The 40,555-nt window shown below is 62.4% G+C and carries 38 protein-coding genes and 2 tRNA genes; 27 read left to right on the top strand and 13 right to left on the bottom strand.

Going from position 1 to position 40,555, the window contains the following annotated elements; genetic code table 11:
• From DK254_RS02915 to DK254_RS02925, 3 genes are all read left to right on the top strand, one after another.
• Nucleotides 1–651, top strand: a 651-nt coding sequence (locus DK254_RS02915; protein ID WP_218281386.1) for a hypothetical protein, incomplete at its 5' end; no start/stop codon positions are given.
• A gap of 98 nt (nt 652–749) precedes the next feature.
• Nucleotides 750–1,151 carry a hypothetical protein gene (locus tag DK254_RS02920; protein WP_109932946.1) on the top strand — a complete coding sequence of 134 codons (402 nt, stop codon included), beginning with the start codon at nt 750–752 and terminating at the stop codon, nt 1,149–1,151.
• The gene (locus tag DK254_RS02925; protein ID WP_109932094.1) at nt 1,144–1,788 is read left to right on the top strand and encodes a BRCT domain-containing protein; all 645 of its coding nucleotides are present in this window, start codon (nt 1,144–1,146) and stop codon (nt 1,786–1,788) included. Before DK254_RS02920 ends, DK254_RS02925 begins: the two co-directional genes overlap by 8 nt.
• A gap of 130 nt (nt 1,789–1,918) precedes the next feature.
• On the opposite strand, the gene DK254_RS02930 is transcribed toward DK254_RS02925, so the two are convergent.
• Nucleotides 1,919–3,421, bottom strand: a complete 1,503-nt coding sequence (locus tag DK254_RS02930) for a Fic family protein (protein ID WP_109932096.1) — start codon at nt 3,419–3,421, stop codon at nt 1,919–1,921.
• 168 nt (nt 3,422–3,589) lie between these two features.
• Nucleotides 3,590–3,661 (bottom strand) — tRNA-Arg (locus DK254_RS34085).
• A 102-nt stretch (nt 3,662–3,763) separates the two neighbouring features.
• Between DK254_RS34085 and DK254_RS02935 the strand changes: the two genes are divergently transcribed.
• A complete protein-coding gene (locus tag DK254_RS02935) occupies nt 3,764–4,990 on the top strand; it encodes a tyrosine-type recombinase/integrase (RefSeq protein ID WP_109932098.1) in 1,227 nt (408 codons plus the stop codon).
• Here the strand turns inward: DK254_RS02935 and DK254_RS02940 are convergent.
• On the bottom strand, nt 4,987–5,526 hold the full coding sequence (locus DK254_RS02940) for a hypothetical protein (protein WP_109932100.1): 540 nt from the start codon (nt 5,524–5,526) through the stop codon (nt 4,987–4,989). The genes DK254_RS02935 and DK254_RS02940 overlap by 4 nt on opposite strands.
• Before the next feature lie 150 nt (nt 5,527–5,676).
• Here DK254_RS02940 and DK254_RS02945 point away from each other — a divergent pair, with 150 nt between their 5' ends.
• On the top strand, nt 5,677–5,877 hold the full coding sequence (locus tag DK254_RS02945) for a helix-turn-helix domain-containing protein (protein ID WP_109932102.1): 201 nt from the start codon (nt 5,677–5,679) through the stop codon (nt 5,875–5,877).
• Nucleotides 5,878–5,921: 44 nt separating this feature from the next.
• On the opposite strand, the gene DK254_RS02950 is transcribed toward DK254_RS02945, so the two are convergent.
• The gene (locus DK254_RS02950; RefSeq protein ID WP_109932104.1) at nt 5,922–6,569 is read right to left on the bottom strand and encodes a recombinase family protein; all 648 of its coding nucleotides are present in this window, start codon (nt 6,567–6,569) and stop codon (nt 5,922–5,924) included.
• Nucleotides 6,570–6,818: 249 nt separating this feature from the next.
• Nucleotides 6,819–7,058: a helix-turn-helix domain-containing protein gene (locus DK254_RS02955; RefSeq protein ID WP_256595789.1), complete on the bottom strand. Its 240-nt coding sequence runs from the start codon at nt 7,056–7,058 to the stop codon at nt 6,819–6,821.
• 240 nt (nt 7,059–7,298) lie between these two features.
• Here DK254_RS02955 and DK254_RS33705 point away from each other — a divergent pair, with 240 nt between their 5' ends.
• From DK254_RS33705 to DK254_RS02960, 3 genes are all read left to right on the top strand, one after another.
• Entirely contained in the window at nt 7,299–8,201 is a 903-nt protein-coding gene (locus tag DK254_RS33705; protein WP_146219554.1) for a hypothetical protein, read from the top strand.
• A gap of 27 nt (nt 8,202–8,228) precedes the next feature.
• A complete protein-coding gene (locus DK254_RS33710) occupies nt 8,229–8,657 on the top strand; it encodes a hypothetical protein (protein WP_146219555.1) in 429 nt (142 codons plus the stop codon).
• A 71-nt stretch (nt 8,658–8,728) separates the two neighbouring features.
• Nucleotides 8,729–9,091 (top strand): lysozyme inhibitor LprI family protein, encoded by a 363-nt coding sequence (locus DK254_RS02960; RefSeq protein WP_109932108.1) that lies wholly within the window; start codon nt 8,729–8,731, stop codon nt 9,089–9,091.
• Between the two features lie 119 nt (nt 9,092–9,210).
• On the opposite strand, the gene DK254_RS33715 is transcribed toward DK254_RS02960, so the two are convergent.
• From DK254_RS33715 to DK254_RS02970, 4 genes are all read right to left on the bottom strand, one after another.
• Nucleotides 9,211–10,266 carry a hypothetical protein gene (locus DK254_RS33715; protein WP_146219556.1) on the bottom strand — a complete coding sequence of 352 codons (1,056 nt, stop codon included), beginning with the start codon at nt 10,264–10,266 and terminating at the stop codon, nt 9,211–9,213.
• A 171-nt stretch (nt 10,267–10,437) separates the two neighbouring features.
• Nucleotides 10,438–13,173 carry a hypothetical protein gene (locus DK254_RS33720; RefSeq protein WP_146219557.1) on the bottom strand — a complete coding sequence of 912 codons (2,736 nt, stop codon included), beginning with the start codon at nt 13,171–13,173 and terminating at the stop codon, nt 10,438–10,440.
• 300 nt (nt 13,174–13,473) lie between these two features.
• Complete coding sequence (locus tag DK254_RS02965; protein WP_218281387.1) at nt 13,474–13,716, bottom strand: hypothetical protein; 243 nt, start codon at nt 13,714–13,716, stop codon at nt 13,474–13,476.
• 115 nt (nt 13,717–13,831) lie between these two features.
• Nucleotides 13,832–13,908, bottom strand: a tRNA-Arg gene (locus tag DK254_RS02970).
• Between the two features lie 610 nt (nt 13,909–14,518).
• On the opposite strand from DK254_RS02970, the gene gabD reads away from it, so the two are divergent.
• The 3 genes from gabD (at nt 14,519) to DK254_RS02985 (ending at nt 18,899) form a co-directional block, all read left to right on the top strand.
• The gene (gene gabD / locus DK254_RS02975; RefSeq protein ID WP_109932110.1) at nt 14,519–15,970 is read left to right on the top strand and encodes an NADP-dependent succinate-semialdehyde dehydrogenase; all 1,452 of its coding nucleotides are present in this window, start codon (nt 14,519–14,521) and stop codon (nt 15,968–15,970) included.
• A gap of 195 nt (nt 15,971–16,165) precedes the next feature.
• Nucleotides 16,166–17,446 carry a 4-aminobutyrate--2-oxoglutarate transaminase gene (gene gabT / locus DK254_RS02980; protein ID WP_089391056.1) on the top strand — a complete coding sequence of 427 codons (1,281 nt, stop codon included), beginning with the start codon at nt 16,166–16,168 and terminating at the stop codon, nt 17,444–17,446.
• A gap of 223 nt (nt 17,447–17,669) precedes the next feature.
• Complete coding sequence (locus DK254_RS02985; protein ID WP_109932112.1) at nt 17,670–18,899, top strand: HDOD domain-containing protein; 1,230 nt, start codon at nt 17,670–17,672, stop codon at nt 18,897–18,899.
• A gap of 605 nt (nt 18,900–19,504) precedes the next feature.
• On the opposite strand, the gene argH is transcribed toward DK254_RS02985, so the two are convergent.
• Nucleotides 19,505–20,899: an argininosuccinate lyase gene (argH, locus tag DK254_RS02990; protein ID WP_109932113.1), complete on the bottom strand. Its 1,395-nt coding sequence runs from the start codon at nt 20,897–20,899 to the stop codon at nt 19,505–19,507.
• Nucleotides 20,900–21,131: 232 nt separating this feature from the next.
• Here argH and DK254_RS02995 point away from each other — a divergent pair, with 232 nt between their 5' ends.
• From DK254_RS02995 to DK254_RS03020, 6 genes are all read left to right on the top strand, one after another.
• Nucleotides 21,132–22,202: a sensor histidine kinase gene (locus tag DK254_RS02995; RefSeq protein ID WP_109932115.1), complete on the top strand. Its 1,071-nt coding sequence runs from the start codon at nt 21,132–21,134 to the stop codon at nt 22,200–22,202.
• 4 nt (nt 22,203–22,206) lie between these two features.
• Nucleotides 22,207–22,953 carry an alginate biosynthesis regulator AlgR gene (gene algR, locus DK254_RS03000; protein WP_074978054.1) on the top strand — a complete coding sequence of 249 codons (747 nt, stop codon included), beginning with the start codon at nt 22,207–22,209 and terminating at the stop codon, nt 22,951–22,953.
• Between the two features lie 290 nt (nt 22,954–23,243).
• The gene (gene hemC / locus DK254_RS03005; protein ID WP_089391051.1) at nt 23,244–24,185 is read left to right on the top strand and encodes a hydroxymethylbilane synthase; all 942 of its coding nucleotides are present in this window, start codon (nt 23,244–23,246) and stop codon (nt 24,183–24,185) included.
• Nucleotides 24,182–24,946: a uroporphyrinogen-III synthase gene (locus DK254_RS03010; RefSeq protein WP_109932117.1), complete on the top strand. Its 765-nt coding sequence runs from the start codon at nt 24,182–24,184 to the stop codon at nt 24,944–24,946. Before hemC ends, DK254_RS03010 begins: the two co-directional genes overlap by 4 nt.
• A gap of 22 nt (nt 24,947–24,968) precedes the next feature.
• Nucleotides 24,969–26,084, top strand: coding sequence for a uroporphyrinogen-III C-methyltransferase (locus tag DK254_RS03015; protein WP_109932118.1), 1,116 nt, complete (start codon nt 24,969–24,971; stop codon nt 26,082–26,084).
• On the top strand, nt 26,081–27,319 hold the full coding sequence (locus DK254_RS03020; protein WP_109932120.1) for a heme biosynthesis HemY N-terminal domain-containing protein: 1,239 nt from the start codon (nt 26,081–26,083) through the stop codon (nt 27,317–27,319). The genes DK254_RS03015 and DK254_RS03020 overlap by 4 nt, the downstream gene beginning before the upstream one ends.
• Nucleotides 27,320–27,382: 63 nt before the next feature.
• Here DK254_RS03020 and DK254_RS03025 read toward each other — a convergent pair whose 3' ends face one another.
• Nucleotides 27,383–28,471, bottom strand: coding sequence for a sorbosone dehydrogenase family protein (locus DK254_RS03025; RefSeq protein WP_109932122.1), 1,089 nt, complete (start codon nt 28,469–28,471; stop codon nt 27,383–27,385).
• A gap of 114 nt (nt 28,472–28,585) precedes the next feature.
• Here DK254_RS03025 and DK254_RS03030 point away from each other — a divergent pair, with 114 nt between their 5' ends.
• The 3 genes from DK254_RS03030 to DK254_RS03040 all read left to right on the top strand — a co-directional run bounded on the left by DK254_RS03030 (nt 28,586) and on the right by DK254_RS03040 (nt 31,314).
• Nucleotides 28,586–29,068, top strand: a complete 483-nt coding sequence (locus tag DK254_RS03030) for a disulfide bond formation protein B (RefSeq protein WP_109932124.1) — start codon at nt 28,586–28,588, stop codon at nt 29,066–29,068.
• A 246-nt stretch (nt 29,069–29,314) separates the two neighbouring features.
• A complete protein-coding gene (gene rsd, locus DK254_RS03035; RefSeq protein WP_109932126.1) occupies nt 29,315–29,782 on the top strand; it encodes a sigma D regulator in 468 nt (155 codons plus the stop codon).
• Nucleotides 29,783–30,105: 323 nt separating this feature from the next.
• On the top strand, nt 30,106–31,314 hold the full coding sequence (locus DK254_RS03040; RefSeq protein WP_109932128.1) for an AlgP family protein: 1,209 nt from the start codon (nt 30,106–30,108) through the stop codon (nt 31,312–31,314).
• On the opposite strand, the gene DK254_RS03045 is transcribed toward DK254_RS03040, so the two are convergent.
• On the bottom strand, nt 31,311–31,784 hold the full coding sequence (locus DK254_RS03045; RefSeq protein ID WP_109932129.1) for a TIGR02444 family protein: 474 nt from the start codon (nt 31,782–31,784) through the stop codon (nt 31,311–31,313). The genes DK254_RS03040 and DK254_RS03045 overlap by 4 nt on opposite strands.
• Nucleotides 31,785–31,831: 47 nt before the next feature.
• Between DK254_RS03045 and DK254_RS03050 the strand changes: the two genes are divergently transcribed.
• From DK254_RS03050 to DK254_RS03075, 6 genes are all read left to right on the top strand, one after another.
• Nucleotides 31,832–33,745, top strand: a complete 1,914-nt coding sequence (locus tag DK254_RS03050; protein WP_109932131.1) for an ATP-binding cassette domain-containing protein — start codon at nt 31,832–31,834, stop codon at nt 33,743–33,745.
• Nucleotides 33,745–34,305, top strand: a complete 561-nt coding sequence (locus tag DK254_RS03055) for a mechanosensitive ion channel family protein (RefSeq protein WP_109932133.1) — start codon at nt 33,745–33,747, stop codon at nt 34,303–34,305. Before DK254_RS03050 ends, DK254_RS03055 begins: the two co-directional genes overlap by 1 nt.
• A 36-nt stretch (nt 34,306–34,341) precedes the next feature.
• Nucleotides 34,342–35,100, top strand: coding sequence for a TerC family protein (locus tag DK254_RS03060; RefSeq protein ID WP_109932135.1), 759 nt, complete (start codon nt 34,342–34,344; stop codon nt 35,098–35,100).
• Between the two features lie 299 nt (nt 35,101–35,399).
• Nucleotides 35,400–36,029 carry a LysE family transporter gene (locus DK254_RS03065; RefSeq protein ID WP_109932137.1) on the top strand — a complete coding sequence of 210 codons (630 nt, stop codon included), beginning with the start codon at nt 35,400–35,402 and terminating at the stop codon, nt 36,027–36,029.
• A gap of 77 nt (nt 36,030–36,106) precedes the next feature.
• On the top strand, nt 36,107–38,002 hold the full coding sequence (locus tag DK254_RS03070) for a cytochrome c/FTR1 family iron permease (protein ID WP_109932139.1): 1,896 nt from the start codon (nt 36,107–36,109) through the stop codon (nt 38,000–38,002).
• 68 nt (nt 38,003–38,070) lie between these two features.
• Complete coding sequence (locus DK254_RS03075; RefSeq protein ID WP_109932141.1) at nt 38,071–38,532, top strand: YaiI/YqxD family protein; 462 nt, start codon at nt 38,071–38,073, stop codon at nt 38,530–38,532.
• Nucleotides 38,533–38,825: 293 nt separating this feature from the next.
• On the opposite strand, the gene elbB is transcribed toward DK254_RS03075, so the two are convergent.
• The gene (gene elbB, locus DK254_RS03080) at nt 38,826–39,479 is read right to left on the bottom strand and encodes an isoprenoid biosynthesis glyoxalase ElbB (protein WP_109932143.1); all 654 of its coding nucleotides are present in this window, start codon (nt 39,477–39,479) and stop codon (nt 38,826–38,828) included.
• Nucleotides 39,480–39,619: 140 nt separating this feature from the next.
• On the opposite strand from elbB, the gene DK254_RS03085 reads away from it, so the two are divergent.
• Nucleotides 39,620–40,555, top strand: a 936-nt coding sequence (locus tag DK254_RS03085) for a sterol desaturase family protein (RefSeq protein ID WP_109932950.1), incomplete at its 3' end; no start/stop codon positions are given.

A 40,555-nucleotide genomic window follows, 5' to 3' on the forward strand; every position in this document is an offset into this window, starting at 1 on the left:
CAATTGGGAGGCTGGGGCATACCGCCGGCGGATGACGTGGCTTCTTCTTTGATGGCAAAATGCCTCCAAACTGACAAGGAGGTCGCTATGCGTATCAAGCTGCTCGCTGCAATCCTATCCGCCCCTCTGCTGCTCTCCAGCTGCGCCAGCATATTCACCGAGCAGGTCTACCCGGTCCAGGTAACCAGCTCGCCAAGCGGCGCCAATGTGGAGATCAAGGACGAAGACGGAAACATCGTCTACAACGGCATCACTCCAGCTACGGTGAAGCTCGAGGCAAGCGCCGGTTACTTCGATGGCCAGACCTACACGGTCAGGTTCCGCAAAGATGGCTATGCCGACGAGACAACCGTAATCGACTCCGGCGTGGAGGGCTGGTACTGGGGCAACCTGCTTCTCGGTGGTGTGCTGGGGATGCTGATCATCGACCCCTCAACCGGGGCGATGTTCGACTTGCCGAGCAAGGCATCCACCACCATGAAGGAAACCGCGGCTCCGCAAGAAGCCATTGCCTCGGCTGCCACCTATTCGACTTCGACGCCTGGTCTCTCCAGGGACCAGTGGCAGCAGCAACAACTGCAGCAGCTCCAGGCCCAGCCGATGTCCTATGAGGAATACCAACGCCGCTACCAGCAGATCATGGCGCGGTAGCCTTTTATCTACCTAGAGCCGTCAGGCGTGTGCTCAGGTTTTCTGCTTCTCGAATTCAGTGTTGCCTGGCGAGGGTAACGGACGGGGAGATTTACAAAGTGAATACCATCCATCGTGCAATCAGCGAACCTCTGCGTTCAGGCCTGGATTGGAACGAGACCTGGAAGGGAGCCGACCGGGGGTTTATCCAATGCTGGGAGGTTGGCCGGAGACGTGCTGCGGCCGAGCCGCAGTTGGCCGAGGCCTGCCTGGCAGGGCAGTTGCCGCCCTTGGGGTGGAAAGGCGGCGTCGTGAAACGCCTCAAGAAACCTGAGAAGTTCGGATCCTTTCGGTACCTGGCCGAATGGCAGGGCCTGCGTGGTGAGGATCTGCACATCGACCTCGCCAAGGAGCTCTCCCTGGTTTGCTCGGCAACGGGCATGACGGTGGTGTTCACCTCCGACCTGGCGAAGCTGGCCGGCCCCGGAGGCAACGATGAAGTAGAGGATGCCAATGGTTGATCTGCATCGGGAATTCGAAGACAGCCGCTTTTTCCATGAGGCGCGCATCGATCGGCGCTCTGCGGACGCTCTGGTGGGCCTGGCCGCCGGTATTACTGCAGACGGGCATATCAACCAGCAGGAGGCCGAGTTCCTGGAAAACTGGATCTCGGCCAATCTCGTGCATCTCGAGGATCCGGTGATCAACCTGTTGTATCGCCGGCTATCGGACATGCTCTCCGATGGCGTGCTGGATGCTGATGAGGCCGCGGAGTTGCTGGGAATCCTCCGTAGCTTCGCCGGTTTGAGCGCAGCCAGGCCCAGGGCGAGCGACAACGCTTTCGTTCCTTCGAATGCACTGCCCCTCGATCATCCCGTCCCCGAACTCGTATGGAGTGGGCGGCTGTTTCTGTTCACAGGTGTCATGGCGTACGGCCCGCGCAAGGACTGCGAGGCGTTGGTTGTCGAGCGCGGAGGCCAGATCGCACCCGGTGTGAGCAAGAAGATCCATTACCTGGTCGTTGGGGAAATAGGGAACGAGCAATGGCTCCACAGTACCTATGGCACGAAGATCAAGAAGGCTGTGGAACTGCGAGAAAATGGCTGCTCGTTGGCCATCGTCAGCGAGAAGCACTGGCAGGCGGCACTGTTCGGTTAAGACGGCTGTTGCTCGATCTGCCGAGTGACCGGGTTGATGCCCGTCGAATTGGGCTGTCGGTTCTTGCCCCGTTAGAAACAACGAAGCCCGCACAAGGCGGGCTTCGTCGTGGATCCACTCTATCGGCAGGCTAGCTGGCGCTCAGTCTCGCTGCCTGCTCAGCCAGCACTTCTCGTGCACGCTCCTCGATAAAGTCGAACACCTCTTCCGGGATGCTGTACTGGAACTGCTTGCGGCGATTGCGCGAGACGATGCCGTTGTTGCTCAGGCACATCATCACCAGTTGCGCCAGGTCGCTGCCTCGAACGTCGTAGTGTGCGTCGACGGCCTTGAATACCAGGTCGTAGGCCTGGAGGAATTCGGTTTCTTCATGGAGTTCGACTTCCAGCGCCTGCCTGGCCATCTCCAGGGTGAAAGCTACGCACGGTGTCGCGTCCCAGTAGCGGTAAATCCCCTCATTTCCGGTGAACTCGAAGCTCAGGTCATCCGCATCGAGCCACAGTACCCGCCAGAATTCGCGGGCGGGGCGCGAGAAGCTTTGCAGTGCTTCGAGATAGCGCTGTTCCTCGCGCTTCATCGCCACCGAGACGGGTAGCAGCAGGCCGTGGCTCATGGCGCCGCTTCGGCATAGCGCCTGATGGATCAGGAAGCGGGACAGGCGTCCGTTGCCATCCATGAAGGGGTGCAGGAAGACGAAGCCGAACGAGATGATGCCGGCAGCGACCAGTGGATCGATTCGCATGGGGGCTTCGTTGGCGAACTGCATCAGTTCGCCCATCAGGTCTCGGCAGAGCTCGGGAGGTGGGGGAACATAGGTCACGCCTGCAGCGCCACGCAGACCGTTGCTCAGGTGGTTCTGTTCGTGGCGAAAGGCGGCCGCCCGGTTGAAGGGATTGCTGATCGTGCTGTTCTGCAGAGCGACCAGGTAGTCCTCGGTCAGCGGTTGACGCTCATGGGCTTGCCGCAGGAGCTGGACGAAGCGCTCGGCCTTGTCCGCGCTGGGGGCTTCGCGCTCGATGGCGAACGAGTCCTGGGTTTCGTGCAGGTAGGCCCAGCTCAGGGCCCTGTCCATCATGCCTGCCGGCAGCGATCCGATGAACTCCCGCGACTTGCCGAGAATGTCCAGTTCCAGCAGCGCCTTGATCTCGGGTATACGCTCGACCGTTGCGCAGTAATGGAGCGTGCCGAGGCCATTGAAGTCCACCCGCCAGCGGGCATTGCGCTGCGCAGGGCCGGTGACGTAGCGGGCTGGGTCGAACAACGGGGTTGTTGCGCCTTTCGGACTCGCATCATGGGGTAGCCGGGTTCCGCTGAAGGCCTCCCAGAGGTAGCAGGCCTTGCGGATATAGGCGCCGCTGGGGGCCTTGCGAAGCTCGGCCAGCATGGTGGCGGCTGGAATCTGCGGTAAGGCCTGGGCCAGTACGCCCAGGTTGATTCCCTCGTGCTTCAGGGCGAACAGTACGTGGGCACAGCAATCGCCTGGCGGCGGGGCGAGGCGTTGGGGAACTGCGAGTTCGCGGCCCAACGGTTCGATCCGTGTGACAGGCCTGATCGCTGCAGGACGCTGAATCGGGAAGACTTTCAGCTTCAGGGCTTCGACCAGAAAGGCATAGCCGACGAACTGGCTCTCCATTCTGTGCTCCTGGCTAGAGATTTTTTAACTGCATGAACATTATTTGAAATGCAGGGGCCTGGATAGACAAAATTTTACGAATGCCAGGGGGAGGCTTCCAAGCAGGCCCGACTATTTCAGTACAGCCCAAAACAAAAAGGCCCAGGTATTCACCTGGGCCTTCGTATATGGCGCATCCGGCGGGATTCGAACCCACGACCCCTGCCTTCGGAGGGCATTTTTAGTACTAGAGTGTACTGCATATTGCCTTGTATATCAGCATCTTGCTGTATGGTTGTGTCCGCTAAATCGGTCTAGTATGGTTATTCTTGCTGTCACCATGCTGTCACAAGCGATGCTGCCATGAAAACTAAGGTCACATTGAAGCTCATAAGGGGATTAGAACCAGGAACCAAAGCCTACCGGGTGCATGACACCCAGCAGCCTGGGCTTTTCATCCGGGTGCTTCCGTCTGGCCACATGTCCTACATGGTTACATGGGCTCGAAATAAAAATGTGACGTTGGGGCGTGTGGGCAAAATGACATTGGATCAGGCGCGTAAAGAGGCGGCGCGCTATCTTGCCGAGGCTCACGAGCACGGTGAGCCGTTGGTCGTTACCTCTGGAAGAAGAGACGCCACGATCCCCACATTGGAGGCCTTCCTAGATGACCAATATGAGCCCTGGGCATTAGAGCACCACAAGGACGGTGAGAACGGGCTTAGAGCTATTCGCCACAGCTTTGCCGAGTTGCTGCCGTTGCGCCTCGATGAAATCGATGCCAGGCGTATCGAGAAGCTGCGCTCCTGCTGGCTTGAGTCGGGGCTGGTGCCAGCTACTGCCAACCGCAATCTTGTGCGCTTAAAGGGCGCTCTGTCGCGTGCCGTTGACTGGGGGGTGCTTGAGGTTCACCCGCTTGTGAAAGTCCGTCGCCTAAAGGTCGATCAGCGCGGCCGGGTTCGCTACCTGACGGAGGAGGAGGAGGGACGCTTACGCAAAGCTCTGGATGAACGCCAGGACGCTATGCGCAGTGAGCGACAAAGCGCCAACGAGTGGCGCGCTCAGCGTAAGCACGAGTTACTGCCAGACTTATATGCTTTGAAGTTTACTGATCATTTAAAACCATTGGTGTTGCTGGCTATCAATACTGGGATGCGTCGTGGTGAGACGTTTAATCTTAAGTGGGGTGATGTTGATCTGAGAAATAAAATGGTGACAGTAGAGGGCGGTGGGGCTAAATCTGGCCAAACTCGACATATTCCATTGAATCTAGAAGCGCGCGAGGTCTTAAGAGAGTGGGAGGCACAACAAGAGGGAGTGGGAGGGTATGTCTTTCCAGGGAAAGGTGGGAAGCGCCTCAATAACGTCAAAAAATCTTGGATGGCGTTGCTTATCTCCGCAAAAGTCGATGGTTTCCGTTGGCACGATCTTCGCCATACCTTTGCGTCAAAACTTGTTATGGCAGGTGTTCCTCTTAATACTGTGCGAGAGTTGCTGGGGCACTCAGATATCAGCATGACTTTACGTTATGCTCATTTGGCCCCAGAGAGTAAGGCGGCTGCGGTGGAGTTAATAAGCTTCGGTGGCTAGTCCAGCTCTGCCATTTTGAGAAACTCACTGTATTTTGTTTTTAGCTTTGGGTTCTTCTCTTTGAAAGCCGCAAAGCTTTCAAGAGAGCTCATGCTTTCTGCGATTCTCTCCAGATTAATTCTGGGTATTTCATGAAGGCATTCTTCTTTTATTATCTTTTCTTTTGCAGAAAAAATCTCTTGGTCACCCGAGAAAAATTCTGGGTGGTACAGGATTGTTCTTGCAATAACATTCTCTCTATAGCTTAGTGCATCGCCAGCAAGATAGTAAGTTCTTAGCTTGGTCAGAATAGGTTCTTCTGAATGATAGGCTGCTGTGAGCGCATCAATCAGGCTGAGTTTTCCATTCTTCAGGAACCGGTCATCGATTATCTCGTCAATGTCGACGACCTCGTCTTCTTTGGCGGCCTCTAGAATCAAATCCTCGATGATGCGTGTGGATGTGGTGTTCGCAGCGTTGGCTAGGCCTTCCAAAAGGAGCTTTGATAAGGGTTGCACGCGAAGATGAATGGTCTCCGATTTCTTCCTAACCGCCATTTTTCGTAGGCTCCACGACAGGTGATGGGGCTTAGCTTGCCATCGTTTCTTTGGCAACACAAGAAAATGTGTTGCCACATATGTGGTGACACTGTAATGTGGTTACACGTGCCGCGCTCTGGGGTACGAGCTGAGTCTAGGAGAGCACCAATGAGTCATCAGCAAGCGATAGGCCCACTGTCTGTTGGGGTTGAGGAGGGCGCCCGATTGATCGGTGTTGCTCGGTCAATGTTCTACGAGATTCTTGCTCGTGGTGAGGTTGAGAGTTTCAAGCTTGGTCGGCGCCGATTGGTGTTGGTCCGGGACTTGGAGGCATTCATCACTCGCCAGGCTAGGGAGAACTCTAGGTGATGAAGGAGGAGCGTACGGGACATGCTCCCAGTACGCTCTGAGCCCTATAAGCCGAGCTCTTTCTTGACTCTATAGACGGTAGCCTCTCCAACGTCGGCTGCCCGTGCTATTTCTTTCATCGTCATGCCACTAGCTTCACGCCCCTTTAGAAGCTTCTCGGCGGTAGCCCACTTCTCTGTGTTTTTGCTCTTCCCTGTAGCCTTCCATGACGGATCGGCGAGCTTCTTGTTTGCAAGTCCCTGCTTAATACGCTCAACTCTCTTCTCTTGATCTATCCGAGCCATTGTGGCCATGAGGTCAATGAGCATGTTGTTTATTACATAAAGAACTGAAGCCGCAATATCCGTTGAGCTTTGATTTGCGCTGGCGGGTGGTGCCCAACTCGTCGGTAGATCTGCCACAACCAAACGCAGACCTTTGGAGTTGATTGTGGATTTGAGGTGACTCCAATCCCCCTGAGTCAGCCTTGATAGGCGGTCAACCGACTCCACGCAAAGAATCTGGCCAGGAGTTGCGCTGCTTAGAAGCTTATGTAGCTCTGGCCGCTGAAGCTTGGTGCCGCTGAAGTTTTCCGCATAGATATTGACCACTGTGTACCCGCGTTCCTTTGCAAAGGAAAGGAGTGCTTCGCGCGCGCGGTTCGCGTCTTGATCCTTGGTGGATGCCCTCAAGTACAGGTGTGCTTCGGCCATTCTGGCTGCTCTATCGTTTAGACATTCTCTTCGTGAGGGCGATGATAATCTATCATTTGCCTTGTGAAAAGTGACTAATGATAGGCTGTGGGCCGGGTGTGCGTTCCTATCGGAAGAGTAGAGAATTATGAGTGTTGAATTTCGTGCTACAGCTGGCTATTTATGGGGAATAGTCCTATTGATGACTTAATTATAAGAATTTTATAGCGTTTATGGTTATCTATGAGGTTCATGGTGGCAAAATTTAATCTAGCTTGCTTCTTGTTTGAGTATTTTTTCTGCGCTAGTAACTATCTCGGCTGGAGAACACCGTAGGGGCTTTGCAAGCTTGAATATCACCGTAATGGTCGGCTGGTTGATGCCGCGCTCAATCAAGCTGACATAGTTTCTCTGTACATCTGCTTGAAGCGCTAACTCCTCCTGCGTGAGTCCTGCTTCTTTCCGCTTCTGTCGAAGCGCCTTTCCAAATGCTGCCGCAACGTCGTCCAAACCCAGGTCCTCTGCTGTCTAGAGAGGGCACTGTCAGCTCAGACTACAGCTACGTCTTCACAGTATATTGTGAATTTTGGTGTGGCTATGGCATGATCTATCGGCGACTCTTGGCGATCTAGCGTGCTTACCGCTAGTAGTTCAAAAGTCGGAGTCTTACTAGAAGTTAGATTCCACCATAGGCGGAGATTTTGGCGAAGAGCGTTCGCCCGACGATTTGTGGCTATGTTTGGACTAACGATGACGCACAGAGTAAACATGCTAATGATAGGTTATGTCTACTTGTGGTGGCACATTGACATCTTGAATAATAGTGAGCCAAATAGGAAAGGAGTGTTTGCGGTGCCTAGGATGATCGCTTTGGTCTGCTTTTATATTTTCTGCTCGGCTGCTTACGCTGAACTTCCGGCGGCGCCACTGAACACCTCAGCGGCGCAGGAGATAGCGAATGAGTTTCATGACTGTTGTCTAGATGACTACAGGGATGATCTGAAAAAAGTCCCGAGAATGCCGCTTGCGCTGGGGGAGGAAGAGTCATTTTTATACGCTAAGTATATGGGCAAGGCGTTTAAGAACTCAGGATATAGTTTGGACAAGACGCTGCTTTCGTATTTCAAATCTCAGCGCACCGTTCCAGTTGTGGTCTTTATGACGAAGTTAAATCTTGAGAGTTTCGCTATCCAATTAAAGCGCGACGCTGTGGGTAGAGCCTTTCTAAAAGCTTCAGCTGCATCTGAGGCTACAATAAACTATGCTAAAAATATTTCTCCCGACACCCCGATTAGTGAGCCTGATTACATAATCGAGGCTCATTCATCGTATTCCATAAACTTCCCTGAGAGCATGAGGGTTTCACGTGAAAATTTTAGATATATAGGCTCTGTGCGGAGGGGGAGTGGGTTCTGGAAGGGGTGGATATACCTAGAAAGTGACGGTGGTTTACCTGAAGAGCAAGGTTTGGCACTTGTTAATTATGAGGATCCTGATGTTACCGCAGAGGAAAGAGGGATTTGGGAGAGCTTGATTGGGCTGAGGATTAAAATAGAAGGCGTCCAGCTTATCGGAATGGATTCAGGAATAGGAGTTCATTATGGAGTGCGAGTAGTCGATAAAAAATATCGTACTTTGATAAAGTCTATTTAATCGGATCGTACTTAGTAGGAGTGGAAAATGCGAGTGGTTAAGTTTTTCTCTATGGTAGCTCTTCTGGGGGTTTCTACTGTCTCGTCTTCTCAGCAGTTTACTTACTTCTCATTTCACGAAAAAGGGTATTCTGGGCGGATGCTCGTGGCGAATGAGAAGTCAAACGGGTACCCAGTGGCCGCTATTGCTGTTCATATTCAAACTCAGAATTCAAAAACAGGTCATGTTTGTGATTTGTGGGCTATGGAGGATACCGTATCTCGGACTCAGTCTGGTGGTGAGATATCAACGATGATGCGGATCAGGGATATGAAAGAAGAAAAGCTAACTGATGAAACTTTTAATGTTTTATTTAAAGGGGATGAGGTGAAAGTGGAGTCTTCGACACCAAATGGTTACTGCGGGGTGACAGGAAGCTTTGAGGGTGTCTGGGTGCGCTCAGCGGGGGAAATATAAAGCGCGCTTCCCTGGCGTAGTATCGAGTGTGAGCGAGTTGGTTAGTCAAGGGTTATATATTAGGAGTGGATATGAAAAAAATTACACTGTTGCTTGCAGCTTCCACAGCTTTCGCTTCGTCGTGGGCTTTCTCTGCATCATTTGATTGTGCAAAGGCATCGTCTTACGCGGAGAAAGAGATTTGTTCGGACTCTCTACTTGGCAAGTTGGACGATGCGCTCGCGAGCAACTACCAATCTATGCTTGGGGCTGATTTTGGTGGTTCGGTGAAATCTCTAAAAGCTCAGCAGCGGAAGTGGCTTTTAGAGCGAAATAAGTGTACTAGTCGTAATTGCCTAGTTTCTTCATATAAGAAAAGAGTGAATGAGACTTGTGATTATGGAGTAGTGTCAGGGGTGCATCCGTTGTGTGTAATGGCTGATGAGATCGAGTGATGTCTATAGAGATGAGGCTGAGTATTGTGCTCGTAGTATAGGCAAGTCTCTTCTGCTATCTCTCTGGTAGGGGCGTGAGATAACACTGGCGGTCATTTATTGGCCGCCGGCTATTTTTGTTAGCTGAGTGGATTGGATTTCGAGAACTCCATATGAGCTTTGATTACTTTGCATGCACTGCTAATGTCGAATTCTTCGCCTTGCAAAGCTCTAAAAGAAGTTTCGTAGATAAGATCTTTGACTTTTGACCAGTCATCATGGGCTCTTAACTGAGCACGTCTATATTTTTTTGCAAAACTCCAATACTTTGGTATGAAGTCCTTGTTGTAGGTCCTGGTGTGGCTGATTTTTTCCAAGGCAATATAACCCATGAACAGAACTCTCCGGAGCTTTATGAGTTTGTCTTTGTTTTTGGGGTTATATGACATGAATCTCGTGACTTCATCTATGTAGACTATATATTTTGATTCATCATTTGGTTTGAGTCTAATTGTGAACCCCCTACTGCTGAGGCTAGTCCACTTGTTAAGTAGTTCTGTATAGCTAAGCTCCATCAGTTTTTGGAAGTTGTTGGCTGGCTCTATTTTGATTATTTTTTGAGCGATCTGTGCTTTTTTTGATTTTCTTATCGGGGATTCTCGGATGTAATCCGCCACTACGTCCCCAAGGTATTCTTCTATCTTAATTAGTATGTCATTTGTGGAGGTGTCTTTCGATACGCTCCATTTTGGTTTGAGTTTGCTTCTTTGTATTGATAGGCCTTTCCCGAGCTGTTTATTCCCGAGCTTTTTGTTTTGGTAGGTACCTCCCCAGAAGAGATTTTTGATGTGAAATAATCCTATGGATTTCTTCCCCCCAACAGGAGCTATATGGCATAGGTTTACTTCGGCCTTTGGCCTGTTTCTCACGAGGCGCATGGTATCGATAAATGAGTTGGAGTCATGCCCTGATAGAATTTGGACTGTGCCTGCCCTTTTACATTGACGGACTAAATACAGAACCTCTTCATTTTGGAGCATGTTGGCTCTTTTTTGCTCTTCTCGGCTCCTTTGGGAATGCCTCTTTCGATGTGCTACTTTTCTACATTTGGTTGAGCAGTAGATCTGCTTCTTCCACTGCTTAGACTGCTGGGGAATGTCAGTGTTACAGGAGGGGCAGGTCTTTTTCATAGCCACCAGTTCTCATTGGTTGTGCGGTAGCTATGTCTTTACAGTTTAAGTCGTCCCCATATCCTGACTAGTTAACACTGTCGGCTCTATAAAGCTAAGAGCTGACACTGTGTCAAGTGAGTAAAAGGCAAGCCTGTGGTCTATTTTCTGGCTTGCCTTTTGTGTGCTCAGATTTTTTTATTCGGTCTCAATCTCCAGATTGATTTTGAAAGTTGAGAAAGAGTTACTGCCCTCCTTGAGCGATGAGGTAATTGCTGCCCCTAGTTTTGGGTTGAGTTCGGTTGCAGAGAACTCTGATTTCTTATTGCACGGTTTCACTATGGGGGAGTCGGAGTTTTCTTTGGTTTTGTCGTACCAGTAGCACTCCATCCCACTCACGCTATCAGTGGTTTCGAGCCAGAATATTAGTGGGAATAGCGGAAGAGCAACTTCGCTTTCGGTGTCAGTTAGTACTGCTAGTGTTCTTGGCTTCTGCTTGCTACTTTCGAAGGCATGTGATTTGGTAAACGGAGGGACGTCATGGGCGACTTTGAAAACTCCAGTGAATTTGTCATCTTCAAACGGTTTTTGCTCCATGTCTGTCATGTAGCCGAATAGCTTTCCTCTCATTAGTTTTGTGCAGCAGCTAATTACTAAGGAAAGGTGGCTGTGGTAGTCGAACGCATTATCTTCAAGCTTTTCGTGCTTGTGATTGTTAAAGTCAGATATTGCCTTTTCAAGTAAGGCGTCGTTCTTTTCTAGGAATGACTTTATTGGTTTTGAAAATTTTGTAGAATTGCCTAGAGCCTCTATTGATTGTTTTAGTACTGACTTAAGTGGCCCCATGGAGCGATGTTGGAAGTTTTTAAATATTCTTCCTGCTTTCTGGGTCGAGTACAGTTCGGCCACTGTAACATAGGTCATGAATGCTAATGCGGCCTCAAATGCTTCACGTGCAACCGTAGCTGATGTGGTGGTGTTCTTCACATCAAGATACTTTCTCAGGGGATAGGCCACAGGGTATGGCAGATAGCTTATGGAGTCACTGAGGCTAGTCCACGTGGGGTCGTTTGAACGTGCAGCAGTGATCTTAACTTGATCTTGGGTTAGAAGGCACAGAGAGGAGCAGCTTGTGCCGAAGTCAAATCCAATATAGTTCTTGGGTGATGACGTACTTGTAATGCCCGTTGTCATGTCTATAGCGAATGGCCTGCCTTCGACAACGGCCCCTTCTACGCCATTTTCTTTGTTAGGCATCTTATATATGAAGGAAGGGTATACGGTTCCGTCTTCTTTTATTAGTAAGTCAACTGTTATATATGGGTCAAATTGCTTGTTGTCTCTGGTGTAAATAACTTGGTTTTCGCTATTGTATACTTCGTTGTCTTCAGTTAGTCCTGAGTCGCTTGGCTTTGAAAATACATATGTTAGTTTGCTTTTTGGTGGCTTTGATAGGCGAATTTTCCATTGTAGATGTTCGTTTATAAAGTTGTGGAGGGCTTGCGCGGAGGGCATTAAATCTCCGGGTTTGACTCCACTCATATCTATCTTTTCACCAACGGACGAGAAGTTTCTAGTCTGTTCTGATTCTTCTTCGTCTGGCTTCAGGGATAGCTTTAGCGGGTTGTAGGTTACAGAGACGAATTCGCTTTCTTGTTCATAGAACCTTCTCGCGCATTCAATTGCTAATCCATTTGCTACGACCTCTTGGAATGACTGGGATATGGGTACCGGAGTTGCACCTTCAAGTTCGTCAGAAAAGTCACGGTCAAGGAGTTCCATTAACCACCGAATGTTGGAGGAGCCTCCGGATATTAGTGTTACTGTTATTGACTTGCCGTTTAGCTTCTCTTCAGCGGTCTTGAATACTCTTCCGATAGTCCTCTTTAGATGATTTTCCCATACATCATTTTCAAATATTTTTCTAAATTGGTGCGCAAAGAATTCGTCGTCGACCCATTTTGTGGTGTCGTCAAATGGGTTGATTGGTGTCTTGATAGCCGTTCGTTCGTAGGCTTCACTGTTAAGTGACCAGTTCTTTATTGTTGAGGTGAGATTGATTTTGTATTTTTCGGCTTCTCGCTCTAATGTTTTGAAATTTTCTATGAACTTGGTTTTCTTTTCGCCGAGTGCAGAATAGTTTAGCTCTCCGTTTTTTACTCTTTTGTAGCTGCTGATGCATTGGTCGGCTTCTTTCCTCTTTCCTCCCTCTAGATTCCTTTTTATTAGGTACTCGGCTATATGAAAGTTTATTTCAAATCCGCCGACTGCACAGGAGTCAGCTGCCAATGGCTTAGAGTGCTTCCCGGTTAAACTTATGTCTCCTTGACTAGTTGATTCAATTACGCAGGCGTCAAATGTTCCGCCTCCGAAATCAAGAACAAGGGCTATGTGCTTGCTTTTATCTTGTAAATGAGGGATCCGCTGGCCGTAGCGGTAGTATTGATAGACTGCGAAGGGTTCAGGGAGGAAATCTACTTCCTCATAGCGATTCAGTATGCGTCGAATGTTTTCTCGATAGTTCTGCATCCAAGTTTTTGTGTGCTTCTCCTCCTTGTTGGAGAAACTTAGGGGTTCGGCAACAAGTATTTTGGCTGGGATCTTGTGCTGCGCGACAGTTTCATTTTTTATTTCTTCTTCTAGGTTTTTCAGAATTGAGTTCATGAAGGTTTGTGACAGGTCAAAGGCACTTCTGTCTTCACCATCATTTGAAGGGGCTAATTTCCCTTTTAATGTACCTGGAGTATGTTCTCCTAGATTTATTTTGAAATTGTCATTGATTATGAGTCCTTCGCCTTTCTGTAAGGCGGAGTTACCTATATGGTAAACTTCTGGGCTTTCATAGAAAATTGCAGTTGGGATGTAACTTTCTTCGCCAACCGAATATGGCTGGATACTTGTAATCCAAAGATTTTTTGTTTGCGACTCTGCCATAATAAGCATGCTCCCTGCTGTGTTAAGCCGGCTTGACTCAAGGGGCACTCGTTCTAGGCGAGGCATAGCCTAGAAGAAGGCTTGATGTCATGTAGCCATAACATGCTGGCCAACCGCAAGGAGCATGGGCGTGCACCTTTGATTCATCGGAAGGAGTAAGGTGCGGCAGGTTTATAGGTGGTGTGGGTTGGTATGTGCTCAGGGATGAGGTGATTCAGGAGGTGGGGGATTGGAAGGGAAAGGAGGAATTGGTCCTGCTAAGCGGCGCTGTTGGCATATCTTGCCAGTCAGCATAAAGGCTCAGTAGGTCTCATAGAGATGGCTGACGCAGGTCCCGCAGACTTTTCGGCCAATTTTGGCACTGGCCAACCTTGCCTCTTGTTCAGTTAGGCAAGCTTTCGTGACGGTCGTCTCGGCGCGGGGGGCTTTGCGGCAAATTGAGTTCTGTCGTGACGCGCACTTGCCGTCCGGTCTAGGATCGGCCAAGAAGATATGAACCTCTTCGGTGTCATTTCTCTTGCGCAAGGTATACATGATCGCCATCTAGGCCTCCTTGCGAGTGAGACGGCTACAAGACCCTGATCTCGCAGGTGCTGTCACCCTGCTGTCACGAGCGTTGGCTTCGCTAGGCGATTTTTCGCCAAAACCGCATGAAATCTGGCGCATCCGGCGGGATTCGAACCCACGACCCCTGCCTTCGGAGGGCAGTACTCTATCCAGCTGAGCTACGGATGCGTATGGCCGCGCCTGGCGCGGCAGGCGGCAATCATACGCATCTGATCGGGCTGCGTCCATCGCTTGGCAGGTGCGCCGGCGATTTCGCGAATGGCCTGCCGCCCGTCGGCCGGGGCTGGCCTGGAGGCGCCGGGTGGCATGTACTTTCGTTGGTTTTTTCGAACGACCCCTTGCCCTTTGGGGGATGGGGCCCTAGGATGCGTTTGACATTTCAAACGCCCACCACAACAACAGGAGACAGGGGAATTGGCGTCACAGTACCCGGCCTCGTGCCAGTGGGATGACCGACTTCCGTACTGCCTGGCGAATGCACGCGATGCCGTGCAGCAGCCGATTCCTGCAGTGGTGGCGTTTCCGCAGCGTATCCCGTCCATGGACCTCCCGGTTGATCCGACCGGCTACGGCTACCGCCGTGGTCCGTTTTCGCGCGCCCGTGCGCGACGATCGGTGACCGTGCGCTAGCGCCGGTGCCGTCCGCCAGGCGGGCGGCGCGGCGGGACGATGGAACGGGTGGGGCGAGCGCCCCTCCAATGCTTCCCGGACAACAAGAGCAGGCGGGTGTAGTCGAGGTAGACCCGCTGCTTATGGCTTTCCTCGAAGGAGACTGGTCATGCAACTCAATGATGCCAAGCTGTTCCGCCAACAGGCCTATATCGACGGTTCCTGGGTGGACGCCGACAGCGGTCAGACCATCAAGGTCAACAACCCGGCCACCAACGAGATCATCGGCACTGTGCCGAAGATGGGCGCCGCCGAAACCCGCCGCGCCATCGAGGCTGCCGAGAAGGCCCTGCCGGCCTGGCGTGCGCTGACCGCCAAGGAGCGCGCCAACAAGCTGCGCCGCTGGTTCGAGCTGATGATCCAGAACCAGGACGACCTGGCCCGCCTGATGACCATCGAGCAGGGCAAGCCGCTGGCCGAAGCCAAGGGCGAGATCGCCTACGCCGCCTCCTTCCTGGAGTGGTTCGGCGAGGAAGCCAAGCGCATCTATGGCGACACCATTCCCGGCCACCAGCCGGACAAGCGCATCATCGTGATCAAGCAGCCGATCGGCGTCACCGCGGCCATCACCCCGTGGAACTTCCCCTCGGCGATGATCACCCGCAAGGCCGGCCCGGCCCTGGCCGCCGGCTGCACCATGGTGCTGAAGCCCGCTTCGCAGACACCGTACTCCGCCCTGGCCCTGGCCGAGCTGGCCGAGCGCGCCGGCATTCCGAAAGGCGTGTTCAGCGTGGTCACCGGTAGCGCCGGCGAAGTCGGCGGCGAGCTGACCAGCAACCCGATCGTGCGCAAGCTGACCTTCACCGGCTCGACCGAGATCGGCCGCCAACTGATGGCCGAATGCGCCAAGGACATCAAGAAGGTCTCCCTGGAGCTGGGTGGCAACGCGCCCTTCATCGTCTTCGACGATGCCGACCTGGATGCCGCCGTCGAAGGCGCGCTGATCTCCAAGTACCGCAACAACGGCCAGACCTGCGTCTGCGCCAACCGCCTGTACGTGCAGGACGGCGTGTACGACGCCTTCGTCGAGAAACTGAAGGCGGCCGTGGCCAAGCTGAACATCGGCAACGGCCTGGAGCAGGGCGTGACCACCGGCCCGCTGATCGATTCCAAGGCCGTGGCCAAGGTCGAAGAGCACATCGCCGACGCCGTGGGCAAGGGCGCCAAGGTCGTCGCCGGCGGCAAGCCGCACGCCCTGGGCGGCACCTTCTTCGAGCCGACCATCCTGGTCGACGTGCCGAAGAACGCCCTGGTGTCCAAGGACGAGACCTTCGGCCCGCTGGCGCCGGTGTTCCGCTTCAAGGACGAGGCCGACGTCATCGCCATGTCCAACGACACCGAGTTCGGCCTGGCCTCCTACTTCTACGCCCGTGACCTGGGCCGCGTGTTCCGCGTGGCCGAGGCCCTGGAATACGGTATGGTGGGCATCAACACCGGCCTGATCTCCAACGAGGTCGCCCCCTTCGGCGGCATCAAGGCCTCGGGCCTGGGTCGCGAGGGTTCGAAGTACGGCATCGAGGACTACCTCGAGGTCAAGTACCTCTGCCTGGGCGGTATCTGATTCCCGTGGACGCGCGGGTGGCAGGCAAGAGCCGGCAGCCACCCACGCGTCGGCGTTTTCCGGTGGTGGCACCGGACAACCCACCCGGCGGGCCGCAAGTGCCGCGACAGTCGATCATCGTATGCTGTCGCGAGTGGCTTCTCCCCGTCTTCATCCTTTGACCCGGCCGCCCGATGAGCGGCCACTGAGGAAGCTATGAGCAAAACCAACGAATCCCTGCTGCAACGCCGTCAGGCCGCCGTTCCGCGCGGCGTGGGCCAGATCCACCCGGTCGTCGCCGAGCGCGCCGAGAACGCCACCGTGTGGGACGTCGAAGGTCGCGAATACATCGACTTCGCCGGCGGCATCGCAGTACTGAACACCGGCCACCTGCACCCGAAAGTGGTCGCCGCCGTTCAGGAGCAACTGACCAAGCTGTCCCACACCTGCTTCCAGGTGCTGGCCTACGAGCCCTACATCGAGCTGGCCGAAGAGATCGCCAAGCGCGTTCCGGGCAACTTCCCGAAGAAGACCCTGCTGGTCACCTCCGGCTCCGAAGCGGTCGAGAACGCCGTGAAGATCGCCCGTGCCGCCACCGGCCGTGCCGGCGTGATCGCCTTCACCGGCGCCTACCACGGCCGCACCATGATGACCCTGGGCCTGACCGGCAAGGTGGTTCCGTACTCCGCCGGCATGGGCCTGATGCCGGGCGGCATCTTCCGCGCCCTGGCTCCGTGCGAACTGCACGGCATCAGCGAAGACGAGTCGATCGCCAGCATCGAGCGCATCTTCAAGAACGACGCGCAGCCGCGTGACATCGCCGCCATCATCATCGAGCCGGTACAGGGCGAGGGTGGCTTCTACGTCAACTCCAAGCCGTTCATGCAGCGCCTGCGCGCCCTGTGCGACGAGCACGGCATCCTGCTGATCGCCGACGAAGTGCAGACCGGCGCTGGCCGCACCGGCACCTTCTTCGCCACCGAGCAGCTGGGCATCGTCCCGGACCTGACCACCTTCGCCAAGTCCGTCGGCGGCGGCTTCCCGATCTCCGGCGTTGTCGGCAAGGCCGAGATCATGGACGCCATCGCCCCCGGTGGCCTGGGCGGCACCTACGCCGGCAGCCCGATCGCCTGCGCCGCGGCCCTGGCCGTGCTGAAGGTGTTCGACGAAGAGAAACTGCTGGAGCGTTCGCAAGCCGTTGGCGAAACCCTGAAAGCCGGCCTGCGCGACATCCAGGCCAAGCACAAGGTGATCGGCGACGTCCGTGGCCTGGGTTCGATGGTCGCCATCGAGCTGTTCGAAGGCGGCGACGTGAACAAGCCGGCTGCCGAGCTGGTCAGCAAGATCGTCGTGCGTGCTCGCGAGAAGGGCCTGATCCTGCTCTCCTGCGGCACCTACTACAACGTGATCCGCTTCCTGATGCCGGTAACCATCCCGGACGCCCAGCTGCAGAAAGGCCTGGCCATCCTGGCCGAGTGCTTCGACGAACTGGCCTGACAGGCTCGTTCGGCAGTACCGGAAGAGGCCCGCGCAAGCGGGCCTTTTCTTTTTCCGGGGTTTCGCTCCGCCTGCGTCGCCGTGCCGCATCTACCCCCTTGGTCGTATCGGAGAGTGCCGCCGCATCAGCTATCCTGTCCTGCGCGCGATGCCGTCCGGGCCTCCCTCTGGCAGGCGCCTTGCGACTCGGTTAAGGTGCGCGCGCATCTGCGAGAGGATCTCCATGACAGCACTCAGCGCCGCGCCGACCGTTCTGGTCGCCGCCGCCGACCCCTGGAACCGCGAACTGCTCGGCCAACTGGTACTGAGCGTGCGTTGCGACGCGGCCGTCGAATATTGCGAGGACGGCGACCAGGCCATCCAGGCCTGCCGGCTGCGCGCCTTCGGCCTGGTGCTGGCCGAGCAGGAACTGGCCGGCACCGACGGCATCGACCTGCTCCGCCACCTGCGCCGCAGCCGCCGTGGGGCGGGTGCGCCGGACTTCATCCTGATCAGCGCCAAGGCCGATGCGGCCAGCGTGCGCGCGGTGCTGCCGCTGGCGCCCAGCGCCTACCTGGTCAAGCCGTTCAATGCCGAGGACCTGCGCCAGCGCCTGCGCAGCCTGCTGCTGGAGCCGGGGCAGGAAGTCAGTTGCGCCGTGCCCCGGGGGCTTACCGGCAGCCTGGCTGAGTTCCTCGCCGAGGCACGTGACGCCGCCGAGGGCGCGCCCCTGCTGGCGGCGGTGGGCGAGGCGGCGAGCCGTTGCCTGAGCTGCGAAGGGGTCAGCCTGGAGCAGATGGAAGAAGAATTCGGCCGCGACCCGCAGATCACCGCCTGCCTGATCGCCGCGGCCAACAGCGCCGCGCGGCACGTCGGCATGCCCTGCCTGACCCTCGCCCAGGCGCTGGCCCGCCTCGGCCTGGCCCAGGCCTGCAACCTGGTGCTGGGGCTCAGCCTGGAGCACGCCGCGCAACTCGCCGAGCCGCGCCTGAAGGAGCGCGCCGCGGCATTCTGGGCGCTTTCCCAGCGTACCGCCGATGCCGCCCAGGCCCTGGCCGAGAGCCTCGACGTCGACGCGCCGCGCTGCTACACCGCCGGCCTGCTGCATTGCCTGGGCGACCTCGCGGTGCTGCGCACCCTGGAGGAATGGTGCCGGCGCGGCGGGGCGCTGGAGGACCAGGAGATCGACGACAGCCTCAAGGCCTTCGGCGCCAGCTTCGGCTCCACGCTGCGCGCGCGCTGGCGCCTGCCGCTGGAGCTGCGCGGGCTGGTCGCCGCGTGCTACGGCATGGGTAGCGGGGTGTTCTCGCGCAAGGCGCTGGTGCTCAACCTGGCGGCCAGGGCGGCACGCCTGCCAGCGTCCCAGGCCGGGTTACTGAAGGAGGAGAAGGCGCTGCGGATGCTCGGGCTGGGGCCGGTGGAATTGCAGTTGCTGCAGAAGTTCTGTGACGCCGAGGAGCCAAGCGCTTCGTAGGATCAGCTGTTTCCGGCTGCGCGAGGTGCTCTTCGTAGGAGCGGAACTTTTCCGCGATAGCCGGACGTTCCGGCGCGATTCACGGATGAAATCCGCTCCTACGCTGCCCCACCCACGCCATTTCCTTGTAGGAGCGCGCCCTGCGCGCGAAGTCGCGGGCAGGGCCAGCTCCTACAGTCTGCCCCGAGGCATGGCGTTACTACTGTAGGAGCGGAACTTTTCCGCGATAGCCGGACGTTCCGGCGTGATTCGCGGATGAGATCCGCTCCTACGCTGCCCCACCCGCACCATTTCCTTGTAGGAGCAGCGCCCTGCGCGCGAAATCGCGGGCAGGGCCCGCTCCTACAGGCTGCCCCGAGGCATGGCGTTCTTACTCGTAGGAACTTTTCCGCGATAGCCGGACGTTCCGGCGCGATTCGCGGATGAAATCCGCTCCTACGCTGCCCCACCCGCGCCATTTCATTGTAGGAGCGCGCCCTGCGCGCGAAATCGCGGGCAGGGCCCGCCTACCGTTCACAGCAAGGCATGGACCGCTCGCGGACAATAAAAAACGCCGCTTCCCGAGTAGGGAAGCGGCGTTCCTTTGTGGCTGACGCGCTAACGCTTCAACGCTTGGCCAGCAGCTCCTTGCCACGCGCCACGGCGGCGCGAACCTGGGCCGGGGCGGTGCCGCCGATGTGGTCGCGGGCGTTCACCGAGCCTTCCAGGGTCAGCACGGCGAACACGTCGTCGGCGATCTGGTCGCTGAACTGGCGCAGCTCGTCCAGGCTCATCTCGGCAAGGTCCTTGCCGCTGTCCACGCCGTATTTCACCGCGTGGCCGACGATCTCGTGGCAGTCGCGGAAGGGCAGGCCCTTGCGCACCAGGTAGTCGGCGAGGTCCGTGGCGGTGGAGAAGCCGCGGCGGGCCGCCTCGCGCATGATCTCGCGCTTGGGCTTGATGGCCGGGACCATGTCGGCGAAGGCGCGCAGGCTGTCGCGCAGGGTGTCGGCGGCGTCGAACAGCGGTTCCTTGTCTTCCTGGTTGTCCTTGTTGTACGCCAGCGGCTGGCCCTTCATCAGCGTCAGCAGGCCGGTGAGGTGGCCGAACACCCGGCCGGACTTGCCGCGTACCAGTTCCGGCACGTCCGGGTTCTTCTTCTGCGGCATGATCGAGGAGCCGGTGCAGAAGCGGTCGGGCAGGTCGATGAACTGGAACTGCGCGCTGGTCCAGAGCACCAGCTCCTCGGAGAAGCGCGACAGGTGCATCATCGCCAGGGAGGCGGCGGCGCAGAATTCGATGGCGAAGTCACGGTCGGACACGCCGTCCAGCGAGTTGCCGGAGATCGCTTCGAATCCCAGCAGTTCGCAGGTGATTTCCCGCTGGATCGGGTAGGTGGTGCCGGCCAGCGCGGCGCTGCCCAGGGGCATGCGGTTGACGCGCTTGCGGCAATCCACCAGGCGCTCGTAGTCGCGGCTGAGCATCTCGAACCAGGCCAGCAGGTGGTGGCCGAAGGTCACCGGCTGGGCGGTCTGCAGGTGGGTGAAGCCGGGCATGATGGTGTCCGCCTCGGCTTCGGCCAGGCCCAGCAGGCCCTGCTGCAGGCGGGTGATCTCGGCGAGGATGGTGTCGATCTCGTCGCGCAGCCACAGGCGGATGTCGGTGGCCACCTGGTCGTTGCGGCTGCGGCCGGTGTGCAGCTTCTTGCCGGTGACGCCGATGCGGTCGGTCAGGCGCGCCTCGATGTTCATGTGCACGTCTTCCAGGTCGACGCGCCAGTCGAAGCTGCCGGCCTCGATCTCGGCCTGGATCTGCTTCAGGCCGTCGATGATGGCGTCGCGCTCGGCGTCGGTCAGCACACCGGCCCGGGCCAGCATGCTGGCGTGGGCGATGGAGCCCATGATGTCGTGGTGGTAGAGGCGCTTGTCGAAGTCGACGGAGGCGGTGAAGCGGGCGACGAAGGCGTCGACGGGTTCGCTGAAGCGGCCGCCCCAGGACTGGTTGGTCTTCTCTACGCTCATGGATCTCTCTCGCGGAAACAGGCAGGCGCGTGCAGCGCCTGCAGGAAGGGCAAAGTCCGACGATAATAGCAGGCTGAAGGTCAAAAACGGCGTGCGCTTCGACGGGTGTGGCGGGGGGAACCAGGGTGGCCGCCCCGGCCGGGCGCGGCGCAGTCGACATTTCGGTGCTCGAATTCGCCCGGCGGGCTGCGATCCGCTTGCCGAGGCGCGGAGGCTTGCGGAAACTTCGGCGATGCCAAACCAAGCCAAGACCGGCGCCCAGCCGGCAACCCACGACGATTTCTTCATCCCCGAACTGTGCCAGAGCGAGGCGCTGTTCAGCCTGGTCCTGCTGGCCGAGCTGCTGGTGCTGGTACTGGTGCTGGCCGAGCCGATGACGCCCAGCTTCAACTGGGTGCGCCTGGCCCTGGCCTCGCTCTTCGTGCAGTGGATAGTGCTGCTCTCGGCGGGCCTGCTGTGCCGCCTGCGGCCGCTGCTGGCGCGCTGGCCGGCATGGGGCTCGGGGCTGGCCAGCTGCCTGCTGGTGGTGCTGCTCACCCTCGGCTGCACCGCGGTGGCCGACTACTACGCGCTCGGCGGGCCGCTGTCGATCAAGGGCGAGGTCAACCTGTACCTGCGCCATGCCTTGATCGCCCTCATCATGTCGGCCTTGTTGCTACGCTACTTTTACTTGCAGAGCCAATGGCGCAGGCAGGAACAGGCCGAGCTGCGCGCGCGCATCGAGTCGTTGCAGGCGCGCATCCGCCCGCACTTCCTGTTCAACAGCCTGAACAGCATCGCCAGCCTGATCGAGCTGGACCCGGGCAAGGCCGAGCAGGCGGTGCTGAACCTGTCGGACCTGTTCCGCGCCAGCCTGGCCAAGCCGGGGACTTTAATTTCCTGGGGGGAGGAACTGGAGTTGGCCAGGCGCTATCTTTCCATAGAGCAGTATCGCCTGGGCGACCGGCTGCAACTGGACTGGCAGGTGAGCGGCGTGCCCGATGGCGTGCCCATCCCGCAGTTGACCCTGCAGCCACTGTTGGAGAATTCATTGATCTACGGTATCCAGCCGCGCATCGAAGGCGGCCTGGTGAAAGTTGAGGCGGACTATCGTGACGGTGTGTTCCAGTTGTGCGTGAGCAACCCCTACGACGAGTCGACGCAGACGCTGCCCACGAAGGGGACCAAGCAGGCGCTGCAGAATATCGCGGCGAGAATTGCGGCACTTTTCGGGCCAAAAGCGAGTCTCAGCGTCGAACGCCGTGACGGACGGCACTACACCTGTCTACGCTATCCATGTGCGCGTCTCATGCAGGAAGCCTGAGCTTATGAATGTCCTGATCGTCGATGACGAACCCCTGGCGCGCGAGCGCCTGGCCCGGCTGGTGGGGCAACTGGACGGCTACCGCGTCCTCGAACCCTCCGCCAGCAACGGCGAAGAAGCGCTGGCGCTGATCGACAGCCTGAAGCCGGATATCGTCCTGCTGGATATCCGCATGCCCGGCCTGGACGGGCTCCAGGTCGCCGCCAAGCTGTGCGAGCGCGAAGCCCCCCCGGCGGTGATCTTCTGCACCGCCCACGATGAATTCGCCCTGGAGGCCTTCCAGGTCAGCGCGGTCGGCTACCTGGTCAAGCCGGTGCGCGCAGAGGACCTGGCCGAGGCCCTGAAGAAGGCCTCCAGGCCCAACCGCATCCAACTGGCGGCGCTGACCAAGCCGCCGGCCGCCGGCGGCCCCGGCCCGCGCAGCCACATCAGCGCGCGGACGCGCAAGGGCATCGAGCTGATCCCCCTGGAGGACGTGATCTTCTTCATCGCCGACCACAAGTACGTGACCCTGCGCCACGCCGGCGGCGAAGTGCTGCTGGACGAGCCGCTGAAGGCCCTGGAAGACGAGTTCGGCGAGCGTTTCGTGCGCATCCACCGCAACGCCCTGGTCTCGCGCGAGCGCATCGAGCGCCTGCAGCGCACCCCGCTGGGGCATTTTCAGCTTTACCTCAAGGGCCTGGACGGCGACGCCCTGACCGTGAGCCGGCGGCATGTCGCCGGGGTGCGGCGGTTGATGCATAACTTGTGAGGGCTGCAGGCTTCAGGCGGCAGGCTGCAGGCATAGGCGCAGCTGGTTTGCAGGCCGCGCCGAGGCGATTTTCGTAGGAGCGAGCTTGCTCGCGAACCGCGTGGCGCCGTTTGTTCGCGAGCAAGCTCGCTCCTACAGCGGTGATGTAGGCGCGGGCTTGCCAATGAACCCTGATCCCGGGGATGGCCCGAGCGGGGTGGGCTGAAAGCCTGTCTTGGCGTCGCAGGGGGGAAAGCCTGGGCGCTGAAGCCTGTTATCATCCCCCGCAGTCCCTTGTCCCGGAATTGCCCATGTCGTCCCGCGAAATCCGAATCGCCACCCGTCAGAGCGCATTGGCCCTGTGGCAGGCCGAGTACGTCAAGAGCCGCCTTGAGCAGGCCCACCCCGGCCTGCGCGTGAGTCTGCTGCCGATGACCAGCCGCGGCGACAAGCTGCTCGATGCCCCGCTGGCGAAGATCGGCGGCAAGGGCCTGTTCGTGAAGGAACTGGAGACCGCCCTGCTGGAGGGCGCGGCCGACATCGCCGTGCACTCCATGAAGGACGTGCCCATGGACTTCCCCGAGGGCCTGGGCCTGTACTGCATCTGCGAGCGCGAGGACCCGCGCGACGCCTTCGTCTCCAACACCTACGCCAGCCTCGCCGAGCTGCCCGCCGGCAGCGTGGTCGGCACCTCCAGCCTGCGCCGCCAGGCGCAGCTGCTGGCCAGCCGCCCGGACCTGCAGATCCGCTTCCTGCGCGGCAACGTCAACACCCGCCTGGCCAAGCTCGACGCCGGTGAGTACGACGCCATCATCCTCGCCGCCGCCGGCCTGATCCGCCTCGGCTTCGAGGCGCGCATCCGCTCCGCCATCGGCGTGGAGGACAGCCTGCCGGCCGGTGGCCAGGGTGCCGTGGGCATCGAATGCCGCAGCGCCGATACCGAGATCCACGCGCTGCTGGCGCCGCTGCATCACGCCGACACCGCGCTGCGGGTGACCGCCGAGCGCGCGTTGAACAAGCGCCTCAACGGCGGCTGCCAGGTGCCCATCGCCTGCTACGCCGTGCGCGAGGGCGAGCAGCTGTGGCTGCGCGGCCTGGTCGGCCAGCCCGACGGCGCGCAGCTGCTGCGCGCCGAGGCCCGCGCGCCGCTGGCCGAGGCCGAGGCGCTGGGCGTGAAAGTCGCCGAAGACCTGCTGGGGCAAGGCGCGGCCGACATCCTCGCCGCCGTGTATGGCGAGGCCGGCCCGCAGTGAGCCACTGGCGCCTGCTGCTGACGCGGCCGCAGGAAGAGTGCGAGGCCCTGGCCGCCAGCCTGGCCGAACACGGCGTGGCCAGCGCCAGCCTGCCGTTGCTGGCCATCGAGCCCCTGGAAGAAACCCCCGAGCAGCGCAGCCTGCTGCTCGACCTGGACCGCTACTGCGCCGTGGTGGTGGTCAGCAAGCCCGCCGCGCGCCTGGGCGTAGAGCGCATCGACCGCTTCTGGCCGCAGCCGCCGGCGCGCCAGGGCTGGTTCGCGGTCGGCGCGGCCACCGCGGCTATCCTCGATGACTACGGTCTGCGCGTGCACTACCCGGAGCACGGCGACAACAGCGAGGCGCTGCTGGCGCTGCCGGCCCTGGCGCAGGCCCTGGAGGTGCCGGGGCCGCGGGTGCTGATCCTGCGTGGCGAAGGTGGCCGAGAATTCCTCGCCGAGCGCCTGCGCGGCCAAGGTGTGGCCGTGGATTATCTGGAACTCTACCGCCGCGTCCTGCCGGCCTACCCGGCGGGCGAACTGGCGCGGCGGGTGTGCGAGGAGGCGCTGAACGGCTTGGTGGTGAGCAGTGGCCAGGGCCTGGAGCACCTGCTGCGAGTGGCCGGGGAGGACTGGCCGCAACTGGCCGGGCTACCCTTGTTCGTGCCCAGCCCGCGGGTCGCCGAACTGGCCCGCGACGCCGGTGCGCGACGCGTGATCGATTGCCGCGGGGCGAATGCCGCGGCCCTGCTGGAGGCGCTCAGGGGCGCCGACGAAGAATAATTTCCGAGCGAAGGATGGACCTGTGAGCGAAGCCGTCACTCCCCAAGACACCCCGCAAAGCACTCCCGTCGAGCCGACCCCGCCCGTCCCGGCCAGGTCCGGCAATGGCCTGGCCCTGCTCGCCCTGCTGGTCGGCGTCGCCGGCCTCGGCGTCGGTGGCTGGGGGCTGTGGCAGACGCAGCAGCTGCAGGCCCGCGACCAGGCCCGCGCGCAGCAGCTGGAGGAAGCTCGCAGCCAGGCCCAGAACCTGCTGAACCACAACGGCGCGCTGGACAAGCGCCTGGACGCGCTGCCCAGCGCGGACGAGCTGGAAGCCCGCCGGCGCCTGGTGGTCGAGCTGCAGGGCGACCAGCAGCAACTGGCCCAGCAGTTCAAGCAGGTCCTCGGGCAGAGCCGCCAGCAGTGGCGCCTGGCCGAGGCCGAGCACCTGATGCGCCTCGCCTCGCTGCGCCTCTCCGCGCTGCAGGACATCGACAGCGCCACCCAACTGGTGCAGGGCGCCGACGACATCCTCCGCGCGCAGAATGACCCGGGCGCCTTCGCCGCCCGCGCGCAACTGGCCAAGAGCCTCGAAGCCCTGCGCAGCCTGCCGCAGCCGGACCGCACCGGGCTGTTCCTGCAGCTCGGCGCGCTGCGCGAGCAGGCCGCCCAGCTGCAGCCGCTGGAGCCGAGCTTCAAGGAAGGCCCGGGCAAGGCCTCGACCACCGCCTGGGGCGACGGCAGCAGCACCCTGGACCAGTGGTGGGAGCGCATCTCGCGCTACGTGCGCATCGACTTCAACGCCGGCCAGGACGTGCGCCCGCTGCTTTCCGGGCAACAGCTGACGCGCGTGCGCCTGGCCCTCAGCCTGGCCCTGGAGCAGGCGCAGTGGGCCGCGCTCAACGGGCGCCAGGAAGTCTACGAGCAGGCCCTGAAGCAGGCGCGGCAGATCCTCGGCGACTTCTTCAACGCCGACCTCGCCGACAGCCGCGCCCTGGGCCTGCGCATCGACGAGCTGGCGCAGCAGCCGGTGGCCGTCCAGGCGCCGGACCTGAACCCGGCGCTGAGCGCCCTGCAGGCCTACGTGGTGCGCCGCGACCAGGCCGCCGCCGACCAGCAGCAGGCGCCCGCCGCGCCCCAGGCGGAGGGCAGCCAATGAGCCGCGTCTACCTGCTGGTCCTGGCCCTGGTGGTGGCCGCCACCCTGGTCGGCCTGGCCATCGCCGAGCAGTCGGGCTACGTGCTGATCGCCTACAAGAGCTTCCGCTACGAATCCAGCCTGTGGACCTTCCTCGCCCTGCTGGCGCTGGTGTGGCTGCTGTACCTGGCGGTACGCCTGGTGCTGCGCCTGCTCGGCGTGTCCGGGCGGGTGGTCAACCCCTGGTCGCGCTTCAACCGCCGGCGCCGCGCCGAGATGGCCGAGGAACACGGCCAGCGCGACCTCGCCGAAGGCCACTGGGCCCCGGCCCTGCGCCACCTGCGGCGCGCCGCCGAACTGAACGAGCGCAGCCTGCCCAGTTACCTGGGCGCGGCCCGCGCGGCCAACGAACTGGGGCGCTTCGAGGAGTGCGACCAGGTACTCGACCGCGCCCTCGAACGCCAGCCCGGCACGGCCCTGGCCGTGGGCCTGACGCGCGCGCAACTGCTGATCAACCGCGGTGCCTTCGAGCCGGCACGCGCGGTGCTGGTGAAGCTGCACGAGGAACACCCGCGCCACCCCACGGTGCTGCGCCTGCTCCAGCAGCTCTACGTCAGCCTGCAGGACTGGCGCCCGCTGCTGGCCCTGCTGCCGGAGCTGCGCAAGGAACGCGTGCTGGAGAACGCCCAGCTCAGCGACCTGGAACGCCGCGCCTGGATCGCCGCCCTGGAAGCCGCCGGCGAGCAGGGCCTGGGGCAGGGCGAGACGGCCCTGCAGCCGCTCACCCAGACCTGGCAGAACCTGCCGGCCAACCTGCGCGCCCAGCCGCTGCTGGTCGCCGCCTACGCCCAGCAGCTGCTGCGCCTGGGCGCGCCCGAGGAGGCGGAGAAGGTCCTGCGCCAGGCCCTCAAGGAAGGCTACGACGAGCGCCTGATGCTGCTCTACGGCAAGGCCCGCGGCAGCGACCCGGCGCGCCAGCTGCAGAACGCCGAGGCCTGGCTGAAGAAATACCCCGACGACCCCGTCCTGCTCTTGTCCCTGGGCCGCCTGTGCCTGGCCGACAAGCTCTGGGGCAAGGCCCGCGACTACCTGGAGGCCAGCCTGGCCCGCCAGCACAGCGCCGAGACCTGCGCCGAGCTGGCGCGCCTGCTGGCGCACCTGGGGGAGACCGAGCGCAGCAACAGGCTGTTCCAGGAAGGCCTGGGCCTGTTCGGCGCGCCTGTGGGCAGTGCCGTCCAGTTGCCTGCGAAGGTGTAGGAAGGTTCGGATGAAACGCGGCGCCCTGGGGCGCCGCTTTCGTTTGTAGCTGACAGCGACCGCCTACTTGCCGACGTAGCGGATGCGGTAGATCGCCCCGGCCATGTCATCGCTCACCAGCAGCGAACCGTCCCTGGCCACCAGCACGTCGGCGGGCCGCCCGAGCACTTCCTCGCCGGCCTGCAGCCAGCCCTCGGCGAACAGGCTCTGGCGCTTGAGCGAGCCGTCGGCGTTCAGCTCCACCCGCACCACCCGGTAGCCGACCTTGCGGCTGCGGTTCCACGAGCCGTGCTCGGCGATGAAGACGTTGCCGCGGTACTCGGCGGGGAACTGCTCGCCGCTGTAGAAGCGCATGCCCAGGGCCGCCACGTGGGCGCCGAGGCCGGCCACCGGCGCCACGAAGGCCGAGCAGGGGCGCTGGGCGAATTCCGCGTCGGCGATGCGCCCGGCGTGGCAGTCCGGGTAGCCGAAGTCGTCGCCGGCCCTGGTCACGCGGTTCAGTTCGTCGTCGGGCTGGTCGTCGCCGAGCAGGTCGCGGCCGTTGTCGGTGAACCACAGCCGGCCCTGGGCGTCCCAGTCGAAGCCCACGGTGTTGCGCACGCCGTAGGCCACCACCTCGCGCTGGCTGCCGTCCACCGCCATGCGTTGCAGGTTGGCGTAGTGCTCGCGGTCCGGGCGGCAGATGTTGCAGGGCGCGCCCACCGGCACGTAGAGCTTGCCGTCGGGGCCGAAGGCGATGAATTTCCAGCCGTGGTGGGTTTCCGTGGGGAACTCGGGGGGCAGCGCCTCGGGTTCCGGCGGTGCGTCCAGGTGCGTCTCGATGTCGCGCAGTACGTAGAGGCGGCTGACAGCCGATACGTACAGGTCGCCCCGGTGGAAGGCCACGCCGCTGGGCATCTTCAGGCCGCTGGCGATCACTTGCGGACGCCGCTCGCCGGGGCGCAGGGCGTACACCTTTCCGGCCTCGCGGCTGCCGATGAAGAGCGTGCCCCCGTCGCCCAGGGCCATGGCGCGGGCGTTGGGGACCTGGTCGCTGAGCACCTCGATGCGGAACCCCTCGGGTACCTTGAGCCGCTCCACCACCGAGGCGGCGAATGCGCCGGGGAGGGGGACGAGCAGCAGCGCGGCGAGTAGGATCAACTGTCGACGCATGGTAGGAATTCCCTGATGGCTGTCCGGCCCAGTCTAGCCCGCCGCCTTGAAAGGCCTGCGGAATTTCCTCTACCGTAGCGGCCTTTCCGAAAATGCCGTGCCACTGGAGCCGCCATGAACCTGGCCAGCCCGCGTTCCCTGTTCTTCCTCGCCTTCCTCGCTTGCGCCGCCATGCTCGGCGCCGGCTTCTACCTGCAGTACATGGTCGGCCTGGAGCCCTGCCCGCTGTGCATCATGCAGCGCATCTTCTTCGCCGGCGCCGGGCTGTTCTCGCTGATCGCCGCCCTGCACGGCCGCGGCCGGCGCACCTACGCGGTGCTGGTGCTGCTCTGCTCGCTGGCCGGCGCCGGTACCGCGGGCCGGCAGATCTGGCTGCAGACCCTGCCGCCGGACCAGCTGCCGTCGTGCCTGCCGCCGCTGGACTACATGATGCAGACCATGCCCTACGCGGACATCCTCTGGACCATGTTCCACGGCTCGGCCGACTGCGCCGAAGTGACCTGGACGCTGCTGAGCCTGAGCATTCCGGAGTGGAGCCTGCTGGCCTTCGTCGGCTTCGCCCTGTTCGCCGTCTACCAGTTCCTGCGTCGCGGCTGATTGCCGCGGGGCGCCATAACCCACCGCGGCGCGAAGCCAGCGCCGCCGCGGCCTGCCGATTAAACGCTCGTATGAATTTTCCCGCGAAAGGTGTCTTGAAGCCGACATCCCACGGGCATACTCTGGTCTTCCGCACCGCCGGAATCCCGCCATCAGAGCGGTAGAAGGCCGGCGAGTGCACGCATTCGACAGAGAATTGTCCCGGGGTGGAACCCGCCGGGACAGGCCGAGGGAAGCGAGGACAAGATGCTCGAGAGCTGCCGCAATGCCCAGGAACGTTGGGGAGGCGTCCACCAGCTGATCGACCGCTGGTTGCGTGACCGCCAGGAACTCATCCAGGCCTTCGATTCGCTATCCGGCACCCAGGCGCCCGCGGTCAATGGCGAGGGGCTGGAGAACTTCTGCCAGCGCCTGGTCGACTACGTCTCCGCCGGCCACTTCGAGGTCTACGAACAACTGATGGACGAGGCCAAGGCCTTCGGCGATGCGCGCGGCCTGGAACTGGCCAAGCAGATCTACCCGCGCCTGGAAACCATCACCGCGTCCGCGCTGAACTTCAACGACCGCTGCGACAACGGCGACTGCCGCGAAGGCACCTGCCTGACCAGCGAATTGAAAGCCCTGCGCCAGGAATTGCACGAGCGCTTCGAGCTTGAGGATTGCCTGATCGAGGTGCTGCACAACGCCCACGAGCAGCGCACGGTCGGCGCCTGATTCCCAGCGGCGAGCAAAGGGGCGCGGTCCTTGCGGACGCGCCCTTTTTTCATGCCTGGAAAAACCCGGTGGGGCGGCTGGAAGCCCCGTGCCATGCGGCTTCCGGTTCTTCTGGAGTTCGCCTCCGGGGGCTTCGTTGCGGCGGCATGCGGCGGCGTTGACGAGGGTGTCGATGGGGGAGGCGCGCCCGAGGCGGGTTGCCCAGCCTGTGGAAAAACGGCTGCAGATTGTGCCTGGCGCGGGTTTCAGCTTTATTGGGGCGTTGGCGAGAGGGGCTGTGCGGGTCTAGTATGGGCGCAACCACGTACGCCAGGAGGCACGTCATGTCGGCCAACAAGAAACCTGTCACTACTCCCTTGCATCTGCTGCAGCAACTTTCCCACAGTTTGATCGAGCATCTGGAGACCGCCTGCAAGCAGGCCCTGGTGGACTCCGAGAAACTGCACGCCAAGCTGGAAAAACAACGCGCCAAGGCGCAGGACAAACTGCACAAGGCACGCACCAAGCTGCAGGAAGCGGGCAAGTCCGGGAAGGCCAAGGCACAAGCCAAGGCCAAGGCCGGCATCGCGGAACTGGAAGAGGTGCTGGAAACCCTGAAGGGCCGCCAGGCGGAAACCCGTACCTACATCGCCAGCCTCAAGCGCGACGTCCAGGAAAGCCTGAAGCTGGCCCAGGGTGTGAGCAAGGTGAAGGAAGCGGTCGGCAAGTCCCTGGCCATCCGCAAGCCGGTTGCCGCCGCCAAGCCCGTCGCCGCCAAGCCGGCTGCCAAAGCTGCCGCTGCCAAGCCCGCTGCTAAACCGGCTGCCAAGGCCGTTGCCGCCAAGCCGGCTGCCAAAGCTGCTGTTGCGAAACCCGCCGCCAAGCCGGCTGCTAAAGCTGCCGCTGCCAAGCCCGCCGCCAAACCGGTTGCCAAGGCTGCTGCTGCCAAGCCTGCCGCTAAACCGGTTGCCAAGGCTGCTGCCGCCAAGCCTGCTGCTAAACCGGCTGCCAAAACTGCCGCTGCCAAGCCTGCTGCTAAACCGGCCGCCAAAGCTGCTGCTGCCAAGCCTGCCGCTAAACCGGTTGCCAAGGCTGCTGCTGCCAAGCCTGCCGCTAAACCGGTTGCCAAGGCTGCCGCTGCCAAGCCTGCCGCCAAGCCGGCTGCCAAAACTGCTGCCGCCAAGCCCGCCGCTAAACCGGCTGCTAAAGCTGCCGCCGCGAAGCCGGCTGCCAAGCCCGCTGCTGCCAAACCGGCCGCCAAGCCCGCCGCTGCAAAGCCTGCCGCCAAACCGGCTGCCAAGCCCGTAGCTGCGAAGCCCGCCGCCAAACCGGCTGCCAAGCCCGCTGCTGCGAAGCCTGCCGCCAAACCAGCCGCCAAGCCTGCCGCTGCCAAACCGGCTGCCAAGCCCGCCGCAGCCAAGCCTGCAGCGCCCGCTGCTGCCCCGGCTGCTGCTCCCGCTGCCCCGGCCGCGTCGACCGCTCCGGTCGCCAGCGCAGCATCGGCTCCGGTAGCGCCGAGCGCTCCGGCCGCCACGCCGAGCAGCGCTTCCTAAGGCGCCGCTCGCGAAGCCGCCGCGGTGCGCAGCTGTTGCAGCGCACCGCGGCGTGCCTTCCCCGCTTCGCCGGCGCAGCCCTGCAGCCAGGCGTCCAGTTCGTCCCTGTCTTCTTCGGCCCAGTCCCGTCCCGCTTCCGCCAGCCGCTCCAGTTGCAGGCGTTCGGCGCGCAGCTCCAGTGTTTTCAGGGTTTCCCGCAACGCTTCCAGATGGGCGTCGTCCCTTGCTCCGGCCTTCCATCGCTGGCGCAACGTACGCAGGGGGCTGACCACCTCGTTCTGCCAGCCGGCGGAGGCTCTCGCCAGGGCGACCAGGCGTTGTTCGCCACAGGCCACGCCACGGGCGCCGAACCAGGCCCCGGCCAGCAGCAGGCAGACGTCGGCGCCGGCCTCCTGCAATGCCAGGCAGGCCGCCTCGCAGCCCGGTTGCGCGTAGAGGTCCAGGGCGAACGACCAGATATCTTCTGTCATAGGGCTCCCACAGCGGTTGCGCGGCGAAGCTGATAAACTCCGCCGCCATGATTCGACTACAAAATCTTACGCTACAGCGTGGCCCCCAGCGCTTGCTGGAAGGTGCCGAACTGACCTTGCATGCCGGCCAGAAAGTCGGCCTGATCGGTGCCAACGGCGCCGGCAAGTCGAGCCTGTTCGCGCTGCTGCGCGGCCAGCTCGGGCAGGACGCCGGCGACTACCGGATTCCCGCCGACTGGCGCATCGCGCACATGCGCCAGGAAGTGGACACCCTGGAACGCCAGGCGGTGGACTACGTCCTCGACGGCGACGTGCGCCTGCGCGAAATCCAGACGCAGCTGGCCAGCGCCGAAGCTGCCCATGACGGCGCCGCCGTGGCCCGCCTGCACACCGAGCTGGACAACGCCGACGGCTACACCGCCGACGCGCGGGCGCGCAAGCTGCTGGCCGGCCTGGGCTTCTCTGCCGAGCAGATGGAGCGCCGCGTCGGCGACTTCTCCGGTGGCTGGCGGATGCGCCTGAACCTGGCCCAGGCGCTGATGTGCCCGTCCGAACTGCTGCTGCTCGACGAACCCACCAACCACCTCGACCTCGACGCCATCCTCTGGCTCGAGGAGTGGCTCAAGGGTTACCCGGGCACGCTCATCCTCATCTCCCACGACCGCGACTTCCTCGATGCCGTGGTCGACCACGTGGCGCACCTGGAGCAGCGCAAGCTCACCCTCTACCGCGGCGGCTACTCGGCCTTCGAGCGTACCCGCGCCGAACGCCTGGCGCAGCAGCAGCAGGCCTACGAGAAGCAGCAGGCGCAACGCGCCCACATGGAAAAATACATCGCCCGCTTCCGCGCCCAGGCCACCAAGGCGCGCCAGGCCCAGAGCCGCATCAAGGCCCTGGAGCGCCTGGAGGAGCTGGCCCCGGCCCACATCGACTCGCCCTTCGACTTCGTCTTCCGCGAGTCGGACAGGATCTCCAGCCCCTTGCTCGACCTCGCCGAGGCGCGCCTGGGCTATGGCGACAAGACGGTGCTGGAGAAGGTCAAGCTGCAACTGGTGCCCGGCGCGCGCATCGGCCTGCTGGGCCCCAACGGCGCCGGCAAGTCGACCCTGATCAAGACCCTTTCCGGCGACCTGCCGCTGCTGGCCGGGCACCTGGCGCGCGGCGAGAACCTCGCCATCGGCTACTTCGCCCAGCACCAGCTCGACTCGCTGGACGCCAAGGCCAGCCCGCTGCTGCACCTGCAGCGCATCGCCCCGGGCGAGCGCGAGCAGACCCTGCGCGACTTCCTCGGCGGCTTCGACTTCCGCGGCGCGCGCTGCGACGAGCCGGTGCTGAACTTCTCCGGTGGCGAGAAGGCGCGCCTGGCGCTGGCCCTGATCGCCTGGCAGAAACCCAACCTGCTGCTGCTCGACGAGCCGACCAACCACCTCGACCTGGAGATGCGCCTGGCCCTGACCATGGCCCTGCAGGAGTTCTCCGGGGCGGTGGTGGTGGTGTCCCACGATCGCCACCTGCTCAAGAGCACCACCGACCAATTCCTGTTGGTGGCCGACGGCCGCGTGCAGGACTTCGACGGCGACCTCGACGACTACGCCCGCTGGCTGGTGGACTTCCGCGCGCGCCAGGCGCCGGCCGTCAATGCCGGCGCGGCGTCCGCCGAGAAGACCGACAAGCGCGCCCAGCGCCAGGCCGCCGCCGCGCTGCGCCAGCAGTTGGCGCCGCACAAGCGCGAGGCGGACAAGCTGGAGAAGGAGCTCGGCGGCCTGCACGAGAAGCTCGCCGCGCTCGAGGAGAAGCTCGGCGACAGCGCCCTCTACGAAGCCGCGCGCAAGGACGAGTTGCGTGACCTGCTGGCCCGGCAGGCGACGCTCAAGACGCGCGAGGCCGAGGTCGAGGAAGCCTGGCTGGTGGCCCTGGAAACCCTGGAGAACCTCCAGGCCCAGCTCGAAGGGGCCGAGTGATGGAGGACCTGCCGCTGCTCATCGCCTGGAGCGATCCGTTGCTGCGCGGCCTGCAGATCATCCTCATCCTGCTCCTGGCCTGGGTGCTGCAGCGCCTGGTGGCGCGCGGCCTCAACCGCCTGGCCCAGCGCTACCCGCTGCCCCACGAACTGCTGCTGCCGCTGCGCGGCGGCCTGCGCTGGCTGATCATGGGCTCGGCGCTGATGATGGTGCTGGAGCGCCTGGGGGTTTCCGCCCAGGTGCTGTGGACCGCGCTGACCGGCTTCGTCGCGGTCGCCGCGGTGGCCTTCTTCGCCATCTGGAGCGTGCTCTCCAACCTGTTCTGCGCGGTGCTGATCTTCACCGTCGGCCCGTTCCGCCTGGGTGACCTGGTGGAGGTCATCGAGTCGGCCGACAAGGTCGGCGTGAAGGGCCGCGTCACTGCCATCAACCTGCTCTACACCACCCTCGAGGAAACCTTCGAGGACGGCACCAGCGCCCTGCTGCAGGTGCCCAACAGCCTGTTCTTCCAGAAGGCCATCCGGCGCTGGAAAGGGCCCGGGCTGAGTAGCGGAAGATAACGACAACCCCTGTTCCCACACGGATACCCACGCACTATGGAATGGCTCGCTAGCCCCGAAATCTGGGTTGCCTTTCTGACCCTGACCGCCCTGGAGATCGTCCTGGGCATCGACAACATCATCTTCATCTCCATCCTGGTCAGCCGCCTGCCGGCGGCGCAGCAGCCCAAGGCACGGTTCTTCGGCCTGGCCCTGGCGATGGGCACGCGGATCCTCCTGCTGCTGTCGATCACCTGGGTGATGCGCCTGACCGCCGACCTCTTCGAGGTGTTCGGCCAGGGCGTTTCCGGGCGCGACCTGATCCTGTTCTTCGGCGGCCTGTTCCTGCTGTTCAAGAGCACCATGGAGATCTACCACAGCCTGGAAGGCGCCGAGGAAGGCGGGCAGGGCAGCGCCAAGAGCCGTGGCTTCATGGCGGTGATCATCCAGATCGCGATCATCGACATCATCTTCTCCCTGGACTCGGTGATCACCGCCGTGGGCCTGGTGCAGAACGTGCCGGTGATGATCGCCGCCATCGTCATCTCGGTCGGCGTGATGATGCTCGCCGCCGGCACCATCAGCGCCTTCATCGACCAGCACCCGTCGCTGAAGATGCTGGCGCTGTCCTTCCTCATCGTGGTCGGCACCGTGCTGGTGGCCGAGGCCTTCGAGGTCCACGTGCCCAAGGGCTACGTCTACTTCGCCATGGCCTTCTCGCTGGCGGTGGAAGCGCTCAACATCCGCCTGCGCGGCGCCCTGGCGCGCAAGCGCGGCGAAGCGCCGGTGAAGCTGCGCAAGGACCTGCCGAGCTGATTGGCATGCCCCGCGCCGGGCTTCCTCCATACCTGTAGGAGCGGGCCCTGCCCGCGATTCGCGCGCAGGGCGCGCTCCTACAGGGGAACGCCGGAGTCACGCCGATGGGTATCGCTTCGCTCTACCCATCCTACGGGCTCGGAGTACCCGGAAAGAGATTCTCTGTGACCAAGCCCGAAGCGCGCCTGGGATCAAGGTCAAACGGCGGATAACCGCGAACGGTTATCCGCCCTACACGGCAACGCGCGACTCGGGCACACTGGCTACCCGTAACAAGATTTTTCGCCACGAGGTCCGCCATGCTCGCCAGTACCTGGTTCGCCTTCTTCATCGCCTGCTGGATCATCAGCCTGTCGCCCGGCGCCGGGGCCATCGCCTCGATGTCCTGCGGCCTGCAGTACGGCTTCTGGCGCGGCTACTGGAACGCCCTGGGCCTGCAGATCGGCCTGGCCCTGCAGATCGCCGTGGTCGCCGCCGGCGTCGGTGCGCTGCTGGCCACCTCGGCGCTGGCCTTCAGCGTCATCAAGTGGTTCGGCGTGGTCTACCTGGCCTACCTCGCCTGGCGCCAGTGGAGCGCCGCGCCGCAGGTGATGCAGGCCGACGCCGAGCGCCCCATCGGTCGCCCGCTGAGCCTGGTGCTGCGCGGCTTCCTGGTCAACGCCAGCAACCCCAAGGCGGTGATCTTCATGCTCGCCGTGCTGCCGCAGTTCGTCGACCTGCACCGGCCGATGGCCATCCAGTACGTGATCATGGGCGCCACCATGATCTGCGTCGACCTGATCGTCATGGCCGGCTACACCGGGCTGGCCGCGCGGGTCCTGCGCGCGCTGCGCTCGCCACGCCAGCAGCGGCTGATGAACCGCACCTTCGCCAGCCTGTTCCTCGGCGCCGCCGCGCTGCTGGCCACCGTCCGCCGCGCCCCGGTCTGATGCCGACGGGCGCCGCCTAGGCGGGGCAATGGTGGCGGAGTAGTATTGGCGCCCTCCATTCTCATTCGCCTTCCGCCATGCGCCTTCCAAAGCTTCTCATCTGGCTGCTGCCGCTGCTTTGCGGCGCCAGCCTCACGGCCCTGGCCGACGCGCCGGTCGACCCTTCCCAGGCCCTGCACCTGCTGAGCTACCTGGCTGCCGACTACCCGCCGACGGTGAACGCCGGGCAGGTGGTCGACGCCACCGAATACAAGGAACAGCTGGAGTTCGCCGGCCAGTTGCAGGCGTTGTTGCTGGCCTTGCCGGCGCGCCCCGAGCGGGCCGACCTGGAACGCGAGGTGGCCGGCCTGCGCCGCGCCATCGAGCAGCGCCAGCCCGGCGCCCTGGTGGCGCAGCAGGCGCGGCACCTGGAAGCGCGCCTGGCGGATGTCTACCAGGTGGTGCAGACCCCGGCCATCACCCCCGACCCGGCCCGTGGCGCGCCGATCTTCGCCCAGCAGTGTTCCATCTGCCACGGCGATACCGGCAAGGGCGACGGCCCGGCGGGCATCGGCCTGCAGCCGCCGCCGGCCGACCTCACGGCCCGCGCGCGCCTGGACCAGCTGAGCCTCTACGACCTGCGCACGGTGATCGGCCTGGGCGTCGCCGGCACCGACATGCCGGCCTTCGCCGACCAGCTGGACGAGCGCCAGCGCTGGGACCTGGCGGCCTACGTCGCCGGCCTGAGCGCCACCGCCGCCCAGCCCGACGGCACCCACGCCTACCCGCTGGCCAGCCTGGCCACCCAGACCCCGGCCGAAGTGGCCGCCCGTGACGGCGACGCCGCCGCGCAGAGCTTCCGGGCCCTGCGTGCGCATCCGCCGCTGGAGCACCGCGGCCCTGCGCAGCTGATCGACTACACCGCCGCCACCCTGGACAAGAGCTTCGCCATCTACCGCCAGGGCGACCACGACCAGGCCTACGACCTGTCCGTGGCGGCCTACCTGGAAGGCTTCGAGCTGGTGGAAAGCTCGCTGGACAACGTCGACGCCACCCTGCGCAAGGCCACCGAGAAAGAGCTCATGGCCTACCGCCAGACGCTCCGCGACGGCCTGCCGGAAGCCCAGGTGGCGCAGCAGCTGGAGCGCGCCAAGGGCAAGCTGGGCGAAGCCGCCAAGGCACTGAGCGGCGACTCCCTGAGCAGCACCATCAGCTTCGTCTCGGCCCTGCTGATCCTGTTGCGCGAGGGCGTCGAGGCGATCCTGGTGCTCGCCGCCATCCTCGCCTTCCTGCGCAATACCGGGCAGGAAGCCGCCACCCGCGGCGTGCACGTCGGCTGGGGCCTGGCCTTCGTCGCCGGCTTCGTCACCTGGGCGCTGGCGGCCTACGTGATCGACATCGGCGGCGCCCAGCGCGAGCTGATGGAGGGCTTCACCTCGCTGTTCGCCTGCGTGATGGTGCTCTGGCTCGGCGTGTGGATGCACGACCGCCGCCACGCCGCGGCCTGGCAGGACTACATCCGCAGCAGCCTGGTGGGCGGCGGCGGGCGCTTCGGCTTCGCCGTGCTGGCGTTCTTCTCGGTGTACCGCGAGCTGTTCGAGGTCATCCTGTTCTACGAAACCCTCTGGCTGCAGGCCGGCCCGGCCGGGCACAGCGCGGTGATCGCCGGCGCCGGGTGCGCGGTGGTGCTGCTGATCGGCCTGGCCTGGGTGATCCTGCGCGGCTCGGCGAAACTGCCGCTGAAGCTGTTCTTCACCGTCAACGCCGCGCTGCTCTGCGCGCTCTCGGTGGTGTTCGCCGGGCATGGCGTGGTGGCCCTGCAGGAAGCCGGGGTGATCGGCACCCGCCCGGTGCCCTTCTTCGACTTCGACTGGCTGGGCATCAAGGCCGACGCCTATTCGCTGTCGGCCCAGGCCCTGGCGCTGCTGGCGGTGGCCGTGCTCTACGGGCGCAGCCTGCTGGTGGAAAAACGCAAGGCCGCGGCGCTGCCCTGAGGCGGCGCGCGGCAAACCCCGACGGCCAGTGCGATACTGGCCGTCGTCATGTTCGGGAAACGAGTCCGATGCGTATCTGGATCGATGCCGACGCCTGCCCCCGCGCGGCGAAGGAACTGGTGGCGAAGTTCGCCCTGAAGCGCAAGCTGGAAGTGGTGATGGTCGCCGGCCAGCCGGTGGCCAAGCCGCCGTTCGCCTGCGTCAGCCTGGTGGTGGTGCCCAGCGGCATGGACGCCGCCGACGACTACCTGGTGGAGCAGGCCGAGCCGGGCGACCTGGTGATCTGCAGCGACGTGCCGCTGGCCGACCGCCTGGTGAAGAAGGGCGTGGACGCCCTGGACCCGCGCGGCCGCGAGTTCGACGCGAAGAACATGGGCGAGCGCCTGGCCATGCGCAACCTGCTCACCGACCTGCGCGACCAGGGCCAGATGGGCGGCGGCCAGGCGCCCTACGGCGACAAGGACCGCCAGGCTTTCGCCAATGCGTTGGATCGGTTGCTGACGAAGCTGAGCAAGGGAAGTTCTTCGTAGGAGCGAGCTTGCTCGCGAATAGAGTTTCCTGGGGGCTGCAGAGCTGGGTTTGAGAGCGCCCTCTCCCCAGCCCTCTCCCTGAAGGGAGAGGGGGCTTGTCCGTGCCGGCGGATAGGCATGGTTTCAACCTGCAACTTCGCTTCCGGCTAACACTGAAATGCCCGTTTCTGCCCAACGGTCCCCTCTCCCTTCAGGGAGAGGGTTAGGGAGAGGGCAAGGGGGTTGCCCCACGCGCCGGAGTTACCGGGAGATGCGGTTCGCGAGCAAGCTCGCTCCTACGACAAGCGGCTGCATCAGGCCAGTTCAAGCACCCGATCGACCAACTTGTTGATCCCGCTGGCCGCCTCGGCGATGTTCTGCGCCAGCATGTAGGCCGGGGTGGTCACCAGCTTGTGGCGGCTGTCCTCGACTATCTCGTCCACCGGGCATTCGACGTGCTTGGCGCCCATGCGGGTCAGGGCGGCGGCGGTGTCGGCGTCGCAGCCGATGGTGCATTCGATGCCCGGGCCGTAGATGCGCTCGGCCATGGCCGGGGCGATGCAGATCAGGCCTACCGGCTTGTGCGCGGCGGCGAAGGCCTTGGCCAGGGCCAGCACGTCCGACTCGACCTCGCACTGGTCTCCCTCGAAGGCGAAGTTGCTGAGGTTCTTCGCCGCGCCGAAGCCGCCGGGAACGATGAGCGCGTCGAAGTCCTCGGCCTTCGCCTCGCGCACGTCCCTGATGGCGCCACGGGCGATGCGCGCGGACTCCACCAGCACGTTGCGGCTCTCGGGCATTTCCTCGCCGGTCAGGTGGTTGACCACGTGGTGCTGGGCGATGTCCGGGGCGAAGCACTGCACCTGCGCACCGCGCTGGGCCAGGCGCAGCAGGGTGATCACGCTTTCGTGGATCTCGGCGCCGTCGTAGACGCCGCAGCCGGAGAGGATGACGGCAACTTTCTTGTGCATGCAGGTACTCCTGGTTCGGGGTGGCCGGCGTGGCGACGTGCCTGTCGCCATATGCCGGCCGGGTTGTCACCGGCGGCCGTTGTACCCGGGCGCCAGAGGACTAGGATCGGTATCCATAAGCATAACGATTCGGTCGCGCCATGAACTACATCCTCTTCGCGGTGCCGTTCTTCTTTCTGCTGATCGCGCTGGAGCTGCTCGCCGACCGCTGGCGCGGCACCTCCACCTACCGCCTGGGCGACGCCCTGAACAGCCTCAGCGCCGGGGTGCTGTCCACCACCAGCGGCCTGCTGACCAAGGGCATCGGCCTGGTCACCTACGTGTTCGCCTGGCAGCACCTGGCGCTCTTCGAGTTGTCGGCGCAAAGCGCCTGGGTCTGGGTGTTCGCCTTCGTCTTCTACGACTTCTGCTACTACTGGAACCACCGCCTGGGCCACGAGCGCAGCATCCTCTGGGCGGCCCACGCGGTGCACCACCAGAGCGAGGAGTACAACCTCAGCACGGCGCTGCGGCAGACCAGCACGGGCTTCCTGTTCGGCTGGATCTTCTATCTGCCGATGGCGGTGGCCGGGGTGCCGCCGCTGGTGTTCCTCACGGTGGCGGCGCTGAACCTGCTCTACCAGTTCTGGGTGCACACCCGGCACATTCCCAAGCTGGGCTGGTTCGAATGGGTCTTCATCAGCCCTTCGAACCACCGGGTGCACCATGCGCAGAACCCTGTCTACATGGACCGCAACTACGGTGGCGTGTTCATCCTCTGGGACCGCCTGTTCGGCACCTTCCAGGAAGAGCTGGACGAGGAGCCGGTGGTGTTCGGCGTGACCGTGCCGCTGGCCAGCTGGAACCCGCTGTGGGCCAACCTGCAGGTGTATGCCGCGCTGTGGAACGATGCGCGGCGGGCGGGCAGCTGGTGGGACAAGCTGCGCATCTGGTTCATGCGCACCGGCTGGCGCCCGGCCGACGTGGCGGCGCGCTACCCGCTGCAGAAGCCCGACCTGGCCACCTTCCGCAAGTTCGAGGTGCCGCTCTCCCGCGGCCGGCAGTGGTACGCGGCGCTGCAGTTCGCCGGCTACGTG

Source organism: Pseudomonas sp. RW407 (assembly GCF_003176655.1).
GTDB classification, from domain to species: domain Bacteria; phylum Pseudomonadota; class Gammaproteobacteria; order Pseudomonadales; family Pseudomonadaceae; genus Pseudomonas; species Pseudomonas delhiensis.

What these genes read in the sequence shown, in the direction of transcription:
- DK254_RS02925 (WP_109932094.1), top strand. Translation starts at nt 1,144, where the DNA reads ATGGTTGATCTGCATCGGGAATTCGAAGACAGCCGCTTTTTCCATGAG.
- DK254_RS02930 (WP_109932096.1), bottom strand. Translation starts at nt 3,421, where the DNA reads ATGGAGAGCCAGTTCGTCGGCTATGCCTTTCTGGTCGAAGCCCTGAAG.
- DK254_RS02935 (WP_109932098.1), top strand. Translation starts at nt 3,764, where the DNA reads ATGAAAACTAAGGTCACATTGAAGCTCATAAGGGGATTAGAACCAGGA.
- DK254_RS02940 (WP_109932100.1), bottom strand. Translation starts at nt 5,526, where the DNA reads ATGGCGGTTAGGAAGAAATCGGAGACCATTCATCTTCGCGTGCAACCC.
- DK254_RS02945 (WP_109932102.1), top strand. Translation starts at nt 5,677, where the DNA reads ATGAGTCATCAGCAAGCGATAGGCCCACTGTCTGTTGGGGTTGAGGAG.
- DK254_RS02950 (WP_109932104.1), bottom strand. Translation starts at nt 6,569, where the DNA reads ATGGCCGAAGCACACCTGTACTTGAGGGCATCCACCAAGGATCAAGAC.
- DK254_RS33705 (WP_146219554.1), top strand. Translation starts at nt 7,299, where the DNA reads ATGACGCACAGAGTAAACATGCTAATGATAGGTTATGTCTACTTGTGG.
- DK254_RS33710 (WP_146219555.1), top strand. Translation starts at nt 8,229, where the DNA reads ATGCGAGTGGTTAAGTTTTTCTCTATGGTAGCTCTTCTGGGGGTTTCT.
- DK254_RS02960 (WP_109932108.1), top strand. Translation starts at nt 8,729, where the DNA reads ATGAAAAAAATTACACTGTTGCTTGCAGCTTCCACAGCTTTCGCTTCG.
- DK254_RS33720 (WP_146219557.1), bottom strand. Translation starts at nt 13,173, where the DNA reads ATGGCAGAGTCGCAAACAAAAAATCTTTGGATTACAAGTATCCAGCCA.
- DK254_RS02965 (WP_218281387.1), bottom strand. Translation starts at nt 13,716, where the DNA reads ATGGCGATCATGTATACCTTGCGCAAGAGAAATGACACCGAAGAGGTT.
- gabD (WP_109932110.1), top strand. Translation starts at nt 14,519, where the DNA reads ATGCAACTCAATGATGCCAAGCTGTTCCGCCAACAGGCCTATATCGAC.
- gabT (WP_089391056.1), top strand. Translation starts at nt 16,166, where the DNA reads ATGAGCAAAACCAACGAATCCCTGCTGCAACGCCGTCAGGCCGCCGTT.
- DK254_RS02985 (WP_109932112.1), top strand. Translation starts at nt 17,670, where the DNA reads ATGACAGCACTCAGCGCCGCGCCGACCGTTCTGGTCGCCGCCGCCGAC.
- argH (WP_109932113.1), bottom strand. Translation starts at nt 20,899, where the DNA reads ATGAGCGTAGAGAAGACCAACCAGTCCTGGGGCGGCCGCTTCAGCGAA.
- DK254_RS02995 (WP_109932115.1), top strand. Translation starts at nt 21,132, where the DNA reads ATGCCAAACCAAGCCAAGACCGGCGCCCAGCCGGCAACCCACGACGAT.
- algR (WP_074978054.1), top strand. Translation starts at nt 22,207, where the DNA reads ATGAATGTCCTGATCGTCGATGACGAACCCCTGGCGCGCGAGCGCCTG.
- hemC (WP_089391051.1), top strand. Translation starts at nt 23,244, where the DNA reads ATGTCGTCCCGCGAAATCCGAATCGCCACCCGTCAGAGCGCATTGGCC.
- DK254_RS03020 (WP_109932120.1), top strand. Translation starts at nt 26,081, where the DNA reads ATGAGCCGCGTCTACCTGCTGGTCCTGGCCCTGGTGGTGGCCGCCACC.
- DK254_RS03025 (WP_109932122.1), bottom strand. Translation starts at nt 28,471, where the DNA reads ATGCGTCGACAGTTGATCCTACTCGCCGCGCTGCTGCTCGTCCCCCTC.
- DK254_RS03030 (WP_109932124.1), top strand. Translation starts at nt 28,586, where the DNA reads ATGAACCTGGCCAGCCCGCGTTCCCTGTTCTTCCTCGCCTTCCTCGCT.
- rsd (WP_109932126.1), top strand. Translation starts at nt 29,315, where the DNA reads ATGCTCGAGAGCTGCCGCAATGCCCAGGAACGTTGGGGAGGCGTCCAC.
- DK254_RS03040 (WP_109932128.1), top strand. Translation starts at nt 30,106, where the DNA reads ATGTCGGCCAACAAGAAACCTGTCACTACTCCCTTGCATCTGCTGCAG.
- DK254_RS03045 (WP_109932129.1), bottom strand. Translation starts at nt 31,784, where the DNA reads ATGACAGAAGATATCTGGTCGTTCGCCCTGGACCTCTACGCGCAACCG.
- DK254_RS03050 (WP_109932131.1), top strand. Translation starts at nt 31,832, where the DNA reads ATGATTCGACTACAAAATCTTACGCTACAGCGTGGCCCCCAGCGCTTG.
- DK254_RS03055 (WP_109932133.1), top strand. Translation starts at nt 33,745, where the DNA reads ATGGAGGACCTGCCGCTGCTCATCGCCTGGAGCGATCCGTTGCTGCGC.
- DK254_RS03060 (WP_109932135.1), top strand. Translation starts at nt 34,342, where the DNA reads ATGGAATGGCTCGCTAGCCCCGAAATCTGGGTTGCCTTTCTGACCCTG.
- DK254_RS03065 (WP_109932137.1), top strand. Translation starts at nt 35,400, where the DNA reads ATGCTCGCCAGTACCTGGTTCGCCTTCTTCATCGCCTGCTGGATCATC.
- DK254_RS03070 (WP_109932139.1), top strand. Translation starts at nt 36,107, where the DNA reads ATGCGCCTTCCAAAGCTTCTCATCTGGCTGCTGCCGCTGCTTTGCGGC.
- DK254_RS03075 (WP_109932141.1), top strand. Translation starts at nt 38,071, where the DNA reads ATGCGTATCTGGATCGATGCCGACGCCTGCCCCCGCGCGGCGAAGGAA.
- elbB (WP_109932143.1), bottom strand. Translation starts at nt 39,479, where the DNA reads ATGCACAAGAAAGTTGCCGTCATCCTCTCCGGCTGCGGCGTCTACGAC.